The 57,671-nt window shown below is 57.3% G+C and carries 49 protein-coding genes (2 of these 49 running past the window's edge); 19 read left to right on the forward strand and 30 right to left on the reverse strand.

Annotation, left to right across the window (positions count from 1 at the left end; translation table 11 throughout):
* The 6 genes from dmsA to lrp all read right to left on the reverse strand — a co-directional run.
* Positions 1–1,574, reverse strand: partial view of a dimethylsulfoxide reductase subunit A gene (gene dmsA, locus MOQ06_RS20610; RefSeq protein WP_148418765.1) — the 5' portion only. Its footprint begins 871 nt before the window's first position; 1,574 of the gene's 2,445 nt are visible here — the first part of the coding sequence; its start codon is at positions 1,572–1,574; the stop codon falls past the left edge of the window.
* A gap of 211 nt (positions 1,575–1,785) precedes the next feature.
* Positions 1,786–3,078 (reverse strand): serine--tRNA ligase, encoded by a 1,293-nt coding sequence (gene serS, locus MOQ06_RS20615; protein WP_148418764.1) that lies wholly within the window; start codon positions 3,076–3,078, stop codon positions 1,786–1,788.
* Between the two features lie 92 nt (positions 3,079–3,170).
* Positions 3,171–4,514: a replication-associated recombination protein RarA gene (gene rarA, locus MOQ06_RS20620; RefSeq protein WP_148418763.1), complete on the reverse strand. Its 1,344-nt coding sequence runs from the start codon at positions 4,512–4,514 to the stop codon at positions 3,171–3,173.
* 9 nt (positions 4,515–4,523) lie between these two features.
* Complete coding sequence (lolA, locus tag MOQ06_RS20625; RefSeq protein ID WP_148418762.1) at positions 4,524–5,138, reverse strand: outer membrane lipoprotein chaperone LolA; 615 nt, start codon at positions 5,136–5,138, stop codon at positions 4,524–4,526.
* A 127-nt stretch (positions 5,139–5,265) separates the two neighbouring features.
* On the reverse strand, positions 5,266–9,087 hold the full coding sequence (gene ftsK / locus MOQ06_RS20630) for a DNA translocase FtsK (RefSeq protein WP_242174631.1): 3,822 nt from the start codon (positions 9,085–9,087) through the stop codon (positions 5,266–5,268).
* A 135-nt stretch (positions 9,088–9,222) separates the two neighbouring features.
* Complete coding sequence (gene lrp, locus MOQ06_RS20635) at positions 9,223–9,717, reverse strand: leucine-responsive transcriptional regulator Lrp (protein ID WP_000228469.1); 495 nt, start codon at positions 9,715–9,717, stop codon at positions 9,223–9,225.
* A 543-nt stretch (positions 9,718–10,260) separates the two neighbouring features.
* Here lrp and trxB point away from each other — a divergent pair.
* The 5 genes from trxB (at position 10,261) to infA (ending at position 16,083) form a co-directional block, all read left to right on the forward strand.
* Positions 10,261–11,229: a thioredoxin-disulfide reductase gene (gene trxB / locus MOQ06_RS20640; protein ID WP_148418759.1), complete on the forward strand. Its 969-nt coding sequence runs from the start codon at positions 10,261–10,263 to the stop codon at positions 11,227–11,229.
* 114 nt (positions 11,230–11,343) lie between these two features.
* A complete protein-coding gene (cydD, locus tag MOQ06_RS20645; protein WP_242174632.1) occupies positions 11,344–13,110 on the forward strand; it encodes a cysteine/glutathione ABC transporter permease/ATP-binding protein CydD in 1,767 nt (588 codons plus the stop codon).
* The gene (gene cydC, locus MOQ06_RS20650) at positions 13,110–14,831 is read left to right on the forward strand and encodes a cysteine/glutathione ABC transporter ATP-binding protein/permease CydC (RefSeq protein WP_242174635.1); all 1,722 of its coding nucleotides are present in this window, start codon (positions 13,110–13,112) and stop codon (positions 14,829–14,831) included. Before cydD ends, cydC begins: the two co-directional genes overlap by 1 nt.
* Positions 14,832–14,876: 45 nt before the next feature.
* Positions 14,877–15,581 carry a leucyl/phenylalanyl-tRNA--protein transferase gene (gene aat / locus MOQ06_RS20655; protein ID WP_176610739.1) on the forward strand — a complete coding sequence of 235 codons (705 nt, stop codon included), beginning with the start codon at positions 14,877–14,879 and terminating at the stop codon, positions 15,579–15,581.
* A 283-nt stretch (positions 15,582–15,864) separates the two neighbouring features.
* A complete protein-coding gene (gene infA / locus MOQ06_RS20660) occupies positions 15,865–16,083 on the forward strand; it encodes a translation initiation factor IF-1 (RefSeq protein WP_002211347.1) in 219 nt (72 codons plus the stop codon).
* A gap of 206 nt (positions 16,084–16,289) precedes the next feature.
* On the opposite strand, the gene clpA is transcribed toward infA, so the two are convergent.
* The gene (gene clpA / locus MOQ06_RS20665; RefSeq protein ID WP_148418755.1) at positions 16,290–18,569 is read right to left on the reverse strand and encodes an ATP-dependent Clp protease ATP-binding subunit ClpA; all 2,280 of its coding nucleotides are present in this window, start codon (positions 18,567–18,569) and stop codon (positions 16,290–16,292) included.
* 27 nt (positions 18,570–18,596) lie between these two features.
* Complete coding sequence (gene clpS, locus MOQ06_RS20670) at positions 18,597–18,917, reverse strand: ATP-dependent Clp protease adapter ClpS (protein WP_006174393.1); 321 nt, start codon at positions 18,915–18,917, stop codon at positions 18,597–18,599.
* A 266-nt stretch (positions 18,918–19,183) separates the two neighbouring features.
* Here clpS and cspD point away from each other — a divergent pair, with 266 nt between their 5' ends.
* Entirely contained in the window at positions 19,184–19,405 is a 222-nt protein-coding gene (cspD, locus tag MOQ06_RS20675; protein WP_006809408.1) for a cold shock-like protein CspD, read from the forward strand.
* A gap of 70 nt (positions 19,406–19,475) precedes the next feature.
* Here cspD and macB read toward each other — a convergent pair whose 3' ends face one another.
* Genes macB through MOQ06_RS20690 form a run of 3 tightly spaced genes read right to left on the reverse strand, consistent with a single transcriptional unit; the run spans position 19,476 to position 22,698 of the window.
* Entirely contained in the window at positions 19,476–21,416 is a 1,941-nt protein-coding gene (gene macB / locus MOQ06_RS20680; protein ID WP_176610747.1) for a macrolide ABC transporter ATP-binding protein/permease MacB, read from the reverse strand.
* Positions 21,413–22,528 (reverse strand): macrolide transporter subunit MacA, encoded by a 1,116-nt coding sequence (gene macA, locus MOQ06_RS20685; protein ID WP_148418753.1) that lies wholly within the window; start codon positions 22,526–22,528, stop codon positions 21,413–21,415. Before macA ends, macB begins: the two co-directional genes overlap by 4 nt.
* Positions 22,525–22,698: a hypothetical protein gene (locus MOQ06_RS20690; protein ID WP_176610748.1), complete on the reverse strand. Its 174-nt coding sequence runs from the start codon at positions 22,696–22,698 to the stop codon at positions 22,525–22,527. Before MOQ06_RS20690 ends, macA begins: the two co-directional genes overlap by 4 nt.
* On the opposite strand from MOQ06_RS20690, the gene MOQ06_RS20695 reads away from it, so the two are divergent.
* Positions 22,688–23,644 carry a VirK/YbjX family protein gene (locus MOQ06_RS20695; protein ID WP_176610749.1) on the forward strand — a complete coding sequence of 319 codons (957 nt, stop codon included), beginning with the start codon at positions 22,688–22,690 and terminating at the stop codon, positions 23,642–23,644. The two genes, MOQ06_RS20690 and MOQ06_RS20695, sit on opposite strands and share 11 nt — an antisense overlap.
* Here the strand turns inward: MOQ06_RS20695 and MOQ06_RS20700 are convergent.
* Positions 23,641–25,299: an ATP-dependent endonuclease gene (locus tag MOQ06_RS20700; protein WP_242174637.1), complete on the reverse strand. Its 1,659-nt coding sequence runs from the start codon at positions 25,297–25,299 to the stop codon at positions 23,641–23,643. The genes MOQ06_RS20695 and MOQ06_RS20700 overlap by 4 nt on opposite strands.
* Before the next feature lie 373 nt (positions 25,300–25,672).
* Between MOQ06_RS20700 and aqpZ the strand changes: the two genes are divergently transcribed.
* The 8 genes from aqpZ to MOQ06_RS20740 all read left to right on the forward strand — a co-directional run bounded on the left by aqpZ (position 25,673) and on the right by MOQ06_RS20740 (position 35,683).
* Positions 25,673–26,368: an aquaporin Z gene (gene aqpZ, locus MOQ06_RS20705; protein WP_242174639.1), complete on the forward strand. Its 696-nt coding sequence runs from the start codon at positions 25,673–25,675 to the stop codon at positions 26,366–26,368.
* A gap of 176 nt (positions 26,369–26,544) precedes the next feature.
* The gene (locus tag MOQ06_RS20710; protein WP_148418749.1) at positions 26,545–27,444 is read left to right on the forward strand and encodes a lysine exporter LysO family protein; all 900 of its coding nucleotides are present in this window, start codon (positions 26,545–26,547) and stop codon (positions 27,442–27,444) included.
* A 144-nt stretch (positions 27,445–27,588) separates the two neighbouring features.
* Positions 27,589–29,241 carry a hydroxylamine reductase gene (gene hcp / locus MOQ06_RS20715; protein ID WP_242174640.1) on the forward strand — a complete coding sequence of 551 codons (1,653 nt, stop codon included), beginning with the start codon at positions 27,589–27,591 and terminating at the stop codon, positions 29,239–29,241.
* A gap of 10 nt (positions 29,242–29,251) precedes the next feature.
* Positions 29,252–30,220 (forward strand): NADH oxidoreductase, encoded by a 969-nt coding sequence (gene hcr, locus MOQ06_RS20720; RefSeq protein WP_242174642.1) that lies wholly within the window; start codon positions 29,252–29,254, stop codon positions 30,218–30,220.
* 151 nt (positions 30,221–30,371) lie between these two features.
* A complete protein-coding gene (gene poxB, locus MOQ06_RS20725; RefSeq protein ID WP_242174643.1) occupies positions 30,372–32,090 on the forward strand; it encodes a ubiquinone-dependent pyruvate dehydrogenase in 1,719 nt (572 codons plus the stop codon).
* Between the two features lie 38 nt (positions 32,091–32,128).
* Complete coding sequence (ltaE, locus tag MOQ06_RS20730; protein ID WP_242174644.1) at positions 32,129–33,130, forward strand: low-specificity L-threonine aldolase; 1,002 nt, start codon at positions 32,129–32,131, stop codon at positions 33,128–33,130.
* Between the two features lie 10 nt (positions 33,131–33,140).
* On the forward strand, positions 33,141–34,577 hold the full coding sequence (locus tag MOQ06_RS20735; protein WP_242174645.1) for an SDR family oxidoreductase: 1,437 nt from the start codon (positions 33,141–33,143) through the stop codon (positions 34,575–34,577).
* Positions 34,578–34,669: 92 nt separating this feature from the next.
* The gene (locus MOQ06_RS20740) at positions 34,670–35,683 is read left to right on the forward strand and encodes an NAD(P)-dependent oxidoreductase (protein WP_193356398.1); all 1,014 of its coding nucleotides are present in this window, start codon (positions 34,670–34,672) and stop codon (positions 35,681–35,683) included.
* 304 nt (positions 35,684–35,987) lie between these two features.
* On the opposite strand, the gene MOQ06_RS20745 is transcribed toward MOQ06_RS20740, so the two are convergent.
* The 15 genes from MOQ06_RS20745 to gspC form a co-directional block, all read right to left on the reverse strand.
* A complete protein-coding gene (locus tag MOQ06_RS20745; protein WP_148418742.1) occupies positions 35,988–37,829 on the reverse strand; it encodes a glycoside hydrolase family 19 protein in 1,842 nt (613 codons plus the stop codon).
* A 136-nt stretch (positions 37,830–37,965) separates the two neighbouring features.
* The gene (gene iagB, locus MOQ06_RS20750; protein WP_176610760.1) at positions 37,966–38,418 is read right to left on the reverse strand and encodes a type III secretion system invasion protein IagB; all 453 of its coding nucleotides are present in this window, start codon (positions 38,416–38,418) and stop codon (positions 37,966–37,968) included.
* 137 nt (positions 38,419–38,555) lie between these two features.
* Positions 38,556–41,258 carry a glycosyl hydrolase family 18 protein gene (locus MOQ06_RS20755; protein WP_242174646.1) on the reverse strand — a complete coding sequence of 901 codons (2,703 nt, stop codon included), beginning with the start codon at positions 41,256–41,258 and terminating at the stop codon, positions 38,556–38,558.
* Positions 41,259–41,506: 248 nt separating this feature from the next.
* On the reverse strand, positions 41,507–42,304 hold the full coding sequence (locus MOQ06_RS20760) for an A24 family peptidase (protein ID WP_277932329.1): 798 nt from the start codon (positions 42,302–42,304) through the stop codon (positions 41,507–41,509).
* Positions 42,301–42,786 carry a type II secretion system protein M gene (locus tag MOQ06_RS20765; protein ID WP_193356557.1) on the reverse strand — a complete coding sequence of 162 codons (486 nt, stop codon included), beginning with the start codon at positions 42,784–42,786 and terminating at the stop codon, positions 42,301–42,303. Before MOQ06_RS20765 ends, MOQ06_RS20760 begins: the two co-directional genes overlap by 4 nt.
* Entirely contained in the window at positions 42,783–43,913 is a 1,131-nt protein-coding gene (gspL, locus tag MOQ06_RS20770) for a type II secretion system protein GspL (RefSeq protein WP_148418737.1), read from the reverse strand. The genes MOQ06_RS20765 and gspL overlap by 4 nt, the downstream gene beginning before the upstream one ends.
* 15 nt (positions 43,914–43,928) lie before the next feature.
* The gene (gene gspK, locus MOQ06_RS20775) at positions 43,929–44,945 is read right to left on the reverse strand and encodes a type II secretion system minor pseudopilin GspK (protein WP_242174648.1); all 1,017 of its coding nucleotides are present in this window, start codon (positions 44,943–44,945) and stop codon (positions 43,929–43,931) included.
* Complete coding sequence (gspJ, locus tag MOQ06_RS20780) at positions 44,942–45,616, reverse strand: type II secretion system minor pseudopilin GspJ (protein WP_148418735.1); 675 nt, start codon at positions 45,614–45,616, stop codon at positions 44,942–44,944. The genes gspK and gspJ overlap by 4 nt, the downstream gene beginning before the upstream one ends.
* Positions 45,609–45,986, reverse strand: a complete 378-nt coding sequence (gene gspI, locus MOQ06_RS20785; RefSeq protein ID WP_242174649.1) for a type II secretion system minor pseudopilin GspI — start codon at positions 45,984–45,986, stop codon at positions 45,609–45,611. Before gspI ends, gspJ begins: the two co-directional genes overlap by 8 nt.
* Positions 45,979–46,464, reverse strand: a complete 486-nt coding sequence (gene gspH, locus MOQ06_RS20790) for a type II secretion system minor pseudopilin GspH (RefSeq protein ID WP_148418733.1) — start codon at positions 46,462–46,464, stop codon at positions 45,979–45,981. Before gspH ends, gspI begins: the two co-directional genes overlap by 8 nt.
* On the reverse strand, positions 46,464–46,913 hold the full coding sequence (gene gspG, locus MOQ06_RS20795; RefSeq protein ID WP_148418732.1) for a type II secretion system major pseudopilin GspG: 450 nt from the start codon (positions 46,911–46,913) through the stop codon (positions 46,464–46,466). Before gspG ends, gspH begins: the two co-directional genes overlap by 1 nt.
* A 2-nt stretch (positions 46,914–46,915) precedes the next feature.
* Complete coding sequence (gspF, locus tag MOQ06_RS20800) at positions 46,916–48,124, reverse strand: type II secretion system inner membrane protein GspF (protein WP_242174650.1); 1,209 nt, start codon at positions 48,122–48,124, stop codon at positions 46,916–46,918.
* Positions 48,124–49,602 (reverse strand): type II secretion system ATPase GspE, encoded by a 1,479-nt coding sequence (gene gspE / locus MOQ06_RS20805; protein WP_148418730.1) that lies wholly within the window; start codon positions 49,600–49,602, stop codon positions 48,124–48,126. Before gspE ends, gspF begins: the two co-directional genes overlap by 1 nt.
* A gap of 13 nt (positions 49,603–49,615) precedes the next feature.
* Positions 49,616–51,544: a type II secretion system secretin GspD gene (gspD, locus tag MOQ06_RS20810; RefSeq protein WP_242174652.1), complete on the reverse strand. Its 1,929-nt coding sequence runs from the start codon at positions 51,542–51,544 to the stop codon at positions 49,616–49,618.
* A 12-nt stretch (positions 51,545–51,556) separates the two neighbouring features.
* Positions 51,557–52,288 (reverse strand): type II secretion system protein GspC, encoded by a 732-nt coding sequence (gspC, locus tag MOQ06_RS20815; protein WP_242174654.1) that lies wholly within the window; start codon positions 52,286–52,288, stop codon positions 51,557–51,559.
* A 298-nt stretch (positions 52,289–52,586) separates the two neighbouring features.
* On the opposite strand from gspC, the gene MOQ06_RS20820 reads away from it, so the two are divergent.
* Entirely contained in the window at positions 52,587–54,140 is a 1,554-nt protein-coding gene (locus MOQ06_RS20820; RefSeq protein ID WP_242174657.1) for an ExeA family protein, read from the forward strand.
* On the forward strand, positions 54,140–54,742 hold the full coding sequence (locus tag MOQ06_RS20825; RefSeq protein WP_242174660.1) for a hypothetical protein: 603 nt from the start codon (positions 54,140–54,142) through the stop codon (positions 54,740–54,742). Before MOQ06_RS20820 ends, MOQ06_RS20825 begins: the two co-directional genes overlap by 1 nt.
* On the opposite strand, the gene MOQ06_RS20830 is transcribed toward MOQ06_RS20825, so the two are convergent.
* From MOQ06_RS20830 to MOQ06_RS20840, 3 genes are all read right to left on the reverse strand, one after another.
* Complete coding sequence (locus tag MOQ06_RS20830; RefSeq protein ID WP_242174661.1) at positions 54,739–55,362, reverse strand: helix-turn-helix domain-containing protein; 624 nt, start codon at positions 55,360–55,362, stop codon at positions 54,739–54,741. The genes MOQ06_RS20825 and MOQ06_RS20830 overlap by 4 nt on opposite strands.
* A gap of 263 nt (positions 55,363–55,625) precedes the next feature.
* Complete coding sequence (locus MOQ06_RS20835; protein ID WP_242174662.1) at positions 55,626–56,456, reverse strand: N-acetylmuramoyl-L-alanine amidase; 831 nt, start codon at positions 56,454–56,456, stop codon at positions 55,626–55,628.
* On the reverse strand, positions 56,453–56,776 hold the full coding sequence (locus MOQ06_RS20840; protein ID WP_148418723.1) for a heavy metal-binding domain-containing protein: 324 nt from the start codon (positions 56,774–56,776) through the stop codon (positions 56,453–56,455). Before MOQ06_RS20840 ends, MOQ06_RS20835 begins: the two co-directional genes overlap by 4 nt.
* 97 nt (positions 56,777–56,873) lie before the next feature.
* On the opposite strand from MOQ06_RS20840, the gene MOQ06_RS20845 reads away from it, so the two are divergent.
* Both MOQ06_RS20845 and artP read left to right on the forward strand, forming a co-directional pair.
* Positions 56,874–57,392, forward strand: coding sequence for a lipoprotein (locus tag MOQ06_RS20845; protein ID WP_148418722.1), 519 nt, complete (start codon positions 56,874–56,876; stop codon positions 57,390–57,392).
* Between the two features lie 225 nt (positions 57,393–57,617).
* On the forward strand, positions 57,618–57,671 hold the start of the coding sequence (artP, locus tag MOQ06_RS20850; protein ID WP_006809439.1) for an arginine ABC transporter ATP-binding protein ArtP. Its footprint extends 675 nt past the window's final position; 54 of the gene's 729 nt are visible here — the first part of the coding sequence; the start codon lies at positions 57,618–57,620; its stop codon lies off the right edge, out of view.

Consider the following 57,671-nt stretch of genomic DNA (forward strand, 5'->3'; position numbering starts at 1 on the left):
ATATCGGCATACTTCGCTGACGAGGTCATGTGGCAGTCAATCACCACAATCATTTCGCACTTCTTGTCGTCCTGAAGGATGTCATGGGTGCGGTTAATGTCAGAGTGCTGGTTGATCAGACAGTTACCGGCATAGTTCCAGATCATCTTGATCGGCACGTCCAGCTTGTCTTTGCCCCGCACGCCGTCGCGCAGCGCGGTCATTTCAGGGCCGCGCTCGATCGCGTCGGTCCACATAAACATCGAGATGCTGGTCTCAACCGGGTTATCCAGCGTCGGCATCCGTTCAAACGGCAGAGAATAGGAGCCTTCACGCGCGCCGGAGTTACCGCCGTGAATACCCACGTTGCCGGTCAAAATTGACAGCATGGAGATGGCGCGGGTGGCGATTTCGCCGTTCGCGTGACGCTGTGGTCCCCAGCCCTGGCTGATATAGGCCGGTTTTGCCGATCCAATTTCACGCCCCAGCTGAACGATACGTTCGACGGGAATACCGGTGATGGTGGATGCCCACTCCGGCGTTTTCGCTACGCCATCGCTGCCCTGACCAAGAATATAGGCTTTGTAATGCCCGTTAGCCGGCGCGCTGGCCGGGAGGGTTTTCTCGTCGTAACCGACGCAGTATTTATCCAGGAAGGGCTGATCGACCAGGTTTTCGGTGATCATCACATACGCCAGCGCGTTTACCAGCGCCGCATCGGTCCCCGGACGGATTGGGATCCACTCATCTTCTCTCCCTGCCCCGGTATCGGTATATCGCGGATCGATGATGATCATGCGGGCATTGGATTTAGCCCGGGCCTGTTCCAGGTAATACGTCACCCCACCGCCGCTCATGCGGGTTTCACCCGGGTTGTTACCGAACAGCACCACCAGCTTGCTGTTTTCGATATCGGACGGACTGTTACCGTCTGCCCAGCCGCCATAGGTGTAGTTCAGGCCCGCAGCGATTTGCGCAGAAGAGTAGTCACCATAGTGGTTGAGGTAGCCGCCACAGCAGTTCATCAGGCGCGCCACCAGCGTTTTACCCGGCGGCCAGGAGCGGGTCATGGTACCGCCAAGCGTCCCGGTGCCGTAGTTCAGGTAGATGGACTCGTTGCCGTACTCTTTAATCAGGCGCTGCATGTTCGTCGCGATGATATCGTAGGCTTCGTCCCAGCTGATGCGCTCGAACTTTCCTTCCCCACGCTTGCCGACGCGCTTCATCGGATATTTCAGACGATCCGGATTATAAACACGTCGGCGCATTGAGCGGCCACGCAGACATGCCCGCACCTGGTGTAACCCTTCGTAGCTATCGTCACCGGTATTGTCGGTTTCGACATATTTGATTTCACCGTCCACGACATGCATGCGCAGCGGACAGCGGCTGCCGCAGTTGACGGTACAGGCACTCCACACCACTTTTTCCGGACCTGAGGCTGGAGACAGAGCCTCCGCCGCCGACGCCAGTCGGGTAAAAGGGAGCGTAAAGGCGCTGCTGGCTACGGCCAGGCCACCGATTGCCGTGGTTTTCATCAACCCACGGCGAGTGACCTCGGCAGCCATTAACGCTTCAGGCGCTTTGATTTTCATAAAGACTCACTTTGGTTGCTCACAAAGAAAAGAGAGGCGGCGGAAACCGCTATATAGATTTATTTACAACGAATCTTTTCGTTTTCAGTTTTTTATGCTGACTTTCATTCAAAGGAGTATTACTACTTTAGAGGGAGGTGGTATTGCGTCGTATCAAATCACAGGCATAAAAAAAGCGCCCTGAGGCGCTTTTTTGTTTTAAAGCAGGTTATTAACCGATGTACTGCTGGCCTTTCATATAAGGGCGCAGCACTTCAGGGATCTCAATTCGGCCGTCTGCCTGCTGGTAGTTTTCCATCACCGCAACCAGCGTACGCCCTACAGCCAGACCGGAGCCGTTCAGGGTATGCACCAGACGGGTTTTCTTGTCGGATTTGCTGCGGCAACGAGCCTGCATGCGGCGCGCCTGGAAATCCCAGACGTTAGAGCAGGAGGAGATTTCACGGTAGGTGTTCTGCGCAGGCACCCAGACTTCCAGGTCGAAGGTTTTGCAGGCACCGAAGCCCATATCACCCGTGCACAGCGCCATACGGCGGTACGGCAGGCCCAGCAGCTCCAGCACTTTTTCCGCGTGACCGGTCATCTCTTCCAGCGCGTCCATGGACGTTTCCGGACGAACGATCTGCACCATTTCAACTTTATCGAACTGGTGCATACGGATCAGACCGCGGGTATCACGGCCGTAAGAACCCGCTTCAGAACGGAAGCACGGAGAGTGCGCGGTCAGCTTGATTGGCAGATCGTCTTCGTCAATGATTTCATCACGCACGAGGTTAGTCAGCGGCACTTCCGCCGTTGGGATCAGCGCGTAGTTGCTGCTGTCTGCTTCCTCGTCCAGCGGACGGGTATGGAACAGATCGCCGGCAAATTTCGGCAGCTGGCCCGTACCGTACAGCGTATCGTGGTTAACCAGATACGGAACGTAGGTTTCGCTATAGCCGTGCTGTTCGGTGTGCAGATCCAGCATGAACTGCGCCAGCGCGCGGTGCAGGTGAGCGATCTGACCTTTCATCACCACGAAACGAGACCCGGTCAGCTTAACCGCAGCCGCAAAGTCCAGGCCCGCGTGCATTTCGCCCAGCGTCACGTGATCGCGAACCTCGAAGTCGAACTCGCGAGGCGTACCCCAGCGTTTCACCTCAACGTTGTCGTTCTCGTCTTTGCCGACAGGCACGCTGTCGTCAGGAATGTTCGGGATCGCCAGCGCGATATCACGAATTTCGGCCTGAAGAACGTCCAGTTCCGCTTTCGCCTGATCCAGCTCTTCACCCAGCTTGTTCACTTCCAGGCGTAATGGCTCAATATCTTCCCCGCGCGCTTTCGCCTGGCCGATGGATTTCGATCGAGAATTACGCTCTGCCTGCAGATTTTCAGTTTGTACCTGCAGAACTTTACGACGCTCTTCAAGAGCGCGCAGCTTATCTACATCCAGCTTAAAGCCCCGGCGTGCCAGTTTTTCAGCGACTGCGTCTGGCTCATTACGCAGCAGATTGGGATCGAGCATGCTTATCCTGTGCTTATCGAATTAAAATAGGAAAAAGTGGCCACAGCCTGCGGCCACAGGGATACTATGCCAACATTACCGCAACGACTGAGCTAACGGTAGCGTTTTATAGGGCTATTTTGATCCTGTCCGGCCAGCCAGGCGAGCTTTTCGCCAATCTTGCCTTCAAGACCTCTGTTTGTAGGGTGGTAATAGCGGGTTTGTGCCATCTCCTGCGGGAAATATTCCTCTCCGGCGGCGTAGGCATTTGGCTCATCATGGGCGTAACGGTACTCCTGCCCGTAGCCCATCTCTTTCATCAGTTTTGTCGGTGCATTGCGCAAATGAACCGGTACATCATAATCCGGACGCTCGCGTGCATCCGACATCGCCGCTTTGAAGGCAGTGTATACCGCGTTACTTTTCGGCGCGCAGGCCAGATAAACAATAGCCTGGGCAATAGCGCGTTCGCCTTCCGCAGGCCCGACTCGGGTAAAGCAGTCCCAGGCGGAGATGGCGACCTGCATGGCGCGCGGATCGGCATTGCCGACATCCTCCGACGCAATCGCCAGGCAGCGACGCGCGACGTATAACGGATCGCCACCGGCGGTGATAATACGCGCGTACCAGTAGAGCGCCGCATCCGGGGCGCTGCCGCGCACGGATTTATGCAGCGCAGAGATCAGATCGTAAAAACGGTCGCCTTTATTGTCGAACCGCGCGCTGCGCTCACCGGCAATTTCGGTGAGCAGTTCAGGCTTCAAAACGCGCTTGCCTGCATCGTCCACTTCGGCCATATCGGCCATCATTTCCAGCGTGTTCAGCGCCCGACGGGCATCGCCGTTCACCAATTCTGCAATTGCACGGCGCGTTTCATCCGGAAGAACGATATCCTGCCCACCGTAGCCGCGGGCCTTGTCCTCCATCGCCTGCGTCAGAACCTTTTCGATATCTTCCGTGGTCAGCGACTTAAGCAGATAAACACGAGCACGGGAAAGCAGCGCGGAGTTCAGCTCAAACGACGGGTTTTCGGTAGTCGCGCCGATGAAGAAAATCGTGCCGTCTTCAATGTGCGGCAGGAAGGCATCCTGCTGGCTCTTGTTGAAGCGGTGAACTTCGTCGACAAACAGAATGGTGCGACGTCCGGCATTGCGGTTTTGTCGCGCCCGCTCGATCGCCTCGCGGATCTCTTTCACGCCCGACGTGACGGCCGAAATGCGTTCGACATCCGCACTGGCATAACGGGCGATAACTTCAGCGAGAGTGGTTTTACCGGTTCCGGGAGGGCCCCAGAGGATCATGGAGTGCAGATGCCCCGCTTCAATAGCGCGCGGCAAGGGTTTCCCCGCAGCCAGCAGATGTTGCTGGCCGATGTACTGCGCTAAATTTTCTGGCCGCATACGGGCGGCCAGAGGTTGAAACGCATTATCTGAAAAATCGAGCGACAGATTGCTCACTCATGCCTCTTACTTATTGCGTTGGTCGTCCACCGTTACGCCCTGCGGCGGGGTAAAGGTGAATTTCGATGCGTCTACAGCGCCGTTTTGCTGAGACTTAAGCTGATAGCTACTGCGCTGATCGTCCTGCTCAACCGCACCGAACTGATTGATGGTACCGTTGCTGCTCACGTTGATGGTGAACTGCTTCAGGTTGCCGTTACTGCCTTTAGGCGTCAGGACAAACTCATCACCGTTTTGTTTGATGTTGTACTGCTGCCAGTCGCTGGTCTGGTTACGGGCGATCAGCATAAACGGGGTATTGCTGGTGGCATCTTTCAGCCAGGTAGCGGTCGCCTGCTCAACAAACGGGTTGTAGAACCACAGGGTTTTACCGTCAGAGACCAGAACGCTCTCGTCCGGCTGGGTCATGTGCCAGTTGAACAGGTTCGGGCGTTTCACCCACAAATCCCCCTGACCTTCCTGCACCGCGTTGCCGCTGCCGTCAGTCACTTTTTGCGTGAAGCTGGCGTGGAAGCTGCTCACTTTGTCCAGTCGGCTTTTAAGGTCGCTGGCCGCATCAGCCCAGACGCTGCTGGCTACAAAACTGGAGAGTAATGCACAGGCGATGGCGATTTTTTTCATTGTTATTCCTTAAAATACGTCTTCCCGATATGGGGTTTCCGTTTCCATTCTGGACCTGCCCGAAGGCAGGCGACAGAAGAATATGCTTAATTTTTGCTGATTTACCCTTCTTTGCAATCGCTGAAGGTTATTCAAACGGCGGCGGCGCCAGCACTTCACGGTTGCCGTTATGTCCCTGCTCGCTGACGATGCCCTGAGCTTCCATTTGCTCAATGATACGCGCCGCGCGGTTGTAGCCGATACGGAACTGACGCTGTACGCCAGAGATAGAGGCTTTACGCTTTTCGGTGACGAAGTTAACCGCCTGGTCAAATAACGGATCCAGCTCTTCACCGCCGTCAAAGCCACCGCCGCCGCCTTCGCTTTCGCTGTCGGAGGTAATGCCGTCCACGTACTGCGGACGTCCGCGCGCTTTCCAGTCCTGCACCACGGCGTGAACTTCCTGATCGCGAACAAACGCGCCGTGAACACGCACCGGAGAGGTGGAGTTCGGGCCAGAATAGAGCATATCACCCATCCCCAGCAGCGATTCAGCACCGCCCTGGTCAAGGATAGTACGCGAGTCGATTTTGCTCGACACGGTAAACGCGATACGGGTTGGGATGTTTGCCTTAATAAGACCCGTGATGACGTCCACGGACGGACGCTGCGTTGCCAGCACCAGGTGAATACCCGCCGCACGCGCTTTCTGTGCCAGGCGCGCGATGAGTTCTTCCACTTTCTTACCGACTGTCATCATCAGGTCGGCAAATTCATCCACCAGCACCACGATGTAAGGCAGTTTTTCCAGCACCGGATGCTGGGCATCCATGCTGTCACCCGGCTTCCAGTATGGGTCCGGAATCGGACGGCCCATGCGCGCCGCCTCGGCGATCTTCTCGTTATAGCCGGCCAGGTTACGCACGCCCAGCGCCGACATCAGCTTGTAGCGACGCTCCATTTCATTGACGCTCCAGCGCAATGCGTTGGCGGCATCCTTCATGTCGGTTACCACTTCCGTTAACAGGTGCGGAATGCCTTCGTAGACGGACAGCTCGAGCATTTTCGGGTCGATCATGATGAAACGCACATCTTCAGGCTGCGCCTTGTAGAGCATACTGAGGATCATGGCGTTCACGCCGACCGATTTACCGGAGCCGGTAGTACCCGCAACCAGCAGGTGTGGCATCTTCGCGAGATCGGCAACGACCGGATCGCCAGCAATATCTTTACCCAGCACCACGGTCAGCGGAGACGGGTTATCGCGGAATTTGGTGTTATCCAGAACCTCACGCAGATAAACGGTCTGGCGTTTCTTGTTTGGCAGCTCAAGGCCAACGTAAGGTTTGCCTGGAATGACCTCCACCACGCGCACCGCCACAGTCGACAGGGAACGCGCCAGGTCACGGGACAGGTTTGAAATACGCGCTGCTTTTACGCCCGGCGCCAGGTTCAGCTCGAAACGGGTGATTACCGGGCCTGGCGAATAGTTCACTACATCAGCCTTGATGCGGAAATCAGCCAGACGCGCTTCAACGAGGCGGGCCATCTGCTCAAGGGCAAAGGTATCCACCGGCTCGACTTCTGCCGGCGGCGGCGTTAACAGATCCAGAGACGGCAACGGCGTGCTTGGGCGCTGCAGCGGACGGCTGTCACCATTACGCATCAGCAGCGGGTGAATCAGGCTCTCCTGCGGCTGTGGGGCTGGCTGCTGGAACTGCGGCGGTTGGGCCGGCTGTTGCGGCTGAACATAGGCCTGCGGTGCCGGCTGCTGCGGCTGAACATGAGTCTGCGGCGCCGACTGCTGCGGCTGAGCATAAGCCTGCGGTGCCGGCTGCTGCGGCTGAACATGAGTCTGCGGCACCGACTGCTGCGGCTGAGCATAAGCCTGCGGTGCCGGCTGCTGCGGCTGAACATGAGCCTGCGGCGCCGACTGCTGCGGCTGAACATGAGCCTGCGGCTGCGGCGTCTGACGCACCGGTTCAACGTCTGGCATCACGCCCGGCGTGAACAGCGGTTCGCTCGGCCCGTCATCCACCAGATCTTTCATCGGTGAAAATTCAAAATCCGACAGCGAGAACGGGTTTGCCCCCGACGGCTGCTCGCCGGAATAACGCTGCTGCTGCGTTGCCGCGAACTGACGCGCTAATTCCGCTTCGGCAGCATCATCCTCATCCTGACGGGGGTGAACGTCGTGTTGATACTCGTCGCCATAGCGCTGATTCTGCTGGGCGGCGAACTGACGCGCCAGCTCGTCCTGATGCTGTTCGTCAGCATCATCGTCGTATTCATTCTCACGCGCTTTAACTTCCGCCATACGCTGTGAAGGCAGTTTGATGCCGTACGACGCCAGCTCGCGGCGGGTCGGTACGCGAACGCGATTAGGGCGCGGCAGTTGAGGACCAATCCCCTCTTTCACCTGAGGACGCGGCGTACCGTCAGTCGCCGGGCTGAATAACGGAGCGGACGCGGCGGCGGCGGCGGTTGCCTGCTTCAGGGTTTCAGTTGCGGAAGCAACGGCTGGCGCTGGCTCAACAGGAGGAACGGCCGCGGAAGGGGCTTTTGCAGCAGGCTCCTGCACCGGCTCAGGTACGGGCTGATACCAGGCGGCAAGCTGCTCGCGCTCGCGGGCACGGCGCTCTTCCACTTCTTCAAAATAGTACAGCGGCGGACGAGACGGCTTCGCTTCTTCAACCACTTCAGGCTCAGGCTGCGGCGCAACGTATGGCTGTTCAGGCTCAACGTGTTCGGGTGCATAAGCCTGATACGGTTGTTGCGGCTCGCTGACAGGCTCGTGCGGCTGATAAGGTTGCTGCCACTGCTCCTGCTGGACTGGGATGTAGCTTTCAGGCTCTGGCGCAATGGTTGGCTCCGGCGTATGAACGCCAGGCGCGGTTTGCCAGTCGACCTGCGGCTGCTGAATCACGGACTCCGGTGCCGGAACTGGCGAGGACGGCATCACGGCTTCAACGGGCGCAGCATAGGCCTGCGCGGCCGTGGTTGCAGCGGCCGCAGCGGCTACCGGTTCAGTAACGGAATGGCCATTCAGCAGCGGATCGTACTCGTCATACTCGCCAGGGGTAGCTCGATTGCCGGAGAACAGTACGTCATCAGGATCCACGGCCGCACCGCGATACTCAATCTGCTCGTCTTCATCCATGCGCTTGCCGGAGAAAAGCGCGGCATCCGTTTTACGGCCTAACGGGTTAGCAAATTTTTCGGCAACGCGCTGGCGGCGCGCCAGGGCACCTCGCAGGATACGCGCGCGACGGGACTCGCGACGCTCGGCGGGCGCATCGTCTTCGTCATACTCATCTTCGTATTCGTCTTCATCGACCCACGTATCGTCACGACGCGTGCGGTTGCTGGCAAATGTCAGCAAGGTCAGGATAAAGCTGCCAATTTTTTCAGCGATGCTCACCCAGGACCAGCCGGTAAACAGCGTCAGCCCTGCCGCCCAGATACAGAGCAGCGCCAGCGTGCCGCCGCTGCTGTGAAGCATCGGCTGCAGAGCGGAGCTCAACAGGCTGCCAATCACCCCACCGGAGGCGAAGTACCAGATATCATCAGCGTTAATCGCCGCCAGCCCACAGGAGGTGAGGATGAGCGCCAGCGCGCCTATCAGGCGTAGCGAAACGGCAAAGTAGTCGATGTAGTCGTCATTCTGCCGATGACGCCAGGCAAACCAGCATCCGCCAATAATGATGATGGGAATGGTGTAGGCCATCACACCGAAAATAAAGAACAGCGTGTCCGCAAGCCAGGCGCCGGGCACGCCGCCTAAGTTATGGATAGGCTCATGCCATGCGGTTTGCGACCAGCTGGGATCGGAGGGGTTAAAACTGAGTAAGGCAGCCATCAGCCAGACGGCAAAAAGGGCAATAACGATCAGTAACGCCTCAAGGAGACGACGTCCGCTGCTTAGCTTAGATAATGTGACTTCTTTGTCTTCAGTGTATTCCTGGCTCAAGAAAGGCTCTCCAGGTATCAGGCATGTCCTGCCTGTTTGCTAAAACGGACAACAGCGCCGGGTGTCCCCGGCACTGTTGCTGTATGGATTAACAGGAGTGTAATCAAACTACACTGATTTTGCACCTGTTCCGTGTTAGCGCGTCTTAATAACCAGACGATTGCTCTGTTTGACCTCTTCCATCACCACATATGTACGGGTGTCGTTCACGCCTGGCAGACGCAGCAGGGTTTCCCCCAGCAGCTTACGGTAGGCGGACATATCAGGCACGCGGGTTTTCAACAGGTAGTCGAAATCACCGGAAACCAGATGACACTCTTGTATTTCTTCAAGTTTTTGTACAGCGGCGTTAAATTGCTCAAACACATCCGGTGCACCACGATTCAGAGTAATCTCAACAAATACCAGAAGTGAGGCATCCAGATAATGCGGGTTCAACAGAGCCGTATAGCCCTGAATAAAACCCTGTCTTTCCAGTCGACGCACACGCTCAAGGCACGGCGTCGGGGAAAGTCCCACACGTTTTGAAAGCTCGACGTTGGAAATACGCCCATCCTTTTGCAATTCATTAAGAATGTTACGATCGATACGGTCGAGATCTTTGCCAGGGCGCTTCTTGCTATCTACCATTATTATTGTCTCTCTGTATTCCTTCCCTACTCCTGCCTGGACCCTGTGCACATCACTGTTCAGAGCCTGTACCCGTTATTTATCACATCGCATGGTTATGTATTAGACGCGATGTGGATTCGGGTTCTGCGGTAAGAAGACCGTTGCCTGAAGGCAGTCACAGACATCACGTATGGCGTCTGTCCACACCATGCGTAGATTTCACTGACCCGGTAAAAATGGCATTTACGTGCATGTCTATGCGACATGCCGTACACGCGTCTTTTTTTCTTCCTTGAATGTTTTCGCAAAAGCGCAGGGGATTGTCAAAGCAAAACATCGATTTTTAGTACAAGATGCCGGATATTCATTACGGAGGGGTATTAATCCTCATTTTTCTGCCTTATAAACGAGCGCTTTTCAGTAGCAGACGTAATGTGACCGCGGCAGATCCATCGGGCGCGGCTATTGCATATATCGGAAGCAAAACTGCGGCGCTCTTTTTTTACGGCAACAAATTCCCTACAATCCAGCCCATTGCCTGCCAACAACAATGGGGATCTCATGGGCACGACCAAACACAGTAAGCTGCTAATCCTTGGTTCTGGACCTGCGGGATATACCGCAGCGGTCTATGCTGCACGCGCTAACCTGCAGCCGGTACTGATTACCGGTATGGAAAAAGGCGGTCAGCTGACCACCACCACGGAAGTGGAAAACTGGCCGGGCGACCCGAACGACCTGACCGGGCCGCTGCTGATGGAGCGCATGCACGAGCATGCCACCAAATTCGAAACCGAAATTCTGTTCGATCACATTAATAAAGTGGATCTACAGAACCGTCCGTTCCGTTTGACGGGCGACAACGGTGAGTACACCTGCGATGCGCTGATCGTCGCCACGGGCGCCTCTGCCCGCTATCTCGGCCTGCCGTCTGAAGAAGCCTTTAAAGGCCGCGGCGTCTCTGCCTGCGCAACCTGCGACGGTTTCTTCTACCGCAACCAGAAAGTCGCGGTTATCGGCGGCGGCAACACCGCTGTGGAAGAAGCGCTGTATCTGGCAAACATCGCCTCTGAAGTACACCTGATCCACCGTCGCGACACCTTCCGCGCGGAAAAGATCCTGATCAAACGTCTGATGGACAAAGTGGCGAGCGGCAACATTGTGCTGCACACCAACCGTACTCTGGAAGAAGTGACCGGCGATCAGATGGGCGTGGCGGGTCTGCGTATCCGCGATACCCAGAATACCGATAACGTCGAAACGCTGGAAGTGGCTGGCCTGTTTGTGGCGATCGGCCACAGCCCGAACACGGCTATCTTCGAAGGCCAGCTGGAGCTGGAAAACGGCTACATTAAAGTGCAGTCCGGGATCCACGGCAACGCCACGCAAACCAGCGTTCCGGGCGTCTTCGCAGCAGGCGACGTGATGGACCATATTTATCGTCAGGCGATCACCTCTGCGGGCACCGGCTGTATGGCCGCGCTGGATGCTGAACGCTATCTGGACGGACTGGCTGAACAGGGTAAATAATCTTTACAAGTCAGTAACAAACGTAAATAAAGGCGGCCACTGGTCGCCTTTATTTTTCCCCGCGTGTAACATGCAGATGTCTAATTTCTTATAACGTCACCTGCAAAATACGCAATGGAAAAAACCCGTCAACAAGAGTTAACACGCTGGCTCAAACAGCAAAGCGTTCTTTCCCGCCGCTGGCTTATGATCTCCCGCATTCTGGGATTTATCAGCGGTCTGTTGATTGTTGCCCAGGCATGGCTGCTGGCCCGCATTCTCAACCATATGATTATGGAGAACATCCCGCGCGAGGCGCTGCTGTTGCCTTTTATCGTTCTGGTGCTGGTTTTCGTTCTGCGTGCGTGGGTCGTCTGGCTGCGTGAGCGGGTTGGGTTCCATGCCGGACAGCACATCCGCTATGAAATCCGGCGCAAGGTGCTTGACCGGCTTTCTGAAGCCGGGCCTGCGTGGATCCAGGGTAAACCGGCCGGCAGCTGGGCGACGCTGATCCTTGAGCAAATCGACGATATGCACGATTACTATGCGCGCTATCTTCCCCAGATGGCGCTGGCGGTTTTTGTTCCCCTTTCGATTGTTATCGCCATTTTCCCGGTCAACTGGGTGGCGGCATTGATCCTGCTGGGTACCGCCCCGCTGATTCCGCTGTTTATGGCAATGGTCGGTATGGGCGCGGCAGATGCTAACCGCCGCAACTTCCTGGCGCTGGGTCGGCTGAGCGGACATTTCCTCGATCGCCTGCGCGGTATGGAAACGCTGCGTATCTTTGGTCGCGGTGAGGCGGAAACCGAAAACATTCGCCTGGCGTCCCAGGACTTCCGTCAGCGCACCATGGAGGTCCTGCGCCTGGCGTTCCTCTCTTCCGGCGTGCTCGAATTCTTCACCTCCCTGTCAATTGCCCTGGTGGCGGTCTACTTTGGCTTCTCCTATCTCGGCGCGCTGGATTTCGGCCACTACGGTACGGCGGTGACGCTTTCTGCCGGATTCCTGGCACTGATCCTGGCCCCGGAATTTTTCCAGCCATTGCGCGATCTCGGCACCTTCTATCACGCCAAAGCGCAGGCGGTGGGTGCTGCCGATAGCCTGAAAACCTTCATGGAAACGCCGCTGGCGCATCCGGAGCGCGGTGAAGTCACGCTGAATACCAACGATCCAGTTACCCTTGAAGCGCAGGATTTTTCCATCCTGTCGCCTGAAGGCAAGGTACTGGCTGGTCCACTGAACTTTACCCTGCCTGCGGGTCAACGGGTCGTGCTGGTGGGCACCAGCGGCTCGGGTAAAAGCTCGCTGCTGAACGCGTTGTCAGGCTTCATGGCCTATACCGGATCGCTGCGCGTAAATAAAACGGAGCTGCGCGAGCTCGATCCCGAAGCCTGGCGTAAGCAGCTGAGCTGGGTGGGGCAAAACCCACAGCTGCCTGCCTCAACGCTGCGTGAAAACGTGCTTCTCGCCCGCCCGGACGCGCGTGAAGATGAACTGCAGTCGGTTCTCGATCGCGCCTGGGTCAGTGAATTTTTACCGCTGCTGCCGCAGGGTGTTGATACCGTGGTGGGCGATCAGTCTGCCGGGCTGTCGGTCGGCCAGGCGCAGCGCGTTGCGGTGGCCCGTGCCCTGCTGAACCCCTGTCAGCTGATGCTGCTGGACGAACCCGCGGCCAGCCTGGATGCCCACAGCGAGCAGCGCGTAATGGATGCGCTTAACGCCGCATCACAGCAGCAAACCACGCTGATGGTCACCCACCAGCTTGAAGGCATCGCCGACTGGGACCAGATTTGGGTGATGGAAAACGGTCAACTCGTTGAGCAAGGCGATTACGCCGCGCTTGTTGCCGCGCAGGGGCCTTTTGCGGCCCTGCTGGCGAATCGTCAGGAGGATATCTGATGCGCGCCCTGCTTCCCTATCTCGCACTGTACAAACGCCACAAATGGATGCTGACGCTCGGCATTGTGCTGGCTATTGTCACCCTGCTTGCCAGCATCGGCCTGCTTACGCTTTCCGGCTGGTTCCTTTCCGCGTCTGCGGCCGTGGGCTTCGCCGGGCTGTACAGCTTCAACTACATGCTCCCTGCCGCAGGCGTACGCGGCACCGCGATTACCCGAACCGCCGGGCGTTACTTCGAGCGTCTTGTCAGCCACGACGCGACCTTCCGCGTCCTGCAACACCTGCGTATTTACACCTTCAGCAAGCTTCTGCCCCTCTCCCCTGCCGGGCTGGCGCGCTTTCGTCAGGGCGAGTTGCTCAACCGCGTGGTCGCGGATGTGGATACGCTGGATCACCTCTACCTGCGCGTAATTTCCCCCATGGTGGGCGCCTTTGTGGTGATCGTGGTGGTCACGCTGGGGCTGTGTATTCTGGATGTTCCTATCGCGCTGACCCTGGGCGGCATCATGCTGTTGACGCTGATTATTTTACCGCCGCTGTTTTATCGCGCCGGTAAAACCACTGGGGAAAATCTGACGCGTCTGCGCGGTGAGTATCGCCAGCAGCTCACCTCATGGCTGCAGGGTCAGGCCGAACTGAGCATCTTTGGTGCCAGCAAGCGCTACCGCGCCCGGATGGAAAGCACGGAGCTTAACTGGCACGAGGCCCAGCGCCGTCAGTCTGAGCTAACCGCGTTCTCTCAGGCGCTGATGATGTTAATCGGCGGCATTGCCGTCATCGCCATGCTCTGGATGGCCTCCGGCGGCGTGGGCGGTAACGCCCAGCCGGGCCCGCTGATTGCGCTGTTTGTTTTCTGCGCCCTTGCCGCCTTTGAAGCTTTAGCCCCGGTCACGGGTGCGTTTCAGCATCTTGGTCAGGTTATTGCCTCTGCACTACGCATAACGGATATTGCGGAGCAGGAGCCGGAAGTGAAGTTCAGCAGCGGAGAAACCGCGGTACCGGAGCAGGTGGCGCTAACGCTCAGCGATGTCACTTTCGCCTATGACAGGCAGGCGCAAAACGCGCTGGAAGGCATCACGCTTTCCGTTAACGCCGGGCAGCGCATCGCGATCCTTGGCCGCACGGGATGTGGAAAATCAACGCTTCTGCAGCTTCTGACGCGCGCGTGGGACCCGCAGCTGGGTGAGATTCGCTTTAACGATACCCGGCTGGGTGACCTTAGCGAAGCGGCCTTGCGTAAAACCGTCAGCGTCGTGCCCCAGCGGGTGCATCTGTTCAGCGCCACGCTACGCGACAATCTCCTTCTCGCAGCGCCAGCGGCCTCTGACGAGGCGCTACGGGGGATGCTTGAGCAGGTCGGGCTGCACAAGCTGCTTGAGGATGACGGACTCAACGCCTGGCTCGGTGAAGGGGGTCGCCAGCTCTCCGGCGGCGAGCTTCGCCGTCTGGCGATTGCCCGGGCGCTGCTGCACGACGCGCCGCTGATGCTGCTCGATGAGCCAACGGAAGGTCTGGACGCGACAACCGAGAGCCAAATTCTTGATTTACTGGCAAACGTGATGAAAGGCAAAACCGTGCTGATGGTCACACACCGCCTGCGTGGACTCGCGAGTTTCGATCGCATAATTGTGATGGACAACGGACACATTATTGAGCAAGGTAGTCACGCAGAGCTGCTGGCAAAACAGGGTCGCTACTACCAGTTTAAACAGCGTCTGTAGGCTATATTTGTAGCGTCCTCACTCGCGTACTGGAGTTACGTTGTCATGCGCCTGGTCCAGCTTTCTCGCCATAATATTGCGTTCCCTTCCCCGGAGGGAGCGCTACGTGAACCTAACGGCCTGCTGGCGCTGGGCGGCGATCTCAGCCCGGCACGCCTCTTAATGGCTTACCAGCGCGGTATTTTCCCGTGGTTTTCTCCCGGCGACCCGATTTTATGGTGGTCTCCCGACCCGCGAGCCGTTCTGTGGCCTGGGCAGTTTCACTTGAGCCGCAGCATGAAGCGCTTTCACGCAAAATCACCCTATCGCGTCACGCTTAATCACGCCTTCGGGCAGGTCATTGAAGGATGCGCTGAAGATCGTCACGAAGGCACCTGGATAACCCGCGATATCATTATTGCCTACCATCAGCTACACGAGCTGGGCTACGCGCATTCCGTCGAAGTGTGGCACGGCGAGGATCTCGTTGGCGGCATGTACGGCGTGGCGCAGGGCACACTGTTCTGCGGTGAATCGATGTTCTCCCGCGCCACCAACGCCTCGAAAACTGCGCTGCTGGTTTTTTGCGAGGAATTTGCCCGGCGCGGTGGACAGCTGATGGATTGTCAGGTGCTGAACGAGCACACCGCCTCGCTCGGTGCCGTTGAAATCTCCCGTCGACACTACATCGAACATCTGGATCGGTGCCGCGCTGAGACCCTTCCGCGCGATTTTTGGATCCCCAGAGCGCTCTTTATGCCCGATGCCTAAATGTTTTCCGCATATTTTTTATGAGGGTGTTATAATTATGCCGCAGAGTAGCTTCTGCCTGTTGCCCCGCCGCCGTTTGGGACCCCCGCTTCAGATAACGTCCTGACGTTTATCCTGTTGTTCCCCTTTACGAATGCGCTTTCCGTTCGGTTGTACCGTGACGCTTGGGCAATGCGCTGAAACTGTTTTGCTGCGTTTTAAACGCGCAATTCTTTACTTAATTGATGAATTTCGGCATTATCTTGCCGGTTCAAAACTTGGTAGTGATACCCCAGAGGATTAGATGGCCAAAGAAGACAATATTGAAATGCAGGGTACCGTACTTGATACGTTGCCTAATACCATGTTTCGCGTAGAACTGGAAAACGGTCACGTGGTAACTGCGCACATCTCCGGTAAAATGCGCAAAAACTATATCCGCATTTTGACGGGCGACAAAGTGACTGTTGAACTGACCCCGTACGACCTGAGCAAAGGCCGCATTGTCTTCCGTAGTCGCTAATTGTTTTCGCCTGTAATGGCAGATGAATATTTAAAAGGTCGGGATAATCCCGGCCTTTTTTATTTGTGGCTTTAATGTTGCTACAGGGGCAGATGTATTTCAGTGCGGTCTGTTGCCCTCACCCCAACCCTCTCCCGCGGGGAGAGGGAGAAAGGCACGCATAAAAAAACCGGGCTTTTGCCCGGTTTTTAGACCTACGTAAGAAATCAGTGAGCCGCTTCCGGCTTGTGCTTCGCCGCACTCTGGAAATCGTACGTCAGTTCGTTCTTCGCCTGATCCAGCCCCACCGTGACCTGGCCGCCGTCCACCAGCGAGCCAAACAGCAGCTCGTTCGCCAGCGGCTTCTTCAGGTTGTCCTGAATCACGCGCGCCATCGGACGGGCACCCATCGCCCGGTCGTAGCCTTTCTCGGCCAGCCAGTTGCGGGCCTCCTGGCTGACTTCCAGCGACACGCCTTTCTGATCCAGCTGAACCTGCAGTTCGACGATGAACTTATCCACCACCTGATGGATCACCTCGGTAGACAGGTGATCGAACCAGATGATGTTGTCCAGACGGTTACGGAACTCCGGCGTGAAGATCTTCTTGATCTCCTCCATCGCATCGGTGCTGTTATCCTGGTGGATCAGGCCGATGGATTTACGCTCGGTTTCACGCACGCCGGCGTTGGTGGTCATCACCAGCACCACGTTGCGGAAGTCCGCCTTGCGCCCGTTGTTGTCGGTCAGCGTCCCGTTGTCCATCACCTGCAGCAGGATGTTGAACACGTCCGGGTGCGCCTTCTCGATTTCATCGAGGAGCAGTACCGCATGCGGATGCTTAATCACCGCGTCGGTGAGCAGGCCGCCCTGGTCAAAGCCCACATAGCCCGGAGGCGCACCAATCAAGCGGCTGACGGTGTGACGCTCCATATACTCGGACATATCAAAGCGCAGCAGCTCGATGCCCAGCGCTTTGGAGAGCTGAACCGTCACCTCGGTTTTCCCGACACCGGTCGGACCGGCAAACAGGAAGGAACCAACGGGCTTGTGGTCATGCCCCAGTCCGGCACGGGCCATCTTGATCGCTTCGGTTAAGGCCTCAATGGCCTTATCCTGACCAAAGACCAGCATTTTCAGGCGATTGCCGAGAGTGCGCAGCGTGTCGCGGTCGCTCTGGGAAACGCTCTTCTCAGGGATACGCGCGATGCGGGCCACCACGGACTCGATATCCGCCACGTTCACGGTTTTCTTACGCTTGCTGGCCGGCATCAGGCGCGCACGCGCTCCCGCCTCATCAATCACGTCAATCGCCTTATCCGGCAGATGACGATCGTTGATGTATTTCACCGCCAGCTCCACCGCCGCACGTACCGCTTTCGCGGTGTAACGCACGTCGTGGTGCGCTTCGTACTTGGTTTTCAGGCCGTTGATGATCTGCACCGTTTCGTCGACGGACGGCTCGGTGACGTCGATTTTCTGGAAACGACGCGCCAGCGCACGATCTTTTTCAAAGATGTTGCTGAACTCCTGGTACGTTGTGGAGCCCATTACGCGGATCTTGCCGCTGGAGAGCAGCGGCTTGATCAGGTTAGCCGCATCCACCTGGCCACCGGAGGCCGCCCCTGCGCCGATGATGGTGTGGATCTCATCGATAAACAGGATGCTGTTGGTATCCTGCTCCAGCTGTTTTAACAGCGCCTTGAAGCGTTTTTCAAAATCACCACGGTACTTGGTGCCCGCCAGCAGCGAGCCAATATCCAGCGAGTAGATGGTGCAGTCAGCAATCACTTCCGGAACGTCGCCCTGCACAATGCGCCAGGCCAGCCCTTCAGCAATCGCGGTCTTGCCCACGCCGGATTCACCCACCAGCAGCGGGTTGTTCTTACGGCGGCGGCACAGCACCTGTATGGCGCGCTCCAGCTCTTTGTCGCGGCCAATCAGCGGGTCGATTCCGCCCACGCGAGCAAGCTGATTAAGGTTGGTGGTGAAGTTTTCCATACGATCCTCCCCGCCTGCTTGCTCTTCGCTGTTGTTGATCGGGTTGCTGGAGTCGGATGCCTGGTTAGGCTCGTCTTTTCGCGTTCCGTGAGAGATAAAGTTGACCACGTCGAGTCGGCTGACTTCATGTTTGCGCAGCAGGTAGGCCGCCTGGGACTCCTGCTCGCTGAAGATGGCGACCAGCACATTTGCGCCCGTCACTTCGCTACGCCCGGAAGACTGGACGTGGAAAACCGCGCGCTGCAGCACGCGCTGGAAGCTGAGCGTCGGCTGCGTGTCGCGCTCTTCTTCGCTGGCTGGCAGCACCGGTGTGGTTTGTTCGATGAAGGCTTCGAGTTCCTGACGTAGCGCCACCAGATCCACGGAGCAGGCTTCCAGCGCTTCGCGGGCAGATGGGTTGCTTAGCAACGCGAGCAGCAGGTGCTCGACGGTCATAAACTCATGTCGGTGCTCACGCGCTCTGGCGAAAGCCATGTTTAAACTGAGTTCCAGTTCTTGATTGAGCATAGGCACCTCCCCCAATTTTATGCCTTATCAGGCCTTTTCCAGCGTACACAGCAACGGATGCTCGTTCTCCCTTGCATAGTCGTTCACCATCGCCACTTTGGTTTCCGCGACCTCGGCAGTAAAGATGCCGCAGATCGCTTTGCCACGATAATGAACGGTAAGCATCAGTTGCGTTGCACGTTCTACATCATAAGAAAAGAACTTTTGTAGCACGTCAATAACAAATTCCATCGGCGTGTAATCATCGTTCATTAACATAACTTTATACATAGATGGCGGTTTTAGCGCGTCGCGCACCTTATCTTCCGCCAGCTGGTCAAAATCCAGCCAATCGTTGGTCTTACCCATTATGCATAACCACTTTGAATCTACCTCAGATGTTAGATAACAATCATCTATTACTGTCATCCGCGATGTCTGTCACAAACTGTTGCAATAGCGTTAACTGCCTCAAATTTTGGTTGATTATTGTCCCAACTCGAGCGCCAAACGCTTGACGGCTTCTTCCGTTTCTCTAAATTGTACAAGCGTGAGATGGCGAGCTTTTGAACAGCCCCACTCCACCACCGGTTCATTCCATCTTAACTTATAAGATTTACGAAGGATGTCGAAGCATGGAAATGGGTACTGTTAAGTGGTTCAACAACGCCAAGGGGTTTGGCTTCATCTGCCCCGAAGGCGGCGGCGAGGATATCTTCGCTCACTATTCCACCATTCAGATGGATGGTTACAGGACGCTCAAAGCCGGGCAGTCCGTCCGGTTCGATGTACACCAGGGGCCAAAAGGCAATCACGCCAGTCTTATCGTGCCCGTTGAAGCAGAAACGGTTGCATAGCTCTCTGATTCATTGTGTACACCCCGCAGGCAAAATGCCAGCCCGATCGGCTGGCATTTTTATTTTCGGGCTATTCCCGCGCCAGCGCATCCACCGGATCCAGCCGTGCCGCGTTTCGCGCAGGCAGCCAGCCAAACAAAATCCCGGTAAAGGTGGAACATAAAAACGCGGTGAGTATCGCCATTGGCGAAAAGCCAATTTCCCAGCCGGGTAAAAAGAGCTGGAGCGCAAAGGCAATCAGCATAGAGAGCGCAATGCCCATCGCGCCGCCCACCAGGCATACCAGCACCGCCTCAATCAAAAACTGCTGAAGCACGTCGCTGGCTCTGGCCCCCACCGCCATGCGGATGCCGATCTCCCGCGTTCGTTCGGTCACCGACACCAGCATGATGTTCATCACCCCGATCCCGCCGACGACCAGCGAAATCACCGCCACCAGCGTCAGGAACATCTGAAGAGTACGTGTGGTCTTTTCCGCCGTTTTCAAGAGGCCGTCCATGTTCCAGGTAAAGAAGTCTTTCTTGCCGTGGCGCAGGGTTAACAGCCGCTCCAGCTGCTGTTCCGCCAGCGCGCTGTCGTAGCCTTCCTTCACCCGCACGGTGATGGAGTTGAGCCAGGACTGCCCCATAATGCGCCCGGAAATGGTGCTGTACGGCAGCCAGACGCGCAGGATCTTGCTGCTGCCAAACATCGACTGTTTCTCTTCCGCCACGCCAATCACCGTAGCGGGCATGTTGCCCACCAGGATCACTTCCCCGACCACGCGGGTTTTATTCGGGAAAAGCTGCCTGCGCGAGTTCGCGTCCAGCACCACCACCTGCGCCCTGCCCGCCAGCTGTTCGGCGTTGAAGGTTGCCCCTTCGCTGAAGGTCATGCCGTAGACGTTGAAGTAATCTCCGCTGACGCCGTTAGCGCTGGCCGCCACGTCGATATTGCCGTAGCGCAGACGCAGGTTCTGCGAAACGGCAGGCGTGGCGGAGTTCACCCACGGCTGCTTCTGAATAGCCGCCAGGTCGTCGTACTTCAGCGCCTGCTGATACTGCGGCTCGTCGTCGCCAAAATCTTTCCCGGGGTAGACGTCAATGGTATTCGTCCCGATGGCGCGAATATCCGCCAGCACCAGCTGTTTCGCCGCGTCTCCCACCACCACAATCGACACCACCGAGGCGATACCGATGATAATGCCGAGCATGGTCAGCAGGGTGCGCATCTTGTTGGCCGCCATCGCCAGCCAGGCCATGGTCAGCGCCTCGCGAAAGCCGCTGGAAAATTGCCCCCAGCCGGTTGAGGCAGGCAGCGCCTCTTTCGGCGCGGCCGCTCTGGACTCACGCGGCGGCGGGTTGCTGACCAGCTCGCCGTCGTGGATCTCAATAATCCGTTCAGCCTGCGCCGCCACCTGCGGATCGTGGGTGACGATAATCACCGTATGCCCCTGATCGCGAAGCTGGTGAAGGATCGCCATAACCTCTTCACCGGAACGGCTGTCGAGCGCGCCGGTCGGTTCATCGGCCAGGATAACCTGGCCACCGTTCATCAGCGCACGGGCAATACTTACGCGCTGCTGCTGACCGCCGGAAAGCTGTGAGGGCTGATAATCCACCCGCTCCGCCAGCCCGAGACGCGTTAACAGCGCCTTCGCGCGCTCGAGGCGCTTTTTACGCTCGACGCCCGCATACACCGCGGGCACCTCCACGTTCTGCGCCGCGCTGAGGTGAGAAAGCAGATGGTAACGCTGGAAGATAAAGCCAAAGTGTTCGCGGCGCAGCTTCGCCAGCGCGTCGCCGTCCAGGGTGGAGACGTCCGTTCCCGCCACGCGATAGGTGCCGCTGGTGGGTTTATCCAGACAGCCGAGAATATTCATCAGCGTCGATTTACCGGACCCCGAGGCCCCGACAATCGCCACCATTTCACCCGCTTCCACGCGCAGGGAGATGCCTTTCAGCACCTCCACCGGCCCGTCGCCGGACGGGTAGCTGCGGCGAATATCATTCAGCTCAAGCAGCGCCGTCATTGCGCGGCTCCGGGCAGGCTTTCGCTGATGACCACTTCCTCACCCTCTTCCAGCCCTTTCACCACCACCACGTCGGTGTCGTTACGCGCGCCAATCACCACTTCCCGCTCGCGGGTTTCGCCGTTGCGCAGCACTTTAACCTTGTAGCGATTGTCCCCGGCGGATTCGCCCAGCGCGGAGAGCGGAACCGTCAGCACGTTTTTGACGCCGGTGAGCTGAATATGCACCTGTGCGGTCATGTCCAGACGCAGCACGCCCTGCGGGTTCGGCACCTCAAAACGGGCATAGTAAAAGATGGCGTCATTCACCTTCTCCGGCGTCGGCAGGATATCCTTCAGCGCCCCTTCATAGCGGGTTTGCGGATCGCCCAGCACCGTAAACCAGGCCTTCTGGCCAGGCTTAAGGTGAATCACGTCCGCTTCGGATACCTGGGCTTTCACCAGCATGGTGCTCATGTCCGCCAGGGTCAGAATGTTTGGCGCCTGCTGCGCGGCGATAACCGTCTGGCCCTGCAGGGTGGTAATCTGCGTCACTTCCCCGGCCATTGGCGCCACGATTTTCGTGTAGTCGAGGTTGGTTTTCGCCGTGTCCAGCGAGGCCTGATTGCGCTTGATTTGCGCGTCGATGGTACCAATCTGCGCCTGCTTCACCGCCAGCTCCGTGGCGGCGGTATCCAGATCCTGTTTTGAGATGGCCTGCGTTTTCGCCAGCGCCTGCTGACGCTTCAGGGTGACCTGAGCGAGATTCCGCTCCGCCTGAGCCTGAGCGCGCTGCGCGCGCAGCTCCATCAGCGTGGCTTCCACCTCGCGGATCTGGTTTTCAGCCTGTTCAGGATCGATCACGCCCAGCAGCTGGCCTTTTTTAACCTTATCGCCAATCTCAACCGACAGCGTTTTAAGCTGGCCGCTAACCTGCGCACCTACGTCAACCTTGCGCAGGGCATCCAGCTTCCCCGTCGCCAGCACGTTTTGCTGCAGCTCGCCCGGGCGAACAATCAGCGTTTGATACTGCGGTACCGGCGCGTTCAGCACCTTCCATACCCAGAATCCGCCCGCTAACACCACTATCGCCAGCAGCAGAAACAGCTTTCTGCGTTTTCCCTTCAGGTTCATAAATATTCCAAATAGTTGTTCTGGCTATCATCAACGTTGATTTTATCTAAACCACTCATCAACGAAACCCCCGATCGCCGTAATCGTCGGGAATTGTTTACCCAGCGTTGATAAAGCCCCTGCTGAAATAGCGATCTTCCACCAGAAGCAGGATCTAACATGTCTTCCATCGTCGATACACCTTATTCAACGCTGTCTCAGCCAAAATCGGGCTGGCAACTGTTCAAAAGCCTGGCATCGGGAACCCTCACGCCGGGGCTGGCGTGGCAAAATCCGGCCTATCGACGAAAGTTTATGCTGCGCTCGCTGGCGACGCCGCTCACCACGTCGCGCCTGCTGGCAAACCTCGCGAAGCAGCCCCGCCTGATGCAGATCCTGGAGGTGCAGCCCGGCCTGCCGTGCCGTCTGCATCGACCGTGGCTGACCGTCAACATGGGCCGTCAGCATACGCTGGAAGCCCTGAACTATCACTATCAGATGATGAGCCGCCATCTTCCCGCGCCGCTGCTGAACGGCTATCTCTCTGGTGAGGGCATCACGCTGGTGACGTTAACCGGCAAAGACGAACAGCAGTTTAGCGTATGCCTGCGGGCAGACGCGTTTCTGGATAAAGAAGGCGAAGCCACCCTGACCTTTGTCGATTGTCAGAACACGGTGCTGGCCGAGCTGACCTTTACGCTCTGCAACTATGAAGGGAAACCATCGCTGTTTATCGGCGGAATGCAGGGAGCGAAAGCGCATGTCCCGCACGAGCAGATCCAGCTCGCCACGAAAGCCTGCCATGGCCTGTTCCCGAAACGTCTGCTGGTTGAAGCGGTAATGATCCTCGCCGACGCCTTCCCGGTAGAACAGATCCTCGCCGTGAGTAACGCCACCCATATCTACCGCAGCTGGCGTTACCGCAGGAAAAAAGAGGGAAAACTGCTGGCGGATTACGACAGCTTCTGGCGCTCTCTTGGCGGAGAACGGCTGGATAACGGCAACTTTGCCCTGCCGCTGGCCATGCCGCGCAAGCCGATGGAAGAGATCGCGAGTAAAAAGCGATCCGAATACCGCCGTCGCTATGCGCTGCTTGATAGCCTTATCCAGCAGGTTTCACGGACGACCGGCCGTTAATCGGCCCTCCCGCGCGCCAGCCAGAGGACGCGGGAGAACATTTTACGCAGCAGCGTGGGCACGGATTCTACGCCCCGCCTTCCCGCTTCCGTCGCCACCTCTATGGCTAAATCCGGTTTTGACGACCGGTGGATCGCTTTGGCGATCACCCGGCGCATGTTCATAGGCACATCCACCGGGATCATCGCCACGCGGTGGAAAACGTCGTCAAAGCCCTGGCGGTACATAAAGTGCTCCATGTCCATCGCCGGCAGCGCGGTCAGATGGTCACGCTCCGCTTCCCGATCGTTATTGAGCAGGCCGCGCACGGTCGCCGCATATTTTTTCCCGGCCTCATCGCCATCCACCAGCACGTGCCATTCAATCCCCATCCGGCGGGCGAACTTGATCAGCGGTTTCAGGCCAGACTGCGCAAACTCGATGACCTTGACCCCTTCGGCGTCGAAGTGGTGCCCGCACTGGCGCGCCAGCTCGTTAATCACCCAGGTTTCGGTTTCCCCTTCCACCAGCAGCCAGCAGCGGGCAAACAGCGACGACGCGCGGTTAAAACGGATATGGAACGCAATCCGTCGGCCATCCTCGGCGTTCAGCCCGCCCGGTCCAAGCCGGTAGGCGGTGACGCGCGACGATTCACGCACCAGACGGCAGACATATTCCACCGGCGTCAGGGATAGCAGCTCGCCGGAATTGGTGGTAGTCACGCGCTGCAGGGGGAGCAGGTTCAGCAGATGCCATGCCACGGAGAGCATGATCGGGTGCAGACGCGTCTCCGGATCTTCCACCAGCAGCAGCGGACGCGCGTCCCGGTCGAGGCGCACCGTGCCTTTCGCCTGTAAAAGCGTGGAGAATAATCCCAGCAGGATCACCCTGTGCGAGCGCCCGCCGGGGCGGTCGATCATGCGGTTGATGATATCGAGATAGCGCCAGCTTCGTTGCTCATCGTGCGAGCGGCGGCGCATCAGACGGTGACGAGACGGCCCCGTCCCCTGCTCGGAAAAGTAGTGCTCCAGCAGCTGAACCATGGCGGAAAGCCCCTGACGGATCTGGCCGTCGGTAAGGTTCTGCGGGCGCGCAACCAGCTCGCGGGCGAGGAAATCGAGCTCGCGGGCGGTGACCTCCACCTCCGGCATATCCGGCACCGTGCCGTTTCGGATCCGGCGCATAAAGCGCGCGTCGCGCAAGCGCAGCACGGGGGAGAGGCGGATCAGATGGCGGGCCAGCTCGTCGATGTTGTCGAGCGGAATCGGATTCCCCTTCTCATCGAGGAATTCACGCAGGGTTAGCACCCCTTCGTTGTGCGCCATTTCGCCTTCAAGGCGATAGAAAATACGGTGGAAGCCATCTTCACAGGGCACCCAGCAGGGTGACATCGGGCGGTAACGGCGCACGCGATGGCGGCCGGGTTCGGCCTCGCGGAAGGTCAAAATAATATGCAGATGCTTTTCGCGTCCGTTGACATCGCCCGGCGGAAACCAGAAGTCATCGTGGACGAAGTGGTACAGATTCTCCTCAGGCGAAAGCAGCAGCGTCAGGGCATCCAGCAGGCTGGATTTCCCCCAGGCATTTTCGCCGATAAGAACGTTGTTCTGTTCCAGCTGCAGCGACAGGCGGTTAATGCCGCGAAACCCGACAATCTCCACACGTTCGAGTAGCATAAATCCCCCGCAATTCGTCGACTTTTCCTTCAGGTTATCAGCAGTATAGCGGCACGGGGTCCGGCTGGACACTGCTATATCCCCCTGTTGCTGGTTCTGAGCACAAAAAATTCAGAATTTACCCATCAACTTTCATTTGAAAAAGCCCCTTCCGGACAAGATACTTCCGCCCGAGAATTGGACTACGATCGTTTTACCTCCAGTTTGAACAAGGAATGACATCACATTGCCTTAAATCAAATTTACTCAATTTATTTAAGTGGCGAAGGGATGTTATTGGTTTTTAAAATAATGACTCTTTGAGTCGTCATCCCTTTATGGCGATATAACCCGTGCGCGGGAAAGCGCGCGGACGTTTATTATTGAGGTGGTTATGTTCAGAAAATTAGCGGCAGAATGTTTTGGTACATTCTGGCTGGTGTTTGGCGGCTGCGGTAGCGCAGTACTGGCAGCAGCATTCCCGGAATTAGGTATTGGTTTTGTCGGTGTTGCACTGGCATTTGGTCTGACGGTTCTCACTATGGCCTATGCGGTGGGCCATATTTCAGGCGGTCATTTTAATCCGGCCGTAACGTTAGGCTTATGGGCGGGCGGCCGTTTCCCGGCAAAAGATATTATTGGCTATATTATTGCTCAGGTTATTGGCGGCATTATTGCTGCGGCGGTTCTGTACGTCATTGCCAGCGGTAAAGCAGGCTTCGACGCCGCGGCAAGCGGTTTTGCATCGAACGGTTTCGGCGAACACTCACCGGGCGGCTACTCTATGCTGTCTGCTATCGTGATTGAAATTGTGCTGACCGCAGGGTTCCTGATGGTAATCCACGGCGCAACGGACAAGCATGCCCCTGCCGGCTTCGCGCCCATCGCGATTGGTCTGGCGCTGACGCTGATCCACCTGATTTCCATTCCGGTGACCAACACCTCCGTTAACCCGGCGCGCAGCACCGCGGTAGCTATCTTCCAGGGCGGCTGGGCGCTTGAACAGCTGTGGCTGTTCTGGGTGATGCCGATCGTCGGCGGTATTGTGGGCGGCGTGCTGTATCGTACCCTGCTGGAAAAACGCGATTAATGGTTTTATCCCTCTCCCCCGGGAGAGGGCCTGAGTGATTGCGGCAAGCCGCACAACCTCATTTATACAAGCCGGGTCAGGCGCAGCCACCACCCGGCTTTTTTGTCGCTTTACTGAGATGCCTTTATTGGGTAGTGTCTTTGACGCTTAACCGACACTCAAAAGGACGGCTGTTCATGTTCTCAGGACTCCTCATCATTCTTTTGCCCCTTATTTTGGGCTACCTTATTCCGCTGCGTCATGAATCAGCCTTAAGGCTTATTAATCGTTTTCTCAGCTGGATTGTTTACGTCATTCTGTTCTTTATGGGGATCAGCCTGGCCTTCCTGGATAATCTGGCGACGAACCTGCTTTCCATCCTGCATTATTCTGCGGTCACGGTAGTGGTTATTTTGCTGTGCAATATTGCGGCCCTGTCCTGGCTGGAGCGCACTATTCCCTGGAAAAATCACCATCAACAGGAAAAGCTCCCTTCCCGTATTGCGATGGCGCTTGAATCATTAAAGCTGTGCGGCGTTGTGGTTCTCGGTTTTTTACTCGGGCTGACAGGGCTCGCATTCTTACAGCATGCCACCGAAGCCAGTGAATATACGCTTATATTCCTGCTCTTCCTGATTGGTATTCAGCTTCGAAATAACGGCATGACGCTAAAGCAGATTGTCCTCAATCGTCGCGGAATGATTGTGGCCGTTATTGTTGTGGCCAGCTCGCTGGTCGCGGGGGTGATTAATGCCTTTATTCTCGATCTGCCGCTGAAAACCAGCCTGGCGATGGCGTCCGGTTTTGGCTGGTATTCTCTCTCCGGCATTCTGCTCACCGAGTCGTTCGGTCCGGTGATTGGCAGCGCCGCCTTCTTTAACGATCTGGCGCGCGAGCTGATCGCCATCATGCTCATTCCCGGCCTTGTGCGCCGCAGCCGCTCGACCGCGCTGGGGCTGTGTGGTGCCACCTCAATGGACTTTACCCTGCCGGTATTACAGCGCTCGGGTGGGCTGGAGATGGTTCCTGCCGCCATCGTGCACGGCTTTATTCTGAGCCTTCTGGTGCCGATTCTGATGGCATTCTTCTCCGCCTGATACTGCGCTGGCGGCAGTGAACCTGCCGCCAAAATTGCGCTAAATCAATATCCCTCCATTTAATGCAAGAAAGCCCTTTTCACCGTTCTGACACAGGCATAATCTTAAACATGCATTTAAAATATAACTTTAACAGGTGTGATTATGTTCTGTGTGCAATGTGAACAAACCATCCGTACCCCGGCAGGCAACGGCTGCTCCTGGGCGCAGGGTATGTGCGGTAAAACCGCAGAGACGTCAGATCTCCAGGATCTGCTGATTGCTACGCTACAAGGCTTGTCCGCATGGGCCTGCAAGGCCCGCGAATACGGCATTGTCGATCACTACGTCGACAGCTTTGCGCCGCGCGCAATTTTCTCCACGCTGACTAACGTTAACTTCGATTCTCCGCGCATTGTGGGCTATGCCCGCGAAGCGATTGCCCTGCGTGAAGCCCTGAAAGCACAGTGCCTGAACGCCGACGCCGCTGCCCGCGTCGACAACCCGATGGCGGAACTGCAGCTGGTGAGCGACGACCTGGGCGAACTGCAGCGTCAGGCGGCAGAATTTACCCCGAATAAAGACAAAGCAGAGATTGGCGAGAACATCCTTGGCCTGCGTCTGCTCTGCCTGTACGGCCTGAAAGGTGCGGCGGCCTATATGGAACACGCGCACGTTCTCGGCCAGTACGACAACGACATTTACGCCCAGTACCACAAAATCATGGCATGGCTCGGCACCTGGCCTTCCGATATGAACGCGCTGCTTGAGTGCTCAATGGAAATCGGCCAGATGAACTTCAGGGTGATGAGCATTCTGGATGCCGGTGAAACCAGCACCTACGGCCACCCGACCCCGACGCAGGTCAACGTGAAGGCGACCGAGGGCAAATGCATCCTGATTTCCGGCCATGACCTGAAGGATCTCTACAACCTGCTGAAGCAGACCGAAGGCACCGGCGTCAACGTTTATACCCACGGTGAAATGCTGCCCGCGCACGGTTATCCGGAGCTGCGCAAGTTTAAGCATCTGGTGGGTAACTACGGCAGCGGCTGGCAGAACCAGCAGGTTGAGTTCGCCCGCTTCCCTGGCCCGATTGTCATGACCTCTAACTGCATCATCGACCCAACCGTGGGCGCGTACGATGACCGTATCTGGACCCGCAGCATCGTCGGCTGGCCGGGCGTAAGCCACCTCGACGGCGACGATTTTGGTCCGGTCATCGCTCAGGCGCAGCAGATGGCTGGCTTCCCGTACAGCGAAATTCCGCACCTCATCACCGTCGGCTTTGGCCGCGAAACCCTGCTGGGCGCCGCAGATTCCCTGATTGACCTCGTCAGCCGTGAGAAGCTGCGCCATATCTTCCTGATTGGCGGCTGCGACGGCGCGCGCGGCGAGCGTAACTACTTCACCGATTTCGCCACCAGCGTACCGGAAGACTGCCTGATCCTGACGCTGGCCTGCGGCAAATACCGTTTCAACAAGCTGGACTTCGGCAACATCGAAGGTCTGCCGCGCCTGGTGGACGCGGGCCAGTGTAACGATGCGTACTCAGCCATTATTCTGGCGGTCACGCTGGCTGAGAAGCTGGGCTGCGGCGTGAACGACCTGCCGCTGTCGCTGGTGCTCTCCTGGTTCGAGCAGAAAGCGATCGTAATTCTGCTGACCCTGCTCTCTCTCGGCGTGACCAACATCGTCACCGGACCGACCGCGCCAGGCTTCCTGACGCCGGACCTGCTGGCCGTGCTGAACGAGAAGTTTGGCCTGCGTTCCGTGACCAACGTTGAAGACGATATGAAGCAGCTGCTGAGCGCGTAAGGAGTAATTCATGACCATGCCAACCTCTCAGTGCCCGTGGCGGATGCAGGTTCATCACATCCATCAGGAGACGCCGGACGTGTGGACGCTGTCGCTGCTGTGCCATGACTACTATCCGTACCGTGCCGGTCAGTATGCGCTGGTCAGCGTCCGTAACTCGGCGGACACCCTGCGCGCCTATACCATCTCCTCCACGCCGGGCGTGAGCGAATATATTACGCTCACCATCCGCCGCATTGACGACGGCGCGGGCTCGCAGTGGCTCACCCGTGACGTGAAGCGCGGGGATTATATCTGGCTGTCAGACGCGCAGGGCGACTTCACCTGCGACGATAAGACGGAAGATAAATTCCTGCTGCTGGCAGCGGGCTGCGGCGTAACGCCGATTATGTCGATGCGCCGCTGGCTGGCGAAATATCGTCCGCAGGCCGACGTGCAGACCATCTTCAGCGTGCGCTCGCCGGAAGATGTGATTTTTGCCGAAGAGTGGCGCAACTACCCGGTGACGCTGGTCGCGGAAAACAACGCCACGCATGGCTTTGTCGCGGGACGTCTGAGCCGCGAGCTGCTGCAAAGCGTGCCGGACATTGCAAACCGCACCGTAATGACCTGCGGCCCGGCGCCGTACATGGACATTGCTGAGAAGGAAGTGAAGGCCCTCGGCGTAACCCGCTTCTTCAAAGAGCAGTTCTTCACGCCGGTAGCCGAAGCGGCGACCAGCGGAGTGAAGTTCACCAAACTGCAGCCGGCGCAGACCTTCTTTGGCCGCGTGGGCACCACCCTGCTGGAAGCGCTGGAAAGCAACAAGGTGCCGGTAGTGGCCGCCTGCCGCGCGGGCGTGTGCGGATGCTGTAAAACGAAGGTCATTTCCGGGGAATACAGCGTGACCAGCACCATGACGCTGACCGAAGCAGAAATTGCGGAAGGCTACGTGCTGGCGTGTTCGTGCCATCCTCAGGGTGACCTGGTACTGGCATAAACGGTAAGCGCTCGAAGGTAAGCCCGGCAGGCGATCGCGTCTGCCGGGCTTTTTTTATCCGCAAACGCCGCCCGCCGGGGGCATGGAGCAGCCAATACGGTGACTTTCTTCTAAGCTTGTAGGCGATATCACAAAAAGGAGATGGACACCCATGAAACAGACCGTGGCTGCATACATAGCGAAAACCCTGGAACAGGCGGGCGTAAAACGTATCTGGGGCGTCACCGGCGATTCCCTGAACGGGCTCAGCGACAGCCTCAATAAAATGAAAACCATCGAATGGATGCCGACTCGCCATGAAGAGGTCGCCGCCTTCGCCGCGGGGGCCGAAGCGCAGCTCACGGGTGAACTTGCCGTCTGTGCCGGCTCCTGCGGACCGGGCAACCTGCACCTCATCAATGGCCTGTTCGACTGCCACCGCAACCATGTTCCGGTGCTGGCGATTGCCGCCCACATTCCCTCATCTGAAATCGGCAGCGGCTATTTTCAGGAGACGCATCCGCAGGAGCTGTTCCGTGAATGCAGCCACTACTGCGAGCTGGTCTCGTCGCCGGAGCAGATCCCACAGGTGCTGGCCATCGCCATGCGCAAAGCCGTCCTCAATCGCGGGGTTTCGGTGGTCGTCCTGCCGGGTGACGTAGCGCTGAAGGCCGCTCCCGAAACCGCCACCACCCACTGGTACTCTGCCCCGCAGCCGACCGTCACCCCCGCCGCTGAAGAGCTTAAGAAGCTGGCGCAGCTGCTGCGTTACTCCAGCAATATCGCCCTGATGTGCGGTAGCGGCTGCGCCGGCGCGCATGACGAGCTGGTGGCGTTTGCCGGCAAGCTGAAAGCACCAATCGTTCACGCCCTGCGCGGTAAAGAGCACGTGGAGTACGATAACCCTTACGATGTGGGGATGACCGGGCTGATCGGTTTTTCCAGCGGCTTCCACACGATGATGAACGCCGATACGCTGATCCTGCTCGGCACCCAGTTCCCGTACCGCGCGTTTTACCCGACGGATGCCAAAATCATTCAGATTGACATTAACCCCGGCAGTATCGGCGCGCACAGCAAGGTTGATATGGCGCTCATCGGCGATATTAAATCCACCCTCGCCGCCCTGCTGCCGCTGCTGGAAGAAAAGACGGACCGCAAGTTCCTCGATAAGGCCCTGAGCGATTACCGCGACGCGCGTAAGGGGCTGGACGATCTCGCCAAACCGAGCGACAAAGCCATCCACCCGCAGTACCTGGCCCAGCAGATAAGTCATTTTGCGGACGACGACGCCATCTTTACCTGCGACGTGGGCACGCCAACCGTCTGGGCGGCGCGCTATCTGAAGATGAACGGTAAACGCCGCCTGCTCGGTTCCTTCAACCACGGCTCGATGGCCAACGCCATGCCGCAGGCGCTGGGCGCAAAAGCGACGGCACCGGAACGTCAGGTGGTGGCGATGTGCGGCGACGGCGGGTTCAGCATGCTGATGGGGGATTTCCTGTCGGTGGTGCAGATGAAGCTTCCGCTAAAAATCGTGGTCTTCAACAACAGCGTGCTGGGCTTCGTGGCGATGGAGATGAAGGCCGGAGGCTACCTCACGGACGGCACCGAGCTGCACGACACCAATTTCGCCCGCATCGCCGAAGCCTGCGGTATTACCGGTATTCGGGTCGAGAAAGCGTCTGAGGTGGACGAGGCGCTGCAGCGCGCCTTCTCCATCGACGGTCCGGTGCTGGTGGACGTGGTGGTTGCCAAAGAAGAGCTGGCCATCCCGCCGCAGATCAAGCTGGAACAGGCCAAAGGCTTTAGCCTCTACATGCTGCGCGCCATCATCAGCGGACGCGGCGACGAGGTGATCGAACTGGCAAAAACCAACTGGCTCAGGTAAAACATCTGGCATCGCCTTTTTAACTATAAGGACATGCCATGATTGATTTACGCAGTGATACCGTTACCCGCCCGGGTCGCGCCATGCTCGACGCGATGATGGCCGCCCCGGTCGGCGACGACGTCTACGGCGATGACCCGACGGTCAACGAGCTGCAGCGCTATGCGGCAGAGCTCAGCGGCAAGGAGGCTGCCCTGTTCCTGCCCACCGGCACGCAGGCTAACCTGGTGGCGCTGCTCAGCCACTGCGAGCGCGGCGAAGAGTATATCGTCGGCCAGGGGGCGCATAACTACCTGTACGAAGCGGGCGGCGCGGCGGTGCTCGGCAGCATTCAGCCGCAGCCGATCGATGCCGCGCCGGACGGCTCCCTGCCGCTCGATAAGGTCGCCGCGAAAATCAAAGCCGACGATATTCACTTCGCCCGCACCAGGCTGCTCAGCCTGGAAAACACCCACAACGGTAAGGTTCTGCCGCGCGAGTACCTGAAAGCGGCGTGGGAGTTTACCCGCGAGCGCGGGCTCGGCCTGCACGTTGACGGGGCGCGCATCTTTAACGCCGTGGTCGAGTACGGCTGCGAGCTGAAAGCGATCGCGCAATATTGCGACTCGTTCACCATTTGCCTCTCTAAAGGGCTGGGCACCCCCGTGGGTTCGCTGCTGGTGGGCGATGCGGACTACATCAAACGCGCCAACCGCTGGCGTAAAATGACCGGCGGCGGAATGCGGCAGGCGGGTATTCTGGCGGCCGCCGGGCTGTACGCGCTGAAAAACAACGTGACGCGCCTTAAAGAGGATCACGATAACGCCGCGTGGATGGCGGCGCGGCTGCGCGAGATCGGCGCAGACGTCATGCGTCACGACACCAACATGCTGTTCGTGCGCGTCGGAGATGAGCACGCCGCCGCGCTGGGCGAATTTATGAAGGCGCGTGGGGTGCTGATCAACGCCTCCCCGGCTGTACGCCTGGTGATGCATCTCGACGTTAACCGCGAACAGCTAACCGAGGTGGTAAAACACTGGCAGGCGTTTTTACAGCGTTAAGGAGCATACCGTGCCGCAACGAATTCTGGTGCTCGGTGCCAGCGGGTATATCGGTCAGCATCTGACCGCTGCGCTAAGCCAGCAGGGGCATCGGGTGCTGGCAGCGGCACGCAACACTGAACGCCTGCAAAAGCTCAGCCTGCCGGGCGTTACCTGTCACAGCGTCGATCTCAGCTGGCCGAAGGAGCTTCCCGCGCTGCTGGAAGGGGTTGATACGCTTTACTACCTGGTCCACAGCATGGGCGAAGGCGGCGATTTTATCGCCCACGAGCGGCAGGTGGCGATGAACGTCCGCGATGCCCTGCTGCAAAGCCCGGTGAAGCAGACGATCTTTTTAAGCTCGCTTCAGGCGCCCGCCGACGAGCAGTCCGACCACCTGCGCGCCCGCCAGCTGACGGCGGAGACGCTGCGCAGCGCGAATATTCCCGTTACCGAACTGCGGGCGGGGATCATCATCGGCGCGGGGTCCGCCGCGTTCGAAGTGATGCGCGATATGGTCTACAACCTGCCGGTGCTGACCCCGCCGCGCTGGGTACGCTCGCGCACCACGCCCATCGCGCTGGAGAATTTACTCCACTATCTGATGGCGTTGCTGGATCACCCGGCAGAGCAGCACCGCGTGCTGGAGGCGGCTGGCCCGCAGGTGCTGAGCTATCAGGAGCAGTTCGAGCATTTTATGCGCGTCAGCGGTCGCCGCCGCTGGCTGGTGCCCGTCCCCTTTCCTACCCGCTGGATATCGGTGTGGTTTTTAAACGTCATTACCTCAGTACCCCCGACCACCGCAAAGGCGCTAATCCAGGGGCTGAAGCACGACCTGCTGGCGGACGATCGCGAACTGCGCGCATTAATCCCCCAGGAGCTGATCCGCTTTGACGACGCGGTGCGCCGTACCCTGAAAGAAGAAGAGAAGCTGGTGAACTCCAGCGACTGGGGCTACGACGCCCAGGCCTTTGCCCGCTGGCGGCCCGAGTACGGCTACTACCCGAAGCAGGCCGGCTGTACGGTAAAAACCGCGGCCAGCCTGGAGGCGCTGTGGGAGGTCGTGAACCAGATTGGCGGCAAAGAGCGTTATTTCTTCGGCAATATTCTCTGGCAAACGCGCGGCGCGCTGGATCTGCTGGTCGGTCACCGGCTGGCAAAAGGCCGTCCTGCGCATCCTTATCTTCAGGTAGGGGATGCTGTCGACAGCTGGAAGGTGATTATCGTCGAGCCACAAAAGCGGCTGGCGCTGCTGTTCGGCATGAAGGCGCCGGGGCTTGGGCGGCTCTGCTTTACCCTCAGTGACAAAGGCGACCATCGTGAACTGGACGTTCGGGCGTGGTGGCATCCGCACGGAATGCCCGGTCTGTTTTACTGGCTGCTCATGATCCCGGCACACCTGTTTATCTTCCGCGGCATGGCGAAACGTATTGCGCAACTGGCAGAAGAAAAGCGGGAAAATAACTAAATAAAACTCTTAATCTTTCACCTTTCCCATTGCAACACATCGTAATTCACGAAAGAATGCGCACGAAATTCTTTTCAACACAGTGGATTGTTATGAAGGTACTGGTTACCGGGGCGACCAGCGGCTTAGGCCGAAATGCGGTCGAGTTTCTGCGCAACAAGGGCATCAGCGTGAGGGCCACCGGTCGCAATGAGGCGATGGGCAAGCTTCTGCAAAAAATGGGCGCTGAATTTGTCCATGCCGATCTGACGGAGCTGGTCTCCTCTCAGGCTAAGGTGATGCTCGCCGGAATTGATACACTGTGGCACTGCTCCAGCTTTACCTCCCCGTGGGGCACGCAGGAAGCCTTCGATCTCGCTAACGTGCGCGCCACGCGTCGTCTGGGCGAGTGGGCCGTTGCCTGGGGCGTGCGTAACTTTATCCATATCTCCTCTCCGTCGCTCTATTTCGACTATCACCACCATCGGGATATCCAGGAAGATTTCCGTCCGGCGCGTTTTGCCTGTGAATTTGCCCGCAGCAAGGCTGCCGGTGAAGAGGTGATCGACCTGCTGGCGCAGTCAAACCCGCATACCCGCTTCACCGTGCTGCGCCCGCAGAGCCTGTTCGGGCCGCACGATAAAGTGTTCATTCCGCGACTGGCGCAGATGATGCACCATTACGGCAGCGTTCTCCTGCCGCGCGGCGGTGATGCGCTGGTGGACATGACCTATTACGAAAACGCCGTTCACGCCATGTGGCTGGCGAGCCAGCCGGACTGCGATAAGCTGGCGTCGGGCCGCGCGTATAACATCACCAACGGCGAACCCTGCACGCTGCGCAGCATTGTGCAAAGGCTGATTGACGAGCTAAAAATCGACTGCCGCATTCGTTCCGTTCCATATCCAATGCTGGACATGATCGCCCGCAGCATGGAGCGCTTTGGCAGCAAATCGGCGAAGGAGCCTGCGCTGACCCATTACGGAGTATCTAAGCTGAATTTTGACTTCACGCTGGATATTTCGCGCGCGGAGAACGAGCTGGGGTATAAGCCGATCGTATCGCTGGATGAAGGAATTGTGCGCACCGCCGCGTGGCTGCGGGACCACGGGAAGCTGCATCGGTAGTTAATTGGGTGCGGCCTTGTGCCCTCACCCCGGCCCTCTCCCACAGGGTTGAGGGATCTCCCTAAAATAATGCCTTCACGGATGACCCCCTCTCCCTTGAGGGAGAGGGTTGGGGTGAGGGGGAACATATGGCTGTAGAGGTAATTCCGTTCACTTTATGTTCCTTGCTACTCTGTAACGGCATGACTTGTGAACGTGCCAGGGCGGCTCAATCGCTTCCGGTAAAAAATTACTGGGGATCCCTCAGCCCACAGGGAGAGGGCGTAAATACAAAAACGGCAACCTTTCGGTTGCCGTTTTGCTTTTACAGAGCCGTCCAGGCTTCAGCCCATGCCAGGCCTGCACCTGGTTCATAGTACAGCGGTGCGTTGTTACACCAGCCGCTGTACGGGAACGGTTTGCACTGGAACAGTTTACCGTGATTATTCACGATATCGCCTGCGCCGTACTTGCTGTTCGCGCTCCATGCCGGATAATCGCCGGAAGTGCCTTCGTCATTAGACGGGGTGGCGGCTTTAGCTTTCACGTTCAGCAGGTAAGAGGTGGTGCTGCTCAGCTCGCCGTCGCTCACGGTCAGGCTGATTTCATACTGCTGCGCCGTTGTCGCTTCTGGCGCGCTGAAGGTCACAACCGCCTTATCATCGCCGGTAACGGTCTGGCCGTCCTGGGAACGCCAGGTATAGGTCAGCTTGTTGCCGTCTTCGTCGGTAGAGCCTTCCGCGCTCAGGGAGACCTGCGCACCGGCTTCAACCGCACCGATTGGACCGGCAATCTGCGCCACAGGCGCGTGGTTTACCACCGCCGGGATGTCATCCGGCACGGGTGCCGGGGTTTCATCCGGTGTTGGTGTCGGCGCTGGCGTCTCATCTTCAGACGGGGCTGGAGCAGGAGCCGGGGTTTCATCCGGTACGACCGCTGAACCGTCGTCGTTAACGATGTTCACGTTGAAGAACTTCTGTACACACTTGGTGTAGTCACCGTCTTTAAAGGCGCTGAACGGCGTCTGGTAGCCCACCAGCTGGCAAGCGTAGGTCTTGCCGTCAGGGGTATCCGCGCTCCATCCCCAGTCCTGCTCCCAGTAGATCTTCAGCGCGCCTGCGCCACCTTCATCGAACTGCTTCATGTTGGCACAGCCAAGCACTTCGTCAGCCGGTACGGGGACTTTCAGGTAGTTAGCGAACTCTTTGTAGTATTTGATACGGTTCTGAGACTGGGCAATTTCAGTCGGACCGCCGCACTCTACGCCGCCGTTGATGATCTGGGTGGTCACGCCGAAGCCAGGGACAAGGCCGTTGGCTTTATCGTGATCGTTCGGCTGCCAGGTGCCGTCGATAACCTGGAGCATGCTTGGTTTTGGCGGCTGTGGATAGGCGAAGAAGAAGATCGCGCTTGCCAGGTTCAGCCAGGTATCCGCCACCAGCTCAGGCTTGTCGAGCAGGACGCGAACGTCGCCGTACATCGCTTCAGAGAACGGACCGTAGTTATAGTTATAGGACAGCTGCTTGGCGCCGCGGCCGAAGTAGCTCAGGAAGTCGCCATCTTTGTCTTTACCGCACGGCCAGGTCTGACCCTGCCAGACGTCCGGGTTACATTCCCCGTTATAGCCGCCCTTCTGGCCTTCGCTCCAGCCCATCTCGCGCACGTAAACCAGCGCCTGACGCCATTCGGCTTCCGGACGCCAGCTTTCGTGTCCGCCGGTTTCCTGTGCGAAGTGAGCAAACATGGTTGCCAGCTCTTTACGGCAGATCGCCTCGCTGTCGCGGCCGTCGTTGTAGGTGTCGCACAGCGCCGGGAATTTACCCACGGCCTTCAGGAAGTTGCTGTAGCTGTAATCCTTCGCGCGCAGCGGGAACAGGTATTCCCAGTCGCTCTCTTTAAGGATCCCTTCAACGCGCTTCACGTTTGTCGGGTTGGCTGCACGGCCTGGCTCAATCTGCTCAACCTGAGCGTTGTCCAGCGTACGGATGGTATCCTTCACGGATTTCATCAGTGGGAAATCGGTGAGCTCTTTTTCCTTTTTAGCCAGATCGCTGGCTTTCATGGTGTAAGGCTCGCTGCTTTCCGCCTTCAGCATGGTGGCCTGAGCAATAACCGGTGCTACGCAGGCACCGGCAATAAGCACGCTCAGTAATGTCCTTTTATTCATCTCGGTTTTTCCTGTTAATATCGATAAAATTAAATAAATCCAAACTTATTTATTAATCCGTTAATAAATAAACTCCAGACAGCTGTTTTTCATTTTCTGAAGAATACGTGCGGGTACTCTTCAAAAAAGAAAAAACTCACCAGTTGGTTTTGTCACGGGCCGCCAGTTTTAACTGCTGATACTTACGCCAGACCTTATGGGCATATACCATTCGCCTGGGGTAATTTTCTTTTTTAAGCCCGGCGTTATATGCGCCTACGGCTTCCCAGTTATACCCATAAACCTTGATCATGCCCGACAGAATGGAGGCGCCAACCATAATGGAGGTGCAGGGTTCCGTCATCAGGCGATATTCATTAATCCCCCGGCGCTCGAGCTCGGGAAAATGCGAGCTGTTAATTTGCATTAATCCCACATCGCGCGTTCCGTCATGATTGATGCCTACGGCGCGTGGGTTCATTCCCGATTCCACATTCGCGATGGCGTAGAGTAAAAACGGGTCAATATGGTAATACTGCGACGCTTTATTCCAGCAATTGGCAAACGCGCTATGGCTTAATAGCAGTAACAGAAACAGCAACCTTTTCATTATTCACCTGCGTGGTCGGTTTTTATTCTCCTCAAACACGTCCTGTTAAGTTTTTTGAATTTACTGACCACACCCGAAGCGGGGTGTGGTCAGTGATTGTGGGCTGATATCACACCCACAATTTCAGGCTCAGAAGATTATTTGCAGTCAGCTGACGCGCCTTCTTTCACCCATACATCGCTGTTGCCTGGTTTGTCACCCTTGGTCCACCATTTCGCGCGGTACTCGAAACCTTCATAGGTTGTCTTGTCACCACCGTTGTAGACCATGTCGGAGCGCCAGTTCATTTTCACCTGGCTGACCAGTTCCCATGCGTCGGCGTTAAAGCCAGGCTTGTTGCCCTGAGTCCAGTACTTCGCTTTCCATACCAGATTATCGGAGCTGACCATGTCGCCGTTGTTGTAGATTTTGCTGGATTCCCATGCCGCGTATTTGCTGGCGTTGGCGTCAGCCGGGTTATCGCAGCTGCCGGTTGCAGTCCCTTCATCAGACGGCGTGTTATCTTCGTCAGATGGGGTGTTGCCTTCGTCAGACGGGGTATTGTCTTCATCAGGCACAACCGGGGTAGCTTTCGGCGTTACGGTAACCTGCACGTTAGACTGTACGCTGGTTTTGCCGTCGCTTACGACAACGCTCAGGGTGTAGGTAGAGTCAGTCGTTACGTCCGGCGCGGTGATCTGTACGCTGGAGGTATCAGTACCGGTTGCGTGCATATCAGACGGAACGCTCCACGCGTAGGTCAGTGCATCACCGTCCGGATCCGCCGCCTGCACGTTCAGGGCAAACGTCTGACCGGCTTCCAGAGTTACGTTCTGCATCTGGTTAACGACCGGCGCCTGGTTGGCCTTCGGCGCTTTGTTCAGAACCTGCACGTCAGCGGTGCTGCTCAGGCCTTTCGCATCGGTCACGGTCAGACGGAATGCCAGGGTCTGGTTGCTGGTCACAGCGCCTACGGAGAAGGTCGCTTTCGCTTTGGTGCTGTTGGTCAGGCTAACGCTCGGACCAGAGATCTGGGTCCATTTGTAGGTCAGCGCATCGCCATCAGGATCGGTTGACGCTGAGCCATCCAGGGTCACGGAAGCAGGACCGGTCACGGTTTGATCCGCTGCGGAAGCAACCGGCGCATGGTTGGTCACCACCGGATCTGGCGTGGAGCTGCCCAGCAGGCTTTCGTTCATCGCGTTCAGGATGTCGCCGTTATCGGAGTCGATAGACCACGCGAACAGGCCGCCCAGGTTTTTCGCCAGAACGTACTTGCCTTTAGCCGTTGTGGAACGGGCATCTTCATAAGAGATCAGCTCGCCGGTGGATTTGTTGAATACGTATGGCGCTTCAGCGTCTGCGTCGTAGCCGTATTCCCAGCCTGGCTTGCCCTTGTACTCGTTTACAATCTGGCGATAGTCAACAACGCCCGGCTCCCAGGTGCCTTTCACGCCGCCAGTCGCGGTACCGGTGAACGGGTTGTTGCCGGTATAGCCGTGAACGCCAGTCCAGCCGCGACCGTACATGCCTGCACCCACCACGATTTTGCCTGGCTGTACGCCCTGCTCCAGCAGCGCGTTAACGCCATTTTCGGTGGTGTAGTTAGTCTCCGGACGCCATGCTGGCGCACGCAGCGCGGCCTGATGACCCAGATCGGTCATGCTCCACGCGCCGTAGAAGTCGTAGCTCATCAGGAAGATGTGATCGAGGTACTGCTGCGCCGTGGTGTAGTCCACGTCTTCGATCTTATCTTTACCCGCGCCGATGGCGCTGGTCAGCTCATAGGTACGGCCGGTTTCAGCGGACAGGTCGTTCAGCATGGTGCGCAGATCGTGCATCAGCGCGGTGTAGGTTGCTTTATCCACCTGCGGGTTGCCCAGCGATTCATTCACGCCGCCGCCGCCCGGGAATTCCCAGTCGATATCCACGCCGTCGAAGAATTTCCAGGTTTTCAGGAAGTCTTTAACAGAGGAGACGAAACGTGCGCGGATGGCGGTATCGTTCATGTGGTGGAACGGATCGGACATGGTCCAGCCGCCGATGGATGGCAGGATCTTCAGGTCAGGATGGGCTTTTTTCAGCGCCATCAGCTGGCCGAAGTTGCCTTTGTACGGGTCGTCCCAGTTAGACACGCCGGACTGTGGCTTCTGCAGCGCAGCCCACGGGTCATGAATAGCCACGGTGTAGTCAGGGCGGCCCGCGCAGGCTTTTTGCAGGTTGGCGAAGCTGTTGCCGTTTTCAACGGTTTTCAGACCGTCGTTAATGCCGTCGCCGCCGCAGATTGGAATGAAGCCGTAGAGGATATGGTTCAGGTTAGACGCAGGGATTTTATCCACCGGGAAGTTACGGCCATATACGCCCCATTCAGGGAAGTAAGCGGCAACCACTTTATCGGTATGTTTTGCGAAGGTTTTGTTGTTTTCCTGCAGCGGGGTATTCAGCGGCAGGAGGTGGCTACCGTCGGTATCGGCCACGATGATCAGCTTGCTTGCGCTTTTGGTACAGCCGCTGTTGTTACAGAGCTCAACCTGCTCCTGGTAGCGACCGCCTTTTTTCACCTTAAAGGTGGCGGATCCGGACGCGCCGGCAGCACCGGACCATACGGTTTTGCCGTCCAGCAGCACTTTACCGGAGGTAGGCGCGTCGCCGCTCCAGACGTTCCACTCAACCTTAACGTCGACGCCGTCGTTATGCACCTTAACGAGGTTACCGTAGTCCACTACCGCCTGATCCACTTCAACGATAGCAAATTTGTCGTTACCGCTGCTGATTGAAGGCGTACCCGGCGCTGCGGCGAATGCAGAGCCGGAAACGGCTGCTACAAAGAGCGCCAGATAAGTAGGCTTCATAAATTTCATTATTAATTCCTGATAATATTATTTGCGAAAATTAAAACAACCATGCTTTCCATATCGCATGGGCGAGTACTAAATATATTATTTAACTAAAACCAAGAGTCATTTTTAATTATTCTAATAATATCCTCCATAAAATAGACATGAGCGATAATCCTTACAGCTTGTGCTTATAACAATACGCCGGGAATCCATATAAGTCCTTTCATTCCCTTGCCGAAAAAACTTTAAAAAAAACTTGACCAGTTAAATCAGAATGTGAATTGCAGCGTCTGTAGAATAAAAATAACCAATCCCGCCAGTGACAGCATCGGGCCGAATGGGAGGATATTCTGTTTATTAACGGATTTATAAAAAAGACAATACAGCGCAATACCGCTTAACGCCGCGGCGAGTAACAGTGAGGGCAATGCCTGCCAGCCGCACCATGCGCCCAGCGCAGCCAGCAGCTTGAAGTCGCCGTAGCCTAATCCTTCGCGGCCCGTCGTCAGGCGAAATCCCCAGTAGAGCAGCCACAGGGACAGGTAACCCGCCACCGCGCCATACACGGCATCCGTCAGGGGCAGCGTATGGCAAAACGCGTGATACAGCAGGCCAGCCCAGAGCAGCGGCTGGGTCAGACAGTCCGGCAGAAGCAGATGTTTTGCATCGATGGTGGCGAGCGGCAGCAGGCCGCACCACAGCACCCACAGCGCTAGCAGGCCCGCCAGCGACGGCGCAAATGCCGCCGTCAGGGCAAAAAAGAGCGCGCTCGACAGCTCAAGAAACAACAGCCGCACCGGTATCGCCGCTTTACAGCAGCGGCACCGGCCGCGCAGGGCGCACCAGCTCAGAACAGGAATATTCTCCCACCACGAGAGGCGATGCGAACACGCCGGGCAGTGAGACGCCGGAAAAAGCAGGTTACCCGCCCCCTCCTCTTCTTTTACAAGCGGAGGAATACGCTCTGCCACTACCCCTAAAAAGCTGCCGATAATGCTCCCCAGCGCGCCGCTCATCAGGCACAGCGCGGGCAGATTGCCAGTCTGAAGCAGCATCAGCGGGTTCATGCCACTTTCGCCCAGGACAGTTTAATCTGTGCCTTCACGTCGCTGAGATGATCCACCGGGACAAGATCCATTTTTTCCAGACGTACGCCGGAGGTTAAATTCACTTCCCTGAGCCAGTTTTTCAGTTCATACACGTTAATCCTGTCGATATTAAACGTCATAGACTGGCCGTCCTGCTGAATATTGCTCAGGCTAATGTGGATCTCTTTCGCGCTTTCTTCCACCACGCTGCGGGGATTACCGGTTTTTACCACTTTCGCCTGAAGATGGTTTTTATTAATTTCTGCACGCATCCAGTTCAGGGTCTGCTTTTGTTTCTGCAGCGTGCTGCGTTCATTTTTAATAATATTATCCAGAGGCGTCATCACCCCGTACCAGATAATGGCGCAGCAAAGCGCCGCCCCGCACGCTGCAAACAGTTTTCGCTCGCGCGGGCTATAGTTCCGGTAGCGGGCCTTTAATTGTCCTATTTTCTCTTTCATTTATATTTCCCTGTGATGATGGCAGTATAGGGCGCCTCACTGGAAACCGGCTGCAGCGTAAAGTCGAAGGTATCACTGGCCTTGTTGACGAACGCCTGTAACGCAGCGGGATCCGTGGCGCTAATGTTCAGCGTCAGCTGATTCTGCGTGTCGTCATAGCCGACTTCACTCAGTTCAACCGAAGGGAGAGAGGCTTTGATCTGCTCCAGCGCGTCCAGCTGAAGAAAGACGCCTTTTTTCTCTTTCTTAATGTTCTGTCCGAAGTGGTACTTAAGGTTGGTCTTCTGGCGCAGGGTTGGAAAATAGTGCTGCGCCAGTTCAACCATCTGCTGGCGGGCCAGGTTTTCCTGATGGGCCAGCATCCAGGCCATGCCGATGCGGGGGCCAAGCAGCAGCCCCAGGCTCAGTACCGCCACGGCGGCGACAGCCGATTTCGGATAACGGAAACCGCCATGCGTTCCGCCGGCTAAGAATTCACCGTGCAGCAGGTTCGCCCGGCAGCTTTTCCACTGCGGCTGGATCAGCACCAGCGGGTGCTGCCAGGCCAGCTTTTCATCCACCTGCACGCCCGCAGGCGCATCGCCGTAGCAGACGCGCACGCCCGCGCCCTGCTGGCTTAAGAGCAGCGGCAGCAGCCCGGCGTCGGTTTCACAGGCGCCAGACGGCGAGTAACGCATCCAGTAACCGTCATCGGTTGAGACCAGCGTAGTGCCGCCGTCCTTTACCGGGAGCAGGAACGCATCCGGCAGTACCTGCACCACCGTCAGCCCGGCGTCAGCGCAGCGGTTAAGCCAGTAACGGAGGCGGTCGGCATCAATCGCGACGGCGTCCACTTCCCGTCCTTTCCTGTTCAGCACCGTCCAGTGAAGGTTGTCCACGTCGCCGATCAGCGTCTCTTCCGCCAGCCAGGAAAATTCGGCGCCGCCTTTTTTGGGCAGCGTGAAGTGACGAAAGATCATCTCGCTGGCGGGCAGCAGCAGGCACACCCTGGCGGCCAGCGCGTTTTCCGCGAGATCCGCCAGGGACGCCAGCCCCCGCAGCTGTTCCACGTGCTCGCTACCGGACTCGCACCACATTATGTTCCCGTCCTCGCGCGTGTCGGGACGAATAAAAAGCACCTGTTTCATAGAGTTCGTCTTGTGTTATTCAACCATTCGGTAGCGACGTTGCCAGGTAATCACCTTCCCGGCTTCATTATCAACATGAAGCTGGCTGACGACGCGCAGCGTTAAATCATCGGTATTGCCGGTGCTGTTGACCCGGAAATAATTACTGTTCACCGCCAGAAACGCCTGCACCTGCCTGAGGGCGTCTTTGGTCTGCGGATAGTTCGTCTCCAGCTCTTTCAGAAACGCCTCCATCGACTCCCAGCCCTCTTCCGGGCGGGAGGCAAGCAGCCGCGTGGCTTCATCAACGCTGAGCGAGCCGACAAACAGCGCCGACAGCAGCGGCGCCTGTTCTTCCGTGAGCGTATTGACATCCACCTTGCTGGCGCTGTCGGGTAACGCGCACAGCACCTTACTGACCCTGCCGTATGCCGACGCCGGAAACGCGGGCAGCAGCTTTAGCTCTCCCGCGGTGCGCATCATCTGGTTCGCGGGCTGCCGGGCAGGCTCAACGCCGGCCCAGGCGTCCGCCTCCAGCCCCTCTTTGGCCGTGGTTGTATCACCATCGAGATAGTCCAGCAGCTGCTGGTAAATCTCCTCTGCGTCCCCGGCGGAAATGCCGCTGTCGGCCAGCAGCTGCTCGACGATGCGCTCTTTCACCGGCTTTTCCGGCAGCGCCCCCGCCGTCTGGGCGGCGGGCGTCGGATCGGCGGCCAGTAAATTGTTCACGTTAAAGCAGGTCTGGGCGTCCGCAATCTGGCTCACCACGGTGAAGTTTTCGCCTTCGGTTTCAACCGGCTCTGCCCATTCGCCCTTCGGCGACAGCCCCTTGCTCTCGCCGCTGGCGTAGGTCTGGAGCCGATCTTCAATCGCTTTTTGCTGGCTCTGAATGGACCAGCGCAGCTGCTGCTGGCTTACCTGATAACGGGTTTTCTGAAGGTTGCGGCAGAACTGCTGGCTGATTTTGGCGGCCAGCGCCGACATCATGACCAGCAAAATTAGCACCACCAGCAGCGCGACGCCGCGCTGTTTTCGAACCGATTTTCCGCTCATTTTTTCTCTCCTGACGGGGCGGTTACCGGCTGCGGCTGTGCTGGCGTCGCCGCATCGGCAGGCGTCGCAGGCGCTGGTTCTTTTGGCGCATCCGGCGCGGCTGGCGCGTCCGGCACGTCACCCGGCGTGGTAAAGACCCAGCGCCAGGTATCGCCATTCTCCATGGTCAGCAGCAGCTCCACGCCGTCCGGCTGATGCGCCGTATCGGTCCATTTGTCCAGCCAGCTCGCCTTCCAGAAGCGCCACGACGCCTCTTTGACGTCGCTGAGGATCGGCACCTCTTCCGGCTTCGCCTCCTCAGGAGCATCGATGACCGGCCAGATGTCCCGCCACAGCTTTTTGTCCTTAAGCCGCCAGCGCACGCGCTCAAGCTGGACCTGGCCGCTCACGCCGTTCAGCGTGGTCAGCTCCAGCGCGTCGTCACGCTGCACGAAAACCTCAGGCTCGTTGCGCGGGGCACGCGCCTGAAGCTGAAAGAAATCACGCTCCAGCAGGTTATAGGCGCGCTGAAGCTGGTTTAACCGGGTGGCCGCTACGTCGGTTGCGTTCGACGTGCGCATGGCCCCGTCGAGGATCTGCCACGCCAGGGTGCTGATGACCGCGAAGATGGTCAGCGCAATCATGATCTCCAGCAGCGTAAAGCCCTGCTGACGCTGAACGTGCTTACTCATTTACCTCTCCGGGTTCTGTCACCTGCAGGGTAATTACCGGCTTATCTTCCTCACCCTCGGCATACACCTGCACGTCGTCGGCAAAGCGATTTTCCGCAGTCCTGACCCGCTGACTGCGCCAGGTCCAGCTTCTGCCGCCCATCGTCTCCGTGCCGGTCTGCATCGCGTCCGGGAACGGCGTATTGCTTAGCCGGGCTTCCGCCAGCTGGTTTTCCGCCACCCAGCTGGCCTGGAGCGTATCGCCCAGGCCGTGAGTGAAGCGCACGTTCAGCGAGACGGAATTCATCAGCGCCAGCGCGGCGGTGGAGAAGATGACCAGGGCGACCATCACCTCCAGCAGGGTCATCCCCCGTTCTTTGCGTTTAGCCATCGTTCTCTACCGAAACAGGAGAAGCCCCCTGCGACACCACGCGAAAGCGCTGCTTTTTATCGAAGCTCTGCAGAGAAAGCGTGAAGCGGCTAATCTCCCCGTCCGGCAAAAAGACAATCTGCGGCGTCGCGTCCGTTGTCGCGGCCATGCGCTGCGGTGACAGCGAGACGTGCATCTCTTCCGGGAACTGGCCGTGGGTGATGATGCGCCCGGCGGTTAAGGGCTCCCAGCGGCGCTCGCCCTCTTTTCCGGCCCAGGTCACCAGCTGATATTCTGAGGTGGTGAGCACCAGCCCGACGATATTGCCGTCCATCACCGCACGGTCTGAACCATATTCAACGAGGGCTTTAAGCTGCTGACCGAAAATATCCGCGCCGCTGCGCGATGGAATAGTTGACACCACCATCATGGCGCAGGAGGCAAATATCACCAGCGCCAGAATAATTTCCAGCAAAGTAAACCCACGTTGCTTATTCATTACTTCTCTTTTTTATCTAAAGACCAGTTGGTAATATCATCAGCCGTATTCGCCTCTGCGTCCGGGCCTGCGGAGAAAACATCCACCGCACCGTGTTCACCAGGGCTAACCAGAATATAATCATTGCCCCACGGATCTTCCGGCAGGCGGCGAATATAGCCATCGTCACGGTAGTTTTTCGGGATGGGCGCGATGTCGGGTTTAGTGACCAGCGCCTGCAAACCCTGCTCCGTCGTGGGGTAGCGGTGGTTATCCAGCTTGTACATATCCAGAGAGCCTTCCAGCGCCACAATATCGCTGGTCGCTTTCTGGGCATCGGCTTTTTCTTTATTCCCCATCAAGTTTGGCACCACCATACTGGCGAGCACCCCAAGAATAACGATGACCACCATTAATTCGAGCAGCGTAAACCCGGCCTGACCTTTCAGGCTGTTTCGTTTTAAAGCCATATTTAACCCACCATATTATTGAGCTGAAGAAGCGGCTGTAATATTGACAGTACGATAAATAAAACTACCGTCGCCATTGTCACCACCAGCGCCGGTTCAAATACCGACAGCGTTAACGTAATTCGATGCTGTAATGCCGATTCCTGATTTTCCGCGGCGCGATCCATTAATGAACCTAATTCCCCGCTCTCTTCGCCGGAGGCAATCATGTACAGCATGGTCGGCGGAAAGAGCTTTGCCTGATCCAGGGCGTTATACAGCGATGCCCCCTGGCGCACGGTATCCGCCGCCTGCTCCAGCACCTGCCGGGCATGGAGGTTCTCGATACCGTCCATTGCGATATACATGCCCTCCAGCAGCGGCACGCTGCTGGCCTGGAGGATGCTGAGCGTGCGGATATAGCGCGCGCTGTTGATGGCGCAGACCAGCTTTTTGATCGGCGAGCCACTCACCAGCCAGCTGTGCCAGCGAAAGCGATTCGCCGCCTTCTTTACCCACGCCTTAAAGCCCACGATTGCGGCAAACAGGCCACCCGCGATGTAAATCCCGTACGCCTGCAGGAAATCACTCACCGCAATCAGCGTGCGGGTGGTGATCGGCAGCTGCTGTTTCATATGCACAAACTGCTCGATCACCTGCGGCACTACGGCCACCAGCAGGATGGAGATCACCGCCACGGCAACCACCGTCAGGGTGATCGGATAAACCATCGCCTGCGTCAGCTTGCTTTTCATCTTCTGACGCTGCTCGTTGTATTCCGCCAGCTTCTCCAGCACATCGCCGAGGTGGCCGGTTTTTTCCCCGGCCATCACCAGCGTGCAGTACAGCTTGTCGAAGGTGCGCGGGAACTGGCTGAAGGCGTCAAAGAGCGTATGGCCCTCCACCACCTTCTCGCGGATCTCCGTCACCATCGCCGCCAGCTTTTTGTCTTCCGTCTGCTTTGAAATGGCCTTCAGGGCGCTTTCCAGCGGCAGCGACGCGTTAACCAGCGTCGACAGCTGGCGGGTAAACATCGACAGCACCGGCGTGGAGAGCTTAACTCCGGTTTTCGCTTTTCCGGCCGTCGACGTTTCACGGGTTTCGGTGATGGTGAGCGGCATCAGCTTCTGCTCGCGCAGCGACTGGCGCACCTGCTTTGGCCCTTCCGCCTGCAGCGTGCCGCGCCGGGTTTTCCCCGCGGCATCGGTGGCGGTCCACGCGTAAAAAGCCATTATTCATCGCCCCCACGCTCGGCGGTCACGCGCATCACCTCTTCGAGCGACGTGATGCCGCTGATAACCTTCAGCAGCCCGTTTTCGCGCAGGCTGTAGGCCTGCCTGAAAAGCTCGGTCTCAATGGACATTTCATCTTTGTCTTCGTGAATGGCGCGGCGCATGGCGCTGTCGACCACCAGAAACTCGTGAATGCCCGCGCGCCCCTGATACCCGCTCTGGCGGCAGTGCTCGCAGCCAGCGGCGCGGTAGATGGCCTTCGGCGGCTTATCCATAAAGCTAAACAGCGCTTTTTCATTGTCATCCAGCGGACTGGTGGTACGGCAGTGCGGACACAGCCGACGCACCAGACGCTGGGCAATGACGCCGAGTAGCGACGAACCGATCAAAAAGGACTCGAGGCCCATATCCCGCAGGCGGGTGATGGCCCCCGCCGCACTGTTGGTGTGCAGCGTAGACATGACCAGGTGACCGGTAAGCGACGCCTGCACCGCGATTTGCGCGGTTTCGCCGTCACGAATTTCCCCGATCATCACCACGTCCGGATCCTGACGCAAAATGGCGCGCAGGCCGCGGGCAAAGGTCATGTCCACGCGCGGGTTGACCTGCGTCTGCCCCACCCCTTCCAGCTCGTATTCAATCGGATCTTCAACGGTCAGGATGTTGCGTTCATGCCCGTTGAGCGCCGACAGAATGGCGTACAGGGTGGTACTTTTACCGGAGCCTGTCGGCCCGGTGACGAGGATAATGCCGTGCGGGCGGCCGATCAGCCCTTTCAGTTTTTCCAGCTCTTCATCGATAAGCCCGAGCTTGTTGATGTCCGGCTTCAGGTTGCTCTTATCGAGCAGGCGCATAACGACGCGCTCGCCGTACTGGGACGGAATGGTCGACACGCGCACGTCGATGGCCTTGCGGCCGATGCGCAGCGAGATACGGCCATCCTGCGGCAGACGTTTCTCCGCGATGTCCAGCTTTGACATAACCTTGATACGCGACACCAGCAGCGGCGCCAGCTTCCGCGCGGGCTGCAGCACCGGGCGCAGCACGCCGTCAACGCGAAAGCGAATGCTGAGCGTGCGCTCGAAGGTTTCGATGTGTATATCCGACGCCCCGTCTTTTACCGCTTCGCCGAGAATGGCGTTGATCAGGCGGATCACCGGCGAGTTTTCGTCGTTATCCAGCAGATCTTCGTTGTCGGGGATCTCCTCGGTTAACGCCATCAGATCGATATCGGCATCCATATCGTCCACCAGCTGCTGCGAAACGCCGCTGTTCTGCTGCCAGATTTTGGCCAGCATCTCGTCAAACGCTTCCGCGCTCAGGGTCTGGGGGTCAAACGTGCGCCCCAGCACCCGGCGCATCTCCAGCAGGGCAAACGCGGGCACGTCCTCGCGAATATAGACCGCGTCGTTCCAGTAAAGGATACCGTTGTCTTTCGCATAGCCGCTGGTGCAGAGCTGTTTCGTCAGTTCATCCACGCGTCACCTCCCCTTACTCTTTGAAGGGGTTGCGGGCGGTGGCAGACGCGCTAACGCCTGCCGGCTGAGAATGATCCTGCTTTGGATAGGCAGGCAGGACGGCGTTATCGGTATTCTCAACGATGCCGAGCTTTTTCTCCTCCAGGCGCTGCCGCTGGCGCGCTCGGATCTGGTCATATTTCTCCTTCGTCGCCGCGCTGTAGTTGTCGTCATCGCGCAGCACGGTGGTATGGATAAACACCATCAGGTTGCGCTTCGAGGTATCCTCCGAGGTATAGCGGAACAGCTGTCCCACCAGCGGCAGATCGCCCAGCAGCGGCACTTTCGACACGTTCTGTTTGCTGACGTTTTCCATCAGTCCGCCCAGCACCACCGTCTGGCCGCTGTGGACCATCACTTCGTTATTGATGGTGCGGGTGTTGAAGGTTGGGCCCAGGCTGGCGTCTTCGGTGGCGCTGGCGTCAACGCTGGAGACTTCCTGCTCGATCTTGAGGTGGATCATGTCCCCGTCGTTGATCTGCGGAACAATCTTCAGCTTGGTACCGACGGTTTTACGCTCAACCGAGTTAAAGACGTTGTCGCCGCTGGTGGTCTGGGAACCCGATAGTACCGGCACGTCCTGACCCACGTTGAACGACGCCTCTTTGTTATCCAGCGTCACCACGCTTGGCGTGGAGAGAATATCGTTCTTGCCGCTGGTGGAGAGCGCGGTCAGCAGCGCGCCATAGTCACCGTTAAAGAAGCCGGTCGCCAGGCCGGTAAAGGAAGCCCCTTTCATCGTGCCGTTTTTGATCTGGCTAATGGGCAGACCGGTAGAGCCGAACTGCACGCCGCCGTGCTTGCCGGTCCACTGCACGCCTAAATCCATGCCGTTACCGTCCTGTACTTCGGCGATGATGGCTTCCACCAGCACCTGCGGACGGCGAATATCCAGCTTGTCGATCACCTTCTCCAGCGAGTTCATGACGTTTGGCTGGGCGGTGATCACCAGGGAGTTGGTGGACTCATCGGCGGTGATGTTCAGCTCGCTGCTGGTGGTTGCGGTTTTGCTTTTCGGCGTACCGGCTTTGTCCTTCAGCTGCTCGCCAATACCGGTCAGCACCGGCACCACCTTCGTGGCGTTGGCGTACTTCAGGTAGAAGACGCGGGTATTACCCTCGTTATTCTGCTCGCGATCGAGCTGGCCAATCAGCGAGCGGGTACGCGCGCGCGCGTCTTCGGTACCGCTGATCACCAGGCTGTTGGTTTCATCATCGGCCACCACTTTGGTCGCCAGCTGCGGCGCGTTCTGCCCCTTCTGCTCCTCGTTGTTGAGGTTGTTCAGCATATCGGAAAGCTCTTTGGCGGAGGCATAGCGCAGAGGCACAATTTCGCGACGCTGCATGCCGGAACGATCCACGCGCTCAACCAGATCTACCAGCCGGTTCACCACCGAGGCTTTACCGGTTAACAGCAGCACGTTAGAGGGTTCAAAGTGGACCACGTTCCCGATCCCCGAGGCATCGTTCAGCTGGCGCAGCAGCGGCGCCAGCTCGCGCACGGGGACATTCTCCATGCGCACCACGCGGGTGATGATCTCATCCCCTTTGCCCGGGTTTTTACTGTCGGCCACCGGAACGCCGGCGGTCCGCGCCACGCTTGAACGCACCACTTTGACCATGCCGTTATCCATCGGAATAACCGACAGGCCATAGAGATCCAGCACGCTCAGGAAGAACTGATAATATTCCTCTTCCGTCAGCACGTTGTAGGTTCTGACCGAGACGGTGCCCTGAACGGACGGGTCGACCAGAATCGTTTTATTCAGATTGCGACTTACCGTATCGATAAATTCGCGGATATCGGTATTTTTAAAACTGGCGCTAAAGTTAGCTGCGAGCAGCGAACTGGAATATAACGACAATGCGGTCAGCGCCACGCACGCCCAAGGAAATTTCTTCATGATTTACACTTGTTAATTGTTTAGAACATTAACCCGAATATTTTCAAGGTGAGCGTGCCGTCTGACGACGACCTCCGCTTCTTTCATTTTCGACCAGTTGGCGATAATATTTTTCGCCTGCGCTTCTTTCGTCATATCGACGTCATTGATTTTCACCACCACGTCGCCCCGTTCCAGCCCTGTACTGCTGTAAAAAGGAGACGCATTCCGTGGATTAATATTAAAGCCCTCCAGCTGGCCCTTATCGATTAACGGCTTTAACACCAGATAATCATCGAGATGCAGGCTGTCCGCGCCCGCGTCTTTTTTCGATTTCGTTACCGGGCCGCTCTCTGCGCCCCCCTTAAAATATGGCGGTTGCTTAAGGGCCAGCTTCTGCTCTACCCCCTCGTACTTCACCACCACATTATCTTTATTTATTTCATCGACATAGGCGTTATCAAAGCCAACCAGCGGCTCCCCTTCCCGATAGCTCTGCTGGCCTGCAGGCGTCTTGATAACGGCAAACGACAGCCAGGACTCATCGCTGCTGATGATGCCCTCGATTTCGGCGGAAAGCGGGGCTTTTGCGGCGGCGGGCATCTCGCGTTGACGCACCGCTGCGGTGAAAAGCCCGAAGGGTTTCTGAACGTCACGTTTTTGGAGCGGAGACTGTTCAGCTTTCGCTAGCTTATTCGTGACCTTCTTATATTCTTTATAAACGACGTAACCCTGCTGGCTGCAAAAAATCAGCATAACGAGCATGATGCAGGGCGTCATTAGCCTGGAAAGGAATGCGTTCCTCATTATTTATCTGGCCTTTAGCAAAGCAGAAATAAGCAGCGATGCGCTGCATGACGTAGTGGGCAAATAATAGTAAGCCTGCTAACGAGCAACCAGTTGCTTCGCCATCAACTTTAATGAAGAAAATGATTGACCGGAAAAAAGACGAGTGTTAGAGGCTGGTAGCAGGTTATTTTTACTCTGGCGTTAAATTGACCAGGGGAAGACATTACCTTACTTTCCGTCCATTGCTATTAAAGAGAAGAGACGGTCAGTCGCTATGTATCAGAGCCATTTTAAATTCACCACCCCTCCGTTCAGAAAAATTACCCGCAGGTCGGGTGATTTTCTCGTGCCTTATCATCAGGACGTGTTCAATCTCCTGAAAGAAAAAAGCCAGCAGGCAGGGATCACCGGGCTCTTTTACCACGACAATGAGCTGCTGGGGCAGTTCAGCGATGCGCTGAAGGCCAGCAGCAACGCCGTCATTTCCGTTAATGCGTTTCCAAAGCTGAGCGCCAGCAGCCTGCTGTTCAAGCTCAACCCTTCGGCACAGGAGAAGCATAAACGCCAGGCGGTCGACGCCATTATTCGCCAGTGGCGAGAGGCAAAGTCGTCCCGTAAGGTGCTGGTGATTACCCACGCGCAGGCGATGAAAGCCAGCGGGTATGACGTGCTGGGCATGCTGCTCACGCGCGCCCAGGAGCTGGAGGTGCGTCTCTCCATCGTCCTGATGGGCAGCGGCGATGTGGAAATGGCGCTAAAAAATTCCGCATTGCAGGAATTTGTGCTGGCCTGCCACACCCTTCGCGGGCTGGTCTGCCGCGAATACCTGAGCTATGTGCAGAATCAGTGCGAAGAGCACGGCGCAGAGACATCACCGCTGACGCCCGCCCGCGTGAAAAAGATCCACACCCTGACTAAGGGCAACGTCTGCAAGCTGAACCAGCTGGCGCACCTGGCGATGCTGGCGGCGTGGACCGAGCGCGCACCGACCGTCGGGCCGCGTCATTTGCGTCTGGCCACCGGTGAAGTGCTCCCGGCACCGAAGCGCGGCAAGACGCTGGCCTCGGTCGGGCTGTTTGCCTCCGTTCTCTTCGCCGCCTGCGGCTGGATGATGACGTCGTCCATTACGGCAAAACTGCCGGTTGCTCTCCCGGTGCCCGCCGCCTGGAAACAGCAGGTCAAAACGCCAGAGGCGCCGGCGCTGCCGGTCATCGAGAACGAGGTGGTTAACCAGCCTGATGCCATGCATCAGCTGTACGCCATGTGGGGATATGACGCCTCCGCAGAGGATGCGCTTTGCCAGAACGCGGCAAAAGTGAACCTGATGTGTAAGCAGGGCACCGCCACGCTGGCGACGCTGGAAGCCGTAGGGTATCCCTGGGTGAGTGAACTTAAAACGGGCGACCATATTAACTACGCGGTGGTCGCCCGGGCAGGAAAAACGTCGCTGGATCTGCTCATGAACAACCGGACCTGGCAGGTGAGCCGTGCATGGTATAACCAGCACGCCACGGGTGAGTACACCCTCCTCCACCGCCTGACGCCGTCCGGCAAAGATGAAATCACCGCCGCCAGCGACGGTAACGATCTGCAATGGCTTGATCGGCAGCTGAGCCTGGCGCTGGGCGAAAGCGAAACGCACGACAGGCGCTGGACGGCGGAGCTGATGAAGCGCACCCGCGATTTCCAGGCGAAGATGCATCTTCACGTCGACGGTATTCCGGGCGAAGACACGCTGATGCAGCTGATGCGCGAAACCCACATTGCGCCGAGCGTCCTGATTCAGACCTCGCAGGCCACCCCGACCACGCAAGAGAAGCACGCATAATGTCTACTATCTGTCTCGCTGCCCAGCGCAGCTATACCACCGGGCAACCGGTCTGGTTTTCCTGGAGACTGCCCTCGTTCAGTAAGATCGTCAGCGTCTTCGCGCTCTGGTGTCTGGGAGCGTGCGCGCTGATCGTCACCGGGCTTTACGCGCACGTGTACTGGAACCTGCGTCACCCTGCACCGGAGATTAAAAAAGCCAGCGTCGCGAAGCCAGAAACGGGCCTGTCGGATATGCATTATATCTATGTGACGAAGCCGTTCCCGCACCCCGAGCCGCAGCCGGTGAAAGTGCAGCAGGATTTACCGCCGTTAGAGACTATGCCGCTAAACAATGATGAAAATGACTGGCAGCAGGCTCCCGATGGGGCGTTACCGGAGAGTCCCGCCGCGCACGATAGCTCCCGCGATACCTTACCCGGTACCGAAGCTCACGCGGAGGCCACGGGCCCTGACGATGACGGGGCGTTAAAAGCGATGTTGATGCAGGCGCTGAAAGAACAACAGCAGGATATTTCGCAGGGAAAAGAGCCTGCGCCACCGGTTGATGAAACGCAGGGTGCGTCTCCTTCCGACATGAAAGGAGACGCAGGAGGGGATTAGTATTTTTCGGGTAAGGTCGTCAGGCTAAGCAGCCGTCCTTTCTCTACCACGATATATTGACCTTTTTTGAGATCGGAGAGAATTTTAATGATGGTGCTGCGCGCCAGGTTGGTGTATTCCTGAATATAATCATAAATGTTAATGTCGCGCTGGTGCTGGACAATCAGTTCATTAATTTCAATTAAGAACTCACGCACGACGGAATAAGCGCTGCGGGCCACTAAAACATCGTCACGTTTGCTGAGCATGCAAATATACCATGCCAATACTTTGGTTAACTGAGGCCATAACCCATGCTGAGTCATTAAACGGTTAAATTCTTCTTTATTGATCGTGCGTACAACCGTATTGCTGCGTACCACGCCGTGCATATGGGCTGAATTATAAAAAATAGCGGAGAGACCGAAGATGCATTGCCCTTGCAGGGTAAACATGCATAAATCATCAGAGGTGCGGCGGAACTCAATTTCACCGCTAATGATAATATGAATGTTATCAGAATTAGCCGTTGATATTTTTTGCCATTTTTTTAACGTTTTCTCTTCATATCCAGACGTTGCTAAAACTATGGCGTTCATTTCATCATGAGGACGTGTTTTCTTACCGAAAATACTTAACATTGTTATACCCAATTAAGATGTTAGAATGTGTAATTGCTCGACAAATAAAGATATTGTCGCGAAATGAGTTTTGTATTCTTTTAAAAATCAAAAAAAACCAAACGAGAGCTGTTTTTTTAATTTGATTCATGCTGTGAATCGATGAATCCATCTTAAATGAGGGCGATTTTAAATCAATTAACTTAAAATGAATTGAGAATTTACTTAAGGTTAATCCGATGATTAATCATGAAAACGTACTCCTTCAGGGGTAATCCTGAGGATCACCCCTGCCCGTATTTCTCTAAAAGCGCTTCGGCAATGGCCATCGTTTCCACATCTGCAGTGCCGTTCCATAGCTGGGGACGGAAATGCATCTGGAACACCATAATGATGCGCTTCTGCTGCTCTGGCGTGCTGTTTTCAGGCACCTCGTAGCCGTAGCGCGCCAGCAGATCGAGCAACGCCGCGGTATCCACCGGCTGATAGCGTGGCCGCCCGTTGAGGTAGAAATTCACGCGCGCCGGATCGGGCCAGGCACCGATGCCGTGGCTTGCCAGCTCGCGCCACGGGAACAACGGGCCAGGATCGTCTTTACGCTGCGGGGCAATGTCGGCATGGGCCACGACGTTCTGCGGCTTAATGTCGTAACGGGCAATGATGTCTCTGGCGAGAGGGATCAGCGCCGCGATTTGCGCCGGCTCAAAGGGCGTGAAGGTTTTGACGCCGTCGCTTTTCTGCCAGCCGCGGTTTTCCAGCTCAATGCCGACGGACGTATCATTTATACGGTTGGTGCCGCGCCAGAAGCTGATGCCGGCATGCCAGGCCAGCTCGCTCTCCGGCACCAGCTGCCAGATGCGCGGTTTGCCCGCCGGGGCGGGGGGCCTGGCGGGGATAAGATAGTGCGAGCTGACGTTTTTATCGGTTAGGGTCGCAAGCGACGTGTCGAAATCGTCCGCGGTGTAGTGGATCACCAGCACCTTTATACGCGGGTATGCCGCCTGCGCCTGATGGCGCGTATCCAGCTCGTAAGCACCTTTATCAACGATGCCTTTTTCCTTGGCGCATCCTGCCAGCAGCAAGGCCAGCAGGAGGGGCAAGAGCGAACGCTTCATCGGCGGGTTTTTACCGCCGTGCCGCTTACGCTCACCATCAGCATGCTGGCATCTTTACCGACCGTTTCGTAGTCAATATCAATGCCCACCACCGCATCCGCACCCAGCGCTTTGGCCTGCTCGCCCAGCTCCTGAAACGCGATGTCGCGGGCTTTACGCAGCTCTTTTTCGTACGCGCCGGAACGTCCGCCGACGATGTCGCGAATGCCGGCAAAGAAGTCACGGAAGATGTTTGCACCCAGTATTGCCTCACCGGTGACCACGCCGCAGTATTCGACGATCTGCTGTCCTTCCAGGGTTGGGGTTGTTGAAAACTGCATACTTTCTCTCCTTCTTTAACGTTCAATGCGTTAGCTACAGCATTATCGGTCCGTTACGCTATGATTGAAAGGATAGTTAATAAATAAGGAAATCAACATGCGCTACTCTGCTTTAACGCTTTTAGTGCCATGCGCGCTGGTGCTCAGCGCCTGCACCACTCCGGTCACGCCGGCCTTTAAGGATATCGGAACCCGCAGCGGCCCCTGCATCGAGGGCGGCCCGGACGCCGTGGCGCAACAATTCTATGATTACCGCATTCAGCACCGCGGCAATGACCTCACCGCCCTGCGCCCGTACCTGAGCGACAGCCTGGCGAAGCTGCTTAACGACGCTTCCCGCGATCCGCAGCATAACGCGCTGCTCTCATCCGATCCGTTCTCCAGCCGCGCCACGCTGCCGGACAGCGCTGAGGTTGCCAGCGCGTCCACGATCCCAAATACCGACGCGCGCAACATTCCGCTGCGCGTGAAGCTCACGCAGGGCACCCAGACCTGGCAGGATGAAGTGCTGATGATCCGCGAAGGCCAGTGCTGGGCCGTCGATGATGTCCGTTACGTTGGCGGCAGCGTTCACGCCCCGGCAGGCACCCTTCGCCAGTCGATTGAGAACCGCTAACTCATCGTTAAATAAACGTTAACCCCGTAAAATGTCCGGCATTTCAGGCGGAATGCCGACATTTATTCTCGCCCCCCTTCCCCTTCGCTATTTTGTGCTATGTTTAAGAGTAAACACGGGTTATATTTAACTTTTAACGCAGAAATATTGCATAACTATTCTGTCAACGGTACTATCTGCGGCCTCAATTGCTATAGATTGCCTGGATGAGTAAAGACTGCCCCGATGAGTATTAAACTAAACGGCATTAACTGCTTCTACGGCGCACACCAGGCGCTG

Origin of the sequence: Enterobacter sp. I4 (genome assembly GCF_022669095.1) — a bacterium.
Taxonomy (GTDB): domain Bacteria; phylum Pseudomonadota; class Gammaproteobacteria; order Enterobacterales; family Enterobacteriaceae; genus Enterobacter; species Enterobacter pasteurii.

Excerpts from the sequence above, each read along its gene's own strand:
- serS (WP_148418764.1), bottom strand. The coding sequence starts at position 3,078 with ATGCTCGATCCCAATCTGCTGCGTAATGAGCCAGACGCAGTCGCTGAA.
- lolA (WP_148418762.1), bottom strand. The coding sequence starts at position 5,138 with ATGAAAAAAATCGCCATCGCCTGTGCATTACTCTCCAGTTTTGTAGCC.
- lrp (WP_000228469.1), bottom strand. The coding sequence starts at position 9,717 with ATGGTAGATAGCAAGAAGCGCCCTGGCAAAGATCTCGACCGTATCGAT.
- trxB (WP_148418759.1), top strand. The coding sequence starts at position 10,261 with ATGGGCACGACCAAACACAGTAAGCTGCTAATCCTTGGTTCTGGACCT.
- cydD (WP_242174632.1), top strand. The coding sequence starts at position 11,344 with ATGGAAAAAACCCGTCAACAAGAGTTAACACGCTGGCTCAAACAGCAA.
- cydC (WP_242174635.1), top strand. The coding sequence starts at position 13,110 with ATGCGCGCCCTGCTTCCCTATCTCGCACTGTACAAACGCCACAAATGG.
- aat (WP_176610739.1), top strand. The coding sequence starts at position 14,877 with ATGCGCCTGGTCCAGCTTTCTCGCCATAATATTGCGTTCCCTTCCCCG.
- infA (WP_002211347.1), top strand. The coding sequence starts at position 15,865 with ATGGCCAAAGAAGACAATATTGAAATGCAGGGTACCGTACTTGATACG.
- clpA (WP_148418755.1), bottom strand. The coding sequence starts at position 18,569 with ATGCTCAATCAAGAACTGGAACTCAGTTTAAACATGGCTTTCGCCAGA.
- clpS (WP_006174393.1), bottom strand. The coding sequence starts at position 18,917 with ATGGGTAAGACCAACGATTGGCTGGATTTTGACCAGCTGGCGGAAGAT.
- cspD (WP_006809408.1), top strand. The coding sequence starts at position 19,184 with ATGGAAATGGGTACTGTTAAGTGGTTCAACAACGCCAAGGGGTTTGGC.
- macB (WP_176610747.1), bottom strand. The coding sequence starts at position 21,416 with ATGACGGCGCTGCTTGAGCTGAATGATATTCGCCGCAGCTACCCGTCC.
- macA (WP_148418753.1), bottom strand. The coding sequence starts at position 22,528 with ATGAACCTGAAGGGAAAACGCAGAAAGCTGTTTCTGCTGCTGGCGATA.
- MOQ06_RS20695 (WP_176610749.1), top strand. The coding sequence starts at position 22,688 with ATGTCTTCCATCGTCGATACACCTTATTCAACGCTGTCTCAGCCAAAA.
- MOQ06_RS20690 (WP_176610748.1), bottom strand. The coding sequence starts at position 22,698 with ATGGAAGACATGTTAGATCCTGCTTCTGGTGGAAGATCGCTATTTCAG.
- MOQ06_RS20700 (WP_242174637.1), bottom strand. The coding sequence starts at position 25,299 with ATGCTACTCGAACGTGTGGAGATTGTCGGGTTTCGCGGCATTAACCGC.
- aqpZ (WP_242174639.1), top strand. The coding sequence starts at position 25,673 with ATGTTCAGAAAATTAGCGGCAGAATGTTTTGGTACATTCTGGCTGGTG.
- MOQ06_RS20710 (WP_148418749.1), top strand. The coding sequence starts at position 26,545 with ATGTTCTCAGGACTCCTCATCATTCTTTTGCCCCTTATTTTGGGCTAC.
- hcp (WP_242174640.1), top strand. The coding sequence starts at position 27,589 with ATGTTCTGTGTGCAATGTGAACAAACCATCCGTACCCCGGCAGGCAAC.
- hcr (WP_242174642.1), top strand. The coding sequence starts at position 29,252 with ATGACCATGCCAACCTCTCAGTGCCCGTGGCGGATGCAGGTTCATCAC.
- poxB (WP_242174643.1), top strand. The coding sequence starts at position 30,372 with ATGAAACAGACCGTGGCTGCATACATAGCGAAAACCCTGGAACAGGCG.
- ltaE (WP_242174644.1), top strand. The coding sequence starts at position 32,129 with ATGATTGATTTACGCAGTGATACCGTTACCCGCCCGGGTCGCGCCATG.
- MOQ06_RS20740 (WP_193356398.1), top strand. The coding sequence starts at position 34,670 with ATGAAGGTACTGGTTACCGGGGCGACCAGCGGCTTAGGCCGAAATGCG.
- MOQ06_RS20745 (WP_148418742.1), bottom strand. The coding sequence starts at position 37,829 with ATGAATAAAAGGACATTACTGAGCGTGCTTATTGCCGGTGCCTGCGTA.
- iagB (WP_176610760.1), bottom strand. The coding sequence starts at position 38,418 with ATGAAAAGGTTGCTGTTTCTGTTACTGCTATTAAGCCATAGCGCGTTT.
- MOQ06_RS20755 (WP_242174646.1), bottom strand. The coding sequence starts at position 41,258 with ATGAAATTTATGAAGCCTACTTATCTGGCGCTCTTTGTAGCAGCCGTT.
- MOQ06_RS20760 (WP_277932329.1), bottom strand. The coding sequence starts at position 42,304 with ATGAACCCGCTGATGCTGCTTCAGACTGGCAATCTGCCCGCGCTGTGC.
- MOQ06_RS20765 (WP_193356557.1), bottom strand. The coding sequence starts at position 42,786 with ATGAAAGAGAAAATAGGACAATTAAAGGCCCGCTACCGGAACTATAGC.
- gspL (WP_148418737.1), bottom strand. The coding sequence starts at position 43,913 with ATGAAACAGGTGCTTTTTATTCGTCCCGACACGCGCGAGGACGGGAAC.
- gspK (WP_242174648.1), bottom strand. The coding sequence starts at position 44,945 with ATGAGCGGAAAATCGGTTCGAAAACAGCGCGGCGTCGCGCTGCTGGTG.
- gspJ (WP_148418735.1), bottom strand. The coding sequence starts at position 45,616 with ATGAGTAAGCACGTTCAGCGTCAGCAGGGCTTTACGCTGCTGGAGATC.
- gspI (WP_242174649.1), bottom strand. The coding sequence starts at position 45,986 with ATGGCTAAACGCAAAGAACGGGGGATGACCCTGCTGGAGGTGATGGTC.
- gspH (WP_148418733.1), bottom strand. The coding sequence starts at position 46,464 with ATGAATAAGCAACGTGGGTTTACTTTGCTGGAAATTATTCTGGCGCTG.
- gspG (WP_148418732.1), bottom strand. The coding sequence starts at position 46,913 with ATGGCTTTAAAACGAAACAGCCTGAAAGGTCAGGCCGGGTTTACGCTG.
- gspF (WP_242174650.1), bottom strand. The coding sequence starts at position 48,124 with ATGGCTTTTTACGCGTGGACCGCCACCGATGCCGCGGGGAAAACCCGG.
- gspD (WP_242174652.1), bottom strand. The coding sequence starts at position 51,544 with ATGAAGAAATTTCCTTGGGCGTGCGTGGCGCTGACCGCATTGTCGTTA.
- gspC (WP_242174654.1), bottom strand. The coding sequence starts at position 52,288 with ATGCTCGTTATGCTGATTTTTTGCAGCCAGCAGGGTTACGTCGTTTAT.
- MOQ06_RS20820 (WP_242174657.1), top strand. The coding sequence starts at position 52,587 with ATGTATCAGAGCCATTTTAAATTCACCACCCCTCCGTTCAGAAAAATT.
- MOQ06_RS20825 (WP_242174660.1), top strand. The coding sequence starts at position 54,140 with ATGTCTACTATCTGTCTCGCTGCCCAGCGCAGCTATACCACCGGGCAA.
- MOQ06_RS20830 (WP_242174661.1), bottom strand. The coding sequence starts at position 55,362 with ATGTTAAGTATTTTCGGTAAGAAAACACGTCCTCATGATGAAATGAAC.
- MOQ06_RS20835 (WP_242174662.1), bottom strand. The coding sequence starts at position 56,456 with ATGAAGCGTTCGCTCTTGCCCCTCCTGCTGGCCTTGCTGCTGGCAGGA.
- MOQ06_RS20840 (WP_148418723.1), bottom strand. The coding sequence starts at position 56,776 with ATGCAGTTTTCAACAACCCCAACCCTGGAAGGACAGCAGATCGTCGAA.
- MOQ06_RS20845 (WP_148418722.1), top strand. The coding sequence starts at position 56,874 with ATGCGCTACTCTGCTTTAACGCTTTTAGTGCCATGCGCGCTGGTGCTC.